Raw genomic sequence first — 57,671 nt, 5'->3', positions numbered from 1 at the left:
TGCAACCCGTGCCCATGGGTACAGTGGGTGAGCTTTATATTGGCGGGTACGGATTGGCACGTGGATATTTGGGGCGAGCCGGTTTGACAGCCGAGCGCTTCATTGCCGATCCTTTCGACGGCAGTGGCGGCCGCCTTTATCGCACTGGGGATCTTGTGCGATGGCTGAATGACGGCAATATCGAGTATATCGGCCGCGTCGATCATCAGGTAAAGATTCGCGGCTTCCGCATTGAGTTGGGTGAAATCGAGGCCCGTTTACGTGAAGCCATCGGAATAGCCGATGCGGCAGTAGTAGTACACCAGAGTGCAACGGGTTCCCAGCTGGTTGCCTATGTGGTGCCGATGGATGACATGCCCCCGCTCGACCTGGTTCGGCGACTCAAGCAGGAGCTCGGCAATCACTTGCCAGAATACATGCTTCCAGCGCACATCATGACGCTCGCGACCTTGCCACGGTTGCCAAGTGGCAAGCTCGACCGTAATGCATTGCCGGAACCGGGTGTTGCTATCGGCCTGACCTACCGCGCGCCGTCGACTGACCAGGCCAGGATGCTGGCAGAAATCTGGCAGGAAGTGCTTGGCGTAGAGCGCGTGGGAGAAACCGACAACTTTTTTGCGCTCGGGGGGGATTCGCTATCGAGCCTGAAAGTGATGGCCAAGATGCGCAATCTGCCCGGTATCAAATTCAACTTCAAACTGCGCGACCTGATGCAGAGACCCACCATTGCGGGTTTACTCGGGTTGGATATACCGGCTCCGAACGACATTCAGCCGCTGTTGGCACTCAATCAGCCGTGCGAAGAGGCGGCGCCACTATTCTGCATTCATGCGGGGCTAGGCACGGTATTCGACTATCAGCCTGTGGCACGCTTGCTTCAGGGCAAGCGGACAGTATACGGCCTTCCCTGCCGCATGTTGACGGATCCTCAACACCGGGATAGTTCGCTTGAAAAAATGGCGGCAGACTATTGTCAGATGATCCGCCGCATCCAGCCGCATGGGCCATATCACTTAGCTGGCTGGTCCCTGGGCGGTACGCTGGCAGCCATGATCGCTGCATTCCTCGAGGCAGACGCGCAAACGGTGGCATTTCTCGGACTGATTGATCCCTTTATTCCCGGCATTGAACAACCCCAGCACGATAACTGGCGTCAGGATTTTTCTGATTTCATCTCTGTAGTTATCCCAGGTATGACGCTGGATGAAATGATGGACGCCGATTCATCCTCGGATGGTGAAATGACGGAAACACAGGCAGTCTCCAGCTTGCTGGGAAAGCTTTTTCTAACCGAACGGATGAGAGAGCGTACAGAAGGCGATCGAGGAGCAGGAGGTTATACCGACATGGGAAGAGAAGAATTGGCGCATACCTTTGCCGTCGCGCGTCAACTGAAAGCGCTGTCGCTACAAGCCACTGGTTTGACTGCTTTGCAGGGCCGGCCAATATGCTGGTGGGCGGCCGATCGTCCGTTGCCGGACAGGGAGGCGCTTGCTTCGCAGATAGATCAGGATGACTTACTTTCCGTTGAACTCGAGGCGGACCATTTTTCCATCGTGCGGGAGGAAGCCTTGTTGCTGGGGATAGTATCTGCTCTGGCAGCGATTCCGCCCTTGGCCACGGAGAGCAGGCTGGTTGGCTAAATCATGCCAACCAGCCTTCAGGTTTTACAGAAAATTGGAGAAGCGTTCAGTTTCCCTTCTCAAGAAGTTGGGAAGAAAATGCTTTCGCAAGCGCTTGCGACATATCCCTTCGTACCCGTTCGGTTTCGTTTACGATATTGCCGAGACGGGCAAAATCATGGGTCATTCCTTCATAGATCTTGAGGTGAGTAGAAACGCCTGCCGCCTTAAGCCTATTTGCATAGGCAATACCTTCGTCCACCAGCGGATCATATTCGGCCAATACAATAAATGCCGGAGCAAGATTGCTTAAGTCAACCGCTTCAAGGGGCGCGAAACGCCAATCCGTACGATCCGCAGCGTCGCGAAGGTAATTGCCGAACATCCATTGCAGCGTCGGGGCTTCAAGCAGGTAGCCTTGGGCCAGGCGGCTATGTGATCCGGTATCCTGCCAAGCTGCGGTGCACGGATAAAGAAGTACCTGTAATAGTGGTTGTGGCCATTTCCCGTCACGTGCGGCGATTGTCAACCCCGTTGCCAGGGTTCCTCCCGCGCTGTCGCCCCCCACCGCAATACGCTGCGTATCTATTCCATAGGCAGATCCATTCGAAAGCAGCCATTGATAGGCATCCTGGGCATCGTCAACAGCCGTGGGGAATTTATGCTCAGGGGCAAGCCGATATGCAACGCTCAGTACGCAGCAGGGAGTGAGTGCCGACAATGCGCGACATAGGGAGTCGTGTGAATTGAGGCTGCCAACGCAGTACCCGCCACCGTGAAAGTACAGCAGCGCGGGCAACAGCGATCCATCAAGGACCGGGATAGCGGGCACATATAGCCGCGCATCGATCCGGCTGCCATCCCGGCATGGTATCTCGATAGTTTTGGCGCTGGCGATATCCATGCCTTCGGCATCAATCGCCAGTGTCGAGTTATCGTACTGCGCGCGCGCTTTCGCAAGCGGCAATTCGTGCAATGGTTGTGCACCATTGTCGACGCCAGCTTCGACCAGTTCAAGAAACGCGGCAAGGTCCGGGTCAAGCGGCATCGTATCATTCTCGGCTATGCGGGACGTCGCTGGTTAGAAACGAAGTTTCAGCGTGCCGATAACCATTCGTTCCGTCCCCCGGAAGAAGTTACCGCCCCCAGCTCCGGAATAGTATTTTTCATTGAATATATTGTTGGCATTGATGATAAAACGCCAGGGCCCGTGATCGTACCGGAGCATTGCGTCGAATAAGGTGAATGACCGCGTGGTACTGGTATTTTCCTCATTGTTAAACACCCTGCCCACATAGCGAACCCCTCCACCGATGCCAAAACCCTTCAGCCAGCTGATATTCAATGCATCGAAGTTATAATCGAGCCAGCCCGAAGTGGTTGTGTTGGGTACCAGGATCGGCATTTTGCCTAAAAAATCGGTACTCTCAGTCACCTTGACATCGTTATAGGTGAAAGCGCCAATAGCATTCATCCCACGGAAAATTTCCGTCCTCGCTTCCAGTTCCGCGCCGCGGGAGCGGATCTCCCCAGTTTGTACAAAGCTAAAGGAACCAAGAGGAGCATTTGGATCACGCGTCAAAACATTGGTTTTGGTCAACTCGAACAGCGCCACCGTGAACAGGCTTCTGCTGCCCACGGGTTGGTACTTGATGCCTACCTCATATTGGGAGGCTCGGGAAGCATCGAATGGCTTGCCGTTGCCGCCATCACTTCGGTCCAGTCCAGGTTGCGGCAGGAACGATTGTGAATAGCTCACATAAGGCGCGATGCCATTGGAGAAAAGATAGGTCAGGCCAGCCCTGCCGGTGTATGCGGAATCCTTGTTCGCGAAAGTCTCTCCGCTTATGCTATCGGCAGTATTATTCGATACCCGATCGTGACGGCCGCTGAGGGTAAGAATCCAGTTTTGATATTTGACCTGGTCCTGTATATAAAAGCCGACATTGTTGATCTTTTGTGTCGCATCTGAACCCGGAATATCGGGTGTCGGCACCGGTTGGAAATACACCGGGTTGAATATGTCGATACTCGGGGTTCCAAGAGCCGCATTGTATTGGAGGGTGGCATTCGTGCGGTTCCAGTCGATGCCGCTCAGCACAGTATGACTTACCGGGCCAGTGCTTAGCTTGGCTTGCAGATGCGTATCCAGAGTAGTTTGATCCAGCCGCTCCCTCGTAGAAAATGCATTACGGAACAGGGTCCTATTATCCGTATCAAATAATTCCCCTGTAATAAGATCGCCCGGGTTTATATCCCTGAAACGCCCATCCTGCCGCTGGAAACGAAAATTCTGCCGCACAGTCCAGGTTTCGTTGAAGTGATGTTCGAGCCTATAGCTGAACGAGGCCTGATTGGTTTTGTATCTTGTAAAGCCAGGGTCGCCCACCAGCGTATTGGTTGGGTTCCCATCCGGGGTCCCTACATAAAATGGAGCTGCTCCGCTGTCGTTGTTCAGGATATCGCCGAAAAGGGTGATCGATGTCTTGTCGCTAGGACGCCACGTCAGCGATGGGGCGATATAAAAACGCCTGATGCTCGCGCGGTCTCCATTGGTATTGGGAAACCTGACCTGCGTGTCCGTGTCGAGGGCCGAGGTGACGAGGCGGAACATGAGCGTGCCGTCGGCATTGGCCAAACCGAAGTCTGCGGCAATCCGCTTGCGATCGAAGTTGCCATACTGGAGTTCGACTTCACGGATCGGGGCGGCGGTGGGGAGCTTGGTGACGCGATTCACGATCCCCCCGGCATCGCCGCGGCCAAACATGACCGAGGTGGGTCCACGTAATACGTCAATACGTTCAAGCGCATAGGGATCCGTAATAAAAGCGCCATAATAAAGCCCTGTCGCGGCCTGGTTCAAATTATCGCGGAAATTGGCGGTGGTCTGGACGTTGAAGCCGCGCATGCTCACGTATTCAAAACCTTGCCCACTGAAACCAAATTGATCAGGTACAACGCCCGGCACATAGCGCAGCGCTTCAGTGATATTGAGGTTCACGGCGCGTATATCCATCTCATTGCGATTGATGACGGAAACGGACTGGGGTATCTCGATAATCGGTGTGTCGGTTTTTGTCGCGCTCTGCATGCGAGTGGTCACATAGCCGGGAGTTTGTCCTGTATCCTTGACTGTCACTGTCGGCAGGACCGGTGCCCCTGCAGCGTTCGCGGGTTTGGAAGTATTTTCCGGTGCATCGAGTACACTCGGTGCGGCGGGCTTTCCCTTCGTGTCCGGTTTTGCCGATTCGGTGCCGGCCTGTTGTGCCTGGGCATAACCGGTGGTGACGGATAAAGCCAGGAATGAGTACTGCAGGGCGCGTGAAATTACAGTGCGTTTCAGGTGTCTCAGCCCTATGTTGGTTTTTGTGTAGGCTTTCATAGTTATAGTTGCTCGTGGTTAAAAAACTGTTGTGTAACAATTGACTGCATTAAATTAAAGAAATAATAAATTCAACGGCCGGCAACCGCCCGTATGGGATTATCCGTTGGCTTTGCTCCGGGCTGGTTGACTACGCCCAGCAATGCTTGTCCTATCTCATCGGTGCGAACCGCAGTGACCGAAAGCAAGGTATCGCTCAAACCGTGGCTTGATTCGCAGGCCCCTTGCAGGAAAATGGCGGGCCGGAAGTTTGGCGTACTCTGCAAGCAATATTGACGATCGACCGTAAAGTCTCCCATATAGGACGAAAGCGGCTTCAATAGTGATTTGTGATAGTCCCGGTTATAGCCGGTGGCAAGCACCACGGCGTCATAGGTGGCAACATGCTCGCGACCGGCATTGAGATCCCGCAGAACCAATTGAATGCCTTCCGGCAAGGCATTGGCACTGACGACTTCATGCCGGCGCAGGAAGCGGTGGCGCGCATTTCTGGTCACTCTCTGCTGATAGAACACGTTGAAAATCTGTTCTATCAGAACGAGGTCGGGTGCCGCATAATTGGTGTGCCAGAATTCGTCGAGCAGTGCGGCGCGATCCTGATCGGGGCGGCTGAAAACGAAGTCAGTGAAATCGGCATTAAAAATTTCGTTGACGAAGGGGCTGTCATCGGAAGGCTTGATTGCCCGCGCGCGCATGATGAGGTCGACATGCGGGGCGCCCGCGCGATTGTGTAAATCCATGAAAATTTCCGCGGCGCTCTGGCCCGCGCCTACGACAGCCACCTTTTTGGCGCTATCATGCCGTGCAATCTCTCGAAGGTATCCGCTCGAATGAAACACGCGCGGATCATCTTTTAAAGGCAGGAAACACTCGGGAATGCTGGGCATGCCGCCGACACCAACGATAAGGTTGCGGGTGAGCCGTTCATGAATCATCCCGTCAGAATCACGCGAGCGCACGCGCAGGAGTGCGACTTCGTCATTTCGTTTTTCGGGGAGCACTTCCAGAACTTCTTCGCCATACGCACAGCGGTCATTGAAATGCGACGCGGCCCAGGCGAGGTAATCATTGAATTCGTGACGGCTGGGAAAAAAAGTTTTCAGGTTGATGAAGTCCTGGAGTCTCTGTTTCTGATGCAGATAGTTGATAAAAGTGAAGTAACTCGAAGGATTCCGCATGGTTGCCAGATCCTTCAGGAAGGAAATCTGCATATGCGTGTTATCCAGCATCATGTTGGCATGCCAGGCGAAACTTGGCTGCTTTTCGATAAAGAACGCATCTACATTGAACCCATGCGGCTTTTTCTCCTCCAGGGTAATGGCAAGCGCAATATTGGAGGGGCCGAAGCCGATACCGATCAGGTCATGGATTTGCATGGCGATATCCTTAGAACAGTGTGGCGGAAAGTGAGGTTGCTACGCCATCGCGTGGAATCCACAACCGTTCCGCAAAGAAGCGTTCCCGCAACAACATGCCGAGCATGGCGCGTTTGTGAGGGAAATCGAACTCCTTGAGATTCGCGTAACCGCCCAAGGAGAGATTACGAATCATCTTGTAGTTATCCGAGCGAGGTTCGATGACAGCGCGCTGTGTTCTGCAATCGTCGAGAAACAGGTAATGAGAGAGAGATGGCAACCACGCGGTAACGAAGGGTTTACCGCGAAAGCGAGGCTCCCCGATCAGCACATGCCAGCCGCGGTCAAAATCGTCCACGTCATAGAAGGGCGCAATCCGATCCTCCTTTGCCCAGTAAACTTCGAAATAGCCGAACGCTTCGCCGTCAAGGCAGCCAATGAGTCCGATGACATGCGGATCGGCTGCGATACCCTCCAAGTAGGTACGGTGCTTGCCAGGATCGCCTTCTTCCCGCCAGGATGCCGCCACTACCGGATCGTTCATCCATCGGTTGAAGCGTTCCAGGTCGTATTCGATATTCACCGCCCGAAACGAAAGCGTTCGGGCAAGCCATGGAATGTGCCGTTGATAAACGATGCCAACCGGTTTAGGCGGTCGTAATGGGTGTCGCCGGCCCTGGCTGAGGACATAGGAAAGTGGAAACGCGTGCGGTTGAGGTGAAGCGAGCCAGATTCTGGGCTGTTGCCAGAAAAGCTCAGTGTAGGCAATGAGCTGATTGTTCTCGCCCCTGACCAGAACGCCGGATCGAAGTAACTCGTCGGCTTGCCCGACGGGTGCCAGGAGGTGGATCTGATGGTGATTGGGATAATTGGTAAAGGAGGCTTCGAGCGCCGCCAGCAATTCGGCCGTATCCGGCATACCAGAGTGAGCATCTGTCCACTCCAGCTTTAATTGGCCTGGTTGCCGGGTCAGCTCCCACCTGGATGGATTCTCCTCTCCATTAACGGTCTGCAGCAGCAGCGTATTGCCATAATACGTTGCAAGATAGACGGTTCCATCGGGGCGGGACATCAATGGCGTCACATGAGCAGCTGGCTCCTGAATTTGCTCATGTTGAATACCCATCAATGGACTCCTGGAAGAACTCAGTTCGAGGCGAATGTTCCCTATAGTGAAGAAAGACGAATGAGAAACATTATTATTTAATAACTTTTTGAACTTAATGAAGAGCGATTGGATCCGACCGAGAATCCCATTCAAAACCTGCCGAATCGGCGCTGCCGATACTTGCCGGACTCATCCCTTTGGCGGCTTTGTATCTACCGATTCATAGGAGTGACGGTCGAAGGCGGGGAGAAAGTTAAGCTATGGTCCGGCAGGCTGCTGGGTGGGTAGGGGGGAGGGGAATTGCTGGATATGGCGCCAGGAAATCAGTACGCTTTTGCGAAATGAACTGTCCCGCCATCATGCTCCTGGCAGTAAACATTTATGGTGATCATTCGTCACCTTCATATTCATCTTTATTACGAGACAGCTGTGCTCAAGTATCTCATCAGTCAATCAAAAGGGTTACTCATAGGCGCCTCGTTCGCAAGCGTAGTGCATGGCGCTTGCAGTGTATTTCTGCTGGCGCAAATCAGTTCCGCGCTGACGGCGGAGACGCCGGACCGCATGGAAATGGCGCTGATCTTTGCAGGAACCGCGGTCGCGGTGATGTTGAGCTATATGGTCGCGAATATTTTATTTGAACGTCTGGGGCAGCGAGCCCATGCTGAATTGCGCAGTTTTATCGCAAAACGCGTGATAGCCGCCGACTTCCGGCACCTTGAAGTGATTGGCGCGGCGCGCGTACAATCCGCGCTATCCGAGCATTGCACGCATGTTGCCGAATTTTTTGTGAGCTTTCCGGTAATCCTGACGAATGCGGTCATCGTTGCCGGATGTCTGATTTATATGGCGCTGCTTTCCTGGCAGGTATTCCTGCTCGCAGTTATTGTCATTGGCTTAGGTTCGTTGGGCTACCATCTTGCGCATTTGCGCGCCATACGGCATTTGGATGTTGCCGCTCAGGAGCAGGACAGGTTGTTTGCCTATTTTCGTTCCCTGACCGATGGAGCCAAAGAGTTGCGCTTGAATCGTGATAAGCGTGCCGCATTTTATGATAACGTGTTGGGAAAATCGATTGAGATCGTCCGCCATGAACGGACCTTTGGCATGTCGCTGTTTATCGGTTCGGCAAGTTGGGGTAATTTCCTCATCTACGCGTTTATAGGCATGGTACTGTTCGTACTGGTGGGCGACGTGCCCGACCGGGCGTTAATCATGACGGGCTTCGCACTTGTGTTCGTTTATATGGTGGGACCGCTCGAAGCACTCCTGCTGAACATTCCGCGGGCTAACCTGGCACAGGTGTCCGCCGATCGGATTGACGAGATTACACGCGCCATGGCAGCTTCGGAAAAACAGACGGATGGGCTTTCTCCGCCCTCCTTGCAATCTATTACGCTTCAGGGCGTATTGCATCGTTATTATCATGAACAAAGCGACGAATTGTTTACCATGGGTCCGATAGATCTGGAGTTTCGTCCGGGCCAGATCACTTTTCTGGTCGGCGGTAACGGCAGCGGCAAGACGACATTGGCTAAATTACTGGTTGGGCTCTACCCGCCGGAGGAGGGGCAAATCATCTTTAACGGCAGTGCGGTGGACGAGACGAATCGTGACCACTACAGACAGCTGTTTTCGACGATCTTTTCCGATTTTCATCTTTTCGACCGTCTGCTCGGAACGGGTGGCGTCGATCTGGACAATGAAGGTAATCGGCTTCTGGCCAAACTGCATTTGCAAAACAAGGTAAAGGTCAAGGATGGCGCTTTCACTACGCTTGAGCTGTCACAGGGGCAGCGCAAGCGCCTGGCACTGGTGGTGGCCTATCTGGAGAACCGGCCCTTCTTCATGTTCGACGAATGGGCGGCGGATCAGGACCCGGTATTCAAGGAAGTATTTTACCGTGAGGTGCTTCCCGAGCTACGTGCCATGGGTAAGGCTGTACTGGTAATCTCGCACGACGATCGGTACTTCCACCTTGCCGATCGCTTGATACGCATGGAGAGCGGATGCCTGACCCTTAATAGCCAGACACCCATGAAGGAGAGTCTGGCGCCGGCAACGCCATCGGTAGCCTGTAGCAATGCGGTTTGATGCCATGAAGCGGAGTATTGCGTTGCAATGTCCAATGTAATCGAGCAATTCGAAAAACAACGCGCTGCCAAACTGTCAATCGGGCGTAATTTTCTTGTCCTGATGCACCGTTGGGCCGGTCTTTTTCTGGCAGTATTCCTTTTTATTTCCGGTCTTACCGGTGCAATCATCTCGTGGGATCATGAACTGGATGAGTGGCTCAATCCGCAGCTATTCGAAGCGCGTGGGCCGGGAAAGCCGCTCCCCCCCCTGCTGATTGCCGAGAAACTGGAAGCAGCCGATCACCGGCTGATGATAACCTGGGTTCCACTCGCGGTGGAGTCCGGACAAAACCTGGGTGTGGGGATCGGCCCGCGCCTTGATCCCGCATCCGGCAAAGCGTTCGAGTTGGATTTCAACCAGGTTGCGCTCGATCCCGTGAACGGGGAACTACGAGGAAAACGGATGTGGGGAGAGGTTTCGCTCAGCCGAGAAAATTTACTCCCATTCTTGTACAAATTGCACTACAGCATGCATATCCCCGATGGGTTTGGGATCGAGTTTGGTGTCCTGTTCATGGGGATCCTTGCCATTGTCTGGGCTCTCGACTGCTGCATTGCGTTATGGATTTCGTTTCCCAAGGCGAGCGCATGGCGTAAGTCATTCATTTTTCGGTGGCGGCAGGGCCGCTCCAAGCTCAACTTTGACATGCACCGTTCCGGCGGGGTATGGGTGTGGGGCTTCTTGCTGCTTCTGGCCGTAACCGCAACGTCCATGAACCTCAATCAGGAGGTCATGAGGCCCGTGGTATCGCTATTCTCGACATTGACCCCAAGCCCTTTCACGGGTACGCCCAATCCACCTGATCAGCCCATTGAGCCGGTGGTTGATCGGCACACCATCCTCCAGCGCGCTACGGCGGAAGCTAAAAGGCTTGGTTGGAGCGCCCCACCGGGCGGAATATTTTATGTGCCCGAGTTCGGTATCTATGGTGTGACTTTTTTCGAGCCGGGCCACGAGCATGGCGATATTGGCCTGGGCAATCCCTCCCTGTATTTCGACGGCAAGGATGGATCGCCCGCCGGGGCCAATATACCCGGCACCGGCAGTGCGGGAGATATCTTTATGCAAGCTCAGTTCCCCTTGCATTCCGGCCGTATCCTCGGTCTGCCGGGGCGTATTTTTATATCCGCGATGGGATTGCTGGTAGCGACGCTCTCTGTTACCGGCGTGATTATCTGGCAGAAGAAGCGCTGGGTACGAAAGAAAATGCTTGGAAAGATCGATTGAGGGAGCGTATGACACCATGCATCAGTTCTTCACGGCTTTAAATCACATAGCAAATCAGGCCCTTACTCGTCACGTATTTGTTCCTGGTTTGCGGTCGGTGATTGCTGCTCCAGATGCTCCATGACAGCGTAGGTGAGGGTTTTGCAGCCTTCGCCGGACAGCGCTGAAATGACGAAACTTTTTCCCTTCCAGCTCAGGTTGCGGATGAATTTCTTGCAAATCTTTTCACGGTCGCTCTCGGGCAGCAGATCGGTTTTATTCAGTACCAGCCAGCGTGGCTTCTGGTAGAGCGTTTCATCGTATTTCCTGAGTTCCTCAACGATGGCTTTGGCTTCGTGCAGGGTATCAATGTTTTCATCCAGCGGCGCCATATCCACGATGTGAAGCAACAGCCGGGTGCGCGCAAGATGCTTGAGAAAGCGGTGGCCCAGTCCGGCACCTTCCGCCGCACCCTCTATCAGACCGGGAATATCCGCCATCACGAAACTGCGGTTTTGATCGATGCGTACCATGCCCAGGTTGGGATGCATCGTCGTAAAGGGGTAATCCGCTACCTTGGGGCGGGCGGCGGAGACTGCACGGATCAAGGTTGATTTGCCGGCGTTGGGCATGCCCAGGAGTCCTACGTCAGCGAGTACCTTAAGCTCCAGTTTAAGCTCGAGCTCCTCTCCAGGTTCACCGAAGGTAAACTGGCGGGGCGCACGGTTGGTGCTGGACTTGAAATGCAGATTACCCAGCCCTCCTGCGCCGCCCTTCGCCAGCAGCGCTTTTTGCTCATGTCGCTTCAGGTCGGCGATGGTTTCTCCCGTCGAGGCATTGCCGATAACCGTGCCCACCGGCATGCGCAGAATAATGTCGTCAGCGCCCTTGCCGTAGCAATCGGAGCCACGTCCATTCTCTCCCTTTTTGGCGCGATGCAGACGGGCAAAGCGATAATCCACCAGCGTGTTGATGTTGCGGTCGGCGATGGCGTAGATACTGCCTCCACGGCCGCCGTCTCCTCCAGAGGGGCCGCCTTTTGGAATGAATTTCTCCCGACGGAAGCTGGCGGCGCCGTCCCCTCCTTTCCCTGCAATTACCTGGATTACTGCTTCATCTATGAATTTCATAACTTCCGGTTAATCCCGCAAAAAATACATATGCCCAAAATGAAAAAGCCCTGCCGGGGCTGACAGGGCTTTTTCCGCGCAAAAGTTTATCTTAGGCCGGTATGATGCTTACTGTTTTGCGATGCGTCGCGCCTTTCGTGCGGAAGTTGACAGTGCCGGTAATCTTGGCGAACAAGGTATGATCCTTGCCCATGCCGACATTGTCGCCGGCATGGACTTGCGTGCCCCGCTGGCGGATAATGATACTGCCGGCCGGGATCAACTCGCCCCCGTAGCTTTTTACACCCAGACGCTTGGAATTCGAATCACGACCGTTTCTGGAACTCCCACCTGCTTTTTTATGTGCCATGGTAAACTCTCCCTATGCCGAAATGCCGGTAATCTGGATTTCAGTATAATTCTGCCGATGTCCCTGATGTTTCTGATAATGCTTCCGCCGCCGCATCTTGAAAATACGCACCTTGTCGTGTCTGCCCTGATTCAGCACGGTCGCCGTAACCGAGGCACCGCTTAACAGCGGTTTGCCCATCGAGACATTGTCGCCATCGGAAATCATTAATACCTGGTCTATGGACAGCTCGCTGCCAATATCTGCCGGTATCTGTTCTATTTTGAGTTTTAGTCCGGCTTCAACACGGTATTGTTTTCCGCCGGTTTTTATGATCGCGTACATGTTCGACTCCGGTTATTGCTCTCTCGGGACGCCCCGAAAGAATTAAGCGCGCATTATACATACCCGCTTCTCCAAGGTCAAAGGCCTGTTGCAAATGAGTTTTGTGTCAAAATCGCAGTTGTCTGCGTAGCTGTCCCAATTGTCGAGCTTGACACGTTGGCAGCGACGTTTCTACCATGGCACCTTTTTTTTCAGGAACCCCTGTGTCAATTGAACGTATCAGAAGTCTTATCGCCCAGGACATGGATGCGGTGGATGCGGTTATCCGCGACAAGCTCTATTCCGATGTCGGGCTCATCCGGCAGGTAAGCGAATATATTATCAACAGTGGCGGGAAACGCCTGCGGCCCGCACTGGTGATTCTTGCCGCTGGCGCATTCGGCTATCCCGGCAAGTACCATTTCAATCTTGCGGCGGTCGTGGAGTTCATTCATACCGCAACCTTATTGCATGACGATGTCGTGGATGCCTCCGAATTACGGCGTAGCAAGGCTACGGCCAATGCCTTGTTCGGTAATGCCGCAAGCGTACTGGTCGGAGATTTTCTTTACTCGCGTGCATTCCAGATGATGGTAGAAGTGGATAATATGCGGGTCATGCGGGTATTGGCCGATGCCACCAATACCATCGCGGAAGGCGAGGTATTGCAGTTGCTCAATTGCCGCGATCCCGGCGTTGATGAGGAAAACTACCTGAGGGTGATCCGTTATAAAACCGCCAAGCTATTCGAGGCGGCAACGCGATTAGGCGCAATTCTAGGCAATGCCACACCGGCGGAGGAGCAAGCGATGGCCGCTTACGGCATGCATCTTGGGACGGCGTTTCAGTTGACCGATGACATGCTGGATTATTCCGGGGATTATCAGGAAACGGGCAAGAATCTGGGCGATGACCTGGCCGAAGGCAAGCCCACACTGCCGCTGATTTATGCAATGAAAACAGGATCTGAGGAACAGGCCGCCATCATACGCAACGCCATCGAGAAGGGTGGGGAAGGTGGTTTCGGGCCGGTTCTGGAGGTTATCCAGCAGACCGGCGCGCTGGCTTATACGCGGCAGCGGGCACAAGCCGAATCCGAGACGGCGTCCGCAACGATTTCATCAATCCAGGATTCTGATTACAAGGAGTGTCTGTTACAACTGACCACTTTTGCGGTGGCGCGCAATTATTAGGTTTTCCGTTAAATATTCGGATAAGTGCGATTGCAGGCGCCCGGCGATTCTGGTCTCCAGTCTTGGCGTGTGGAGATTTGTCGCTGCCCCCGCCACCAGCTCATCCTTGACGCTGATTTTAAAGATTATCCAGGACGCAGGGAGCCGGAGTTGGCGTTAATCACTGTTTGCATACTTACTTGACATAATTTTTGGCTGCGTAAGGATGTGGAAGGGCTTTCCGGAACAATTTTGGATTGCCCGGATGCCCCTTCCTGCGTACAATTGCTGCCCATGCGCTGGGTGTGTACAGGTATTGAAGACAGTGCGTATCATTAGTATTACAAGTTGATGATATTTCGGGGTGTAGCTCAGCCTGGTAGAGTACTGCGTTCGGGACGCAGGAGTCGGAGGTTCGAATCCTCTCACCCCGACCAATTTTTGATGCGGTAACGGAGTCGACGCGTTGGGTAGACTGCTATTTTTTGCCCTTATCGCCGTGCTTGTTTTCTGGGCAATACGGAGCTATCGGCGCGGCTTAAAAAAGCGGCAGGAGGAGGCTCAGAAAGAGTCTCCGTCCATCGAAGGCGAAGATATGGTGCGCTGCACCCACTGCGGCGTGCATTTGCCGAAAAGCGAAAGCATTCTCTCCGAAGACAAGTTTTTCTGTAGCGACGAGCATCGTCGTTTGCACTTGCAGCGCTAGGATTCAACTCTTTCGAATTTACGGCGACTCAGGCAATTTGGACCCGGCAGCGTGTGAAGGTTACCCCTCTACAAATTGACGAAACGGGCTGCCTGGACGGTGTACGCTTCATCCCTTCACCCAATTGCGACGAGCGTCCGGCCGGGGGTGCGATCGATTTGCTGGTGATCCACAACATCAGCCTGCCCCCGGACGAATTCGGCGGTGACGGTGTCGTCGAGCTATTCACCAACAGGCTTGATCTCGACGCCCACCCCTACTACCCGAGATTACGTGATCTCAGGGTGTCGACTCATTTCTTCATCCGCCGGGACGGCGAGATCATCCAGTTCGTTCCCTGCGAAAAACGCGCATGGCATGCGGGAGCATCCTGCTGGCAGGGCAGGGCCCGCTGTAACGATTTCTCAATCGGCATAGAGCTTGAAGGCGGTGACACCCAACCGTTTACCGGCGGCCAGTATGCGGCATTGATAGCGCTCACGCTGGCGTTGCAAAAGGCCTATCCCATTACCGGTATCGCCGGACATTCCGATATTTCGCCGGGCCGCAAGACCGATCCTGGTCCTTGCTTTGACTGGGAGCGCTATCGCGCGGCTCTGCTTGCCGCGGGCTGTTGATCCGGCGAGCATCGGTACAGAGCAACGGGCGATGCTCGCTTTCGCGGGAATGGCGGAAGGGGATGTCATGCCAGCGGAAGCCAGTATCTGGTGGCGCGCAAAGCATGCCTTTGTCGGTTTAGGCTGGATTCCGGGTCAAGCGGGGAACGACGAAATTTAAGGTATTTTCTCAGTGGTTAAATAGGAGAAATTACTCATACCACTCCTTCACCCAGCAGATAGTCCTCATAGCTGCCCTTGAAATCGCTGATTCTATCCGGCTTCATTTCGACGATGCGAGTGGCTAGCGAGGATACGAACTCCCGGTCGTGCGAAACGAAAATCAGTGTTCCCGTATATTTTTCCAGTGCGCTATTCAGGGATTCGATGGATTCCATGTCGAGATGGTTGGTGGGTTCGTCCATGAGCAATACATTGTTTTTTTGCAGCATGAGCTTGCCGAACAGCATGCGTCCTTCCTCGCCGCCGGAGATGACTTTAACCGGTTTCTTTACTTCATCGCCGGAGAACAGCAGCCTGCCAAGAATGCTGCGCACGGTCTGGTCGTCGTCATGTTCCCGCCGCCACTGTGTCATCCAGTCTGTGAGCGGCATGTCTGCTTCAAAATCACTGGCATGATCCTGGGCAAAGTAACCAGGGCGTGCTTTTTCCGCCCATTTCACTTCTCCCGCATCGGGTACCAGATCGCCGGCCACGCATCGCAGCAGCGTGGTCTTGCCGATACCATTGGGACCGATGATGGCAATTTTCTCGCCTGCTTCGACGTTGAGGCTGAATTTTTTTAGCAGCGGTTTTTCCATGCCGGGGAAATGCTTGCTGATACTTTGCACTGATACCGCCAGGCGATGCAGTTTCTCCCGCTCATCCGTTTCAAAGCGGATGTAGGGATACTGGCGGCTGGAAGGTTTTACATCCTCCAGCTTTATTTTCTCGATCTGGCGTGCGCGGCTGGTAGCTTGCCGCGCCTTGGAGGCATTGGCGGAAAAACGGCTGACAAACGACTGCAATTCCGCAATCTGGGTTTTCTTCTTGGCGTTGTCAGCCAGCATGCGCTCGCGTACCTGAGTCGATGCGGTCATGTAGTCATCGTAATTACCGGGATAAATACGGATTTCGCCATAATCCAGATCCGCCATGTGTGTACAGACACTGTTCAGGAAATGCCGATCGTGTGAAATGATGACGATGGTGCTCCTGCTTGCGTTGATGACGTCTTCAAGCCAGCGGATGGTGTTGATGTCCAGATTATTGGTGGGTTCATCCAGCAGTAGAATTTCAGGATCCGCAAACAGTGCTTGCGCCAGCAGTACACGCAGCTTGAATCCGGGCGCTATGGCGCTCATCAGTCCCGCATGCTGTGACAGCGGAATATCCACGCCCAGCAGCAATTCCCCAGCCCGCGCTTCGGCGGAATAGCCATCCAGCTCGGCAAAGCGCGTCTCAAGTTCGGCGGCGTGCATATAGTCGTCCTCGCTGGCATCGGGATTGGCATAGATCGCATCGCGTTCCTCCTTCACGCGCCACAACTCCTCGTGCCCCATCATTACGGTATCAATCACCAGACAATTCTCGAAAGCAAACTGATCCTGCCGCAATTTACCCACCCGCTCACCGGCATCGACGCTGACATTGCCGGAAGTGGGCTCCAGATCACCGCCGAGGATTTTCATGAAGGTGGATTTGCCGGAGCCGTTGGCTCCGATCAGGCCATAGCGATTGCCATCGCCGAATTTGACGGAAACATTTTCAAACAAGGGCTTGGCCCCGAACTGCATGGTGATATTGGCAGTGGTGATCAAAGCATATTTCCTGAAAAGATGGCAAAAAACCCGCTATTTTATACGTTTTTTCAGTAAATTCCGACCATCGTTTATGATTGCCGTCAATCGGACTCGCGAAGGACAGATGCGCCAGGCGTTCCGGAGGCCTTGTTTGAAAAATTGACTCTGTTCACGCAAGCGGATTCGGTGCCCTGAATCTATTGGGTAAGAATTTTTGATGTCTATTCAATATAACGACGGGTTACTGTTTTGCGAGCAAAGGATTGCATCAAAAACTGACAGCCAATGACGTTGTAATGAACGTGTTGTTGTCGGTGGCGCTACCATCCCGCCTGGTAAAAATATTGTCTTTACTGCTCAATGTTTTCGCCTCAATCCGCCATAATAAATTGCTGGTGATGTGGTAATCAAAATTGGCTGAGAATCCCCATGTTCTAAAACCATTAGGTGTGCCGGAGGCGATGATTACGCCGTGTTTGTCATCGTAGTATTCCGCTCTGACGGCAATGGCGGTTTTTGCTGTGGGCATATATCTCAGAATAATCGTTGGGTTGAACCATGTATTCATGGTTGAAGAATCCTTGTTCCGTTGTTCAAACCCGATATCAAAATTCATCGCGGCGGCCAGTGCGTCAGTCAATCTAAAAATACCATAGAAATTATGAAAGTAACGCATCTGCCTGCTGCTGTCAGGTTTGTCGCTGCCGATAAATGTGCTGCTATTCAATGTTATTTTCGGGGAAGGTTTATAAGTGATCTGGGTACCAAACGCGGGAATGGTATTCCCGTCCACGGGTTTAATGTGTTGCCAACCGTTTAAAGCTAACGCACTAAAAAACCATTTTTCATTTTTTGATGTGTAACTGATTTTAGCGCCCGATTCAAAATACGGAGTGTTATCCGCGCCGATACTTCGGGTTAATGTCCAATTATCCTTACCCACCGCGCTTTCAAGACCGATATGTGAAGCGAAGATACCGGCATCCAGCCACAGATTGTTTTCGCGAGATAATTTTATCCCGATATTACCTTCGTAGAAATTTCCCAATATGCCAGGCTCGGCCGCATAGTTGGCATTCATATAGGTGCCCGCCGCCAACGCAAGGTTGGCTCTGACTGTGCTTGTGATATACGATCCTTTGATGAAAGCCAAATTTACCGAAGCTTCATTATTTTTATTGAAGCTGTAGACAAACGAAGGCCTGGTGTTTCCAAGCGGGTTATTGAAATCACCACCATAGTAAGTCTCAGCGTAGCCGCTAATGGTTAATGGCGAGAGGAAACGGTTGAAAATTCCGGTACTGACTTGAGCATTGGCTTGTAGGGTTGTCAGTAGGCAAGCGGCCAACACTATCCTTTTCATCTTTATCTTCTACGCCTCCGGCAAGCCGGGCTTGGGAAGCATGTTTATCAGTTATAAGTTACTGAATATTAGAAGAAAAAGTATAAAAATATTATAAATAATCAGTGAATTGCTATAAAAAATCCGTAAAAATCGTTTGCGGCCTTTTGTGTGCATCCGATAGGAGCTTGCTTCTTCATACGGGTTAGGGTATGGGTTCTCCCAGGGCAAATATTATTCAATCGTGGAATTCGGCTTGAGTCATGCATGCCGCGAAGCGCGCCGTTCTTTTTTCCAGATAGTGAACAGAGTATTCAGCTTATCTCGCTTGGTCAGCCGCTCATCGGAAAGCGCTTCGAGAAACTCGGCCAGCCGTTTTGATTTCACCACCGTGTAGACTGTCAGCGCGACAGCTGGAACGAATATCAGCATAAAATAGATCAGCTTGGTGCCGAGCGTATTATCGGCGGCAGCGATCAGATTCATTCCCAGGAAACCGGTCGTCACGGTACCGATCAGGCCGAACGTGGTCACCACGGTCAACCGTACCACGGCATCGGATTGACGCCTTAGCTGGTCTCTTTCCAGGTAATCATTCATATCCAGAATACGCAGCCGCGTACGCTTGTACAATTCGTCTGTACCGAGGTGGTTTCTCATCATGGTAAAAACATCGTGGGCCTGAGCCTGGTCGGATACTTCATGAAACCAGTAGCGATTAGTAAAGCGCAAGAAAATCTCGGTGACATGTTTTACGTCGCGCCTGAAGACACGTACCGAATCGGGCCGGCGGATATCGAGCCGGCTGAGTTCGGCAACGAGCCGGTTGGAGAGCATCAACAATGCGGCTTTGTGGAAATGCGTGATCAGAAAGAGCAGAAAGTACTGATGACGGAACTGACCCAGCATGCCGCTTTCCGTATCCGTAAAGAAAGGTTCACGTGCTTCGCCTATCATCGTGAAATCATGGCCGTTGGAGAGCAGGCGCGTATTGCTGAAGTCATGTTCTTGCGCCTCTTCCCAGTAGCGATCGTAGCAGTAGCGCCGCTCGAAATCCTCCAGAAATTGTTCCGAAAATGGCAGCGTCCGCGCGTCGCCTGGGCGCGTAACCAATCCGAGCCGCACGAGATCGCCACGAGTCAGCCGGTCTTTTTCGTCCAACGCCAGAAAACTCATCAGCGGCATACGTTGATATTCGATTTCCCGATAGCGGACGCTCCCTTCCCGCTGCGAGTGGTCGAGCACCAGCGGTTCCATCAGAAACTCCCAATGGGACGCCACGCATGGTGCCCGATGTTCACCGACAAACCGCAGGTAGCGCGCTTTCTTTTCATAGTCCGACACAGCAAGCACGGCACCGCTATGCGAGAGCCACTCAACGTGCTCTGCGCAGTGCCCGCCGCGGCCACTCGGCTCCCAATGTGTCGGATAAGCCCGTCCGAAGCGGTACAAGGTATCAAGCGCGCGTCGTAGCGAAAGTTTTTCGCCTATTATTTCCATGACCAGGATGGCAATATCTATGTCATAGAAGAAGTACAGATCGACATGTGCCACATCGAAAGTTGCGGGCAGGGGGTCGCCGGGGAGAGTAATTCGCGCTTGCGCAACATCGTTGCGACGAAATACGTGAATTGGCGAGCGCCCGAACCTTCCATCGCCATCACTGCCACCGCCCTCACCATACAAAAAGCGCTGTACGAAGGGCAGGAAAGTTACAAATTCCTTGTAATGCCTTTCTTTGAACTCGGCTGGATCGACGCTGAACTCGTCCGCCACTTCATTCCATACAGAATCGGCGCTTGTCGCGCTCAGACATTCCCAATGGTTCTGAATCTCTGTGCTTTCATGGCGCGGCAACAGCTGCACTGGCCAAAGCACGATTTCCCTGAATTTTTCGACGTTTGGTAATTGAAGCGGTTCCGTGGCATTCATTCTCATTCCTGACTTGTTGAGAATACTGGATTGTTCTTGGCTGGGCTACACTATGCACAATCTAGTCTATGGAACCACGGAACCATGCAACTACCGAACTTTGTTTCCATGCCATTTCCACTTTTTCCTTCTTTGTAATTCACACGTAAAGCTACAGGTTATTTGCTTTCCGTAGGCCATATTGTGGCGTACAAGATTGACTTGATGCGCTTTTCCGCATATCGGGCAATGATGTAGATAAGAACTGTTATCCCTTGCCTCATTCAAGGCAGGGGAGGGATATAGGGTCAAGTCCCACGTTTGCTGTAAATTCGGTTTAGTCGCGCCCGAACTCCATCAGCACGGCAACATGAAATCGAGTGATAGGTCAACCTAGTCTTTATATCCACCGAAGGCAAAGGGGAGGATCCGTCCACAGGCAGTACAAAGGTAAAAAGACAAATCCAACCCCTAAAATATAGATGAGTCATGGTAAAACACTTCCGGTAAATATATTCTCGATCTTCGCGGCATGCGCGGTCGAAAGAATGGCGGAAATTATGGCGTCAGACCGGCTATCATCGGAAGTCACCTCCAATTGCATATGACTTTCACGCTTGGCTATGGACGTCCCACAATACCAGTCGCCAAATTCTATGATACATGTTCGCTGTGGCACCGGGCTAATCACTAGTCTATTCGCGCCTGCGATAAAAACCGCTTTACGTACCGCCTTCATTTCCGATGCGCTCACCACAATGATGATGCGTTTCATGCGATTCTCCTTATCAAACAAGCTCAGCAGAGCCTGAATCAAATGCTAGAAGAAACAGCATAAAAACGTAGTAAATAAACAACTGCCGATTGTAAAAAAATCATAAAAATGGTTGATCGGACATTGACCAGGTTATGCTTTATTAATTTGGTCTAGGGTACCCGATTTTATGGGAGCGCTCATTCCAGAGGCAGAAGTAATCGGTAGCCCACGGCGGTTTCGGTTTGAAGATATTTGGGTTGCGTGGGATCGTCTTCGAGTTTTTGCCGCAAATGCCCCATATAGATGCGCAGATAGTGACCGCTTTCCGAGTGCGAAGGTCCCCAGACTGCCCGCAGAAGTTGCGGGCTGGTCACCACCCGGCCTGCGTTTTTCACCAACACCGTCAGCAGCCGATATTCCAACGGCGTCAAGTGAATCACTTGATTGGCCTTGGTGATCAGGCGTGCCTTGAGATCGATCCTGACATCTCCAAACTCACAGATCCCCTGGTCGCCAGCGCCAGGCTGGAGGTTCCGCCGCTGCATGACGCGTACCCGCGCAAGGAGTTCGCCGACGCCGAACGGTTTGGTAAGGTAGTCGTCAGCCCCGGCATCAAGCGCTCTGATCTTATCCTGCTCATTGACGCGCGCCGACAAAACGATGATAGGAATCGATGACCATTTTCTGATGTCCAGGATGAAATCGACCCCATCCCCGTCAGGCAGGCCGAGATCCAATATTACGAGATCCGGTTTGCGGGTCCCCGCATCAATGAGTCCCCGCCGGACGGATTCTGATTCGAAGACTTGCCATCCTTCCGTCTCCAGCGCCATGCGCACGAAACGCCGGATTTGCGGCTCATCTTCGACTATTAGAGCAATGGGCACGGATTCACTCATGAGCGCCTCTATGGTTTCAACGTTCCGTAGGCGGGGTTAGCACAGCGTAACCTGATGCGACCCCCTCATTCGCCAGACCGACGGTGCCCACATCCATTTTGGGCATATCTGGAGGCGTACCGAGCAGGAGAGTAAATACGAAAGAGGCTCCGCCAATCGATGCACGTTCGGCATGAATAGTGCCGCCATGCGCCTCGACGATGGCACGGCAAATCGCGAGTCCCAGGCCGACACCAGGCTTGGCCGATTCTCGTTCTCCGCGCGTAAATTTCTCAAAAACTGCTTCTTCCTTGCCATGCGGCAGCCCAGGCCCGTTATCGGAAACAGTCACTTCGAGAAATTGCGCTTTCACTTCGGCGGCAATAATGATGCACGAACCCGCCGGCGTGTATTTACTCGCATTTTCAATGAGATTACACAGCACCCGTTCGATCAGTACAGCATCGAAGTGAACAAGCGGCAAATCGCGGGCGAGCCGGGTTTGTACCTGATGCCCGGTGAGCTGCGAGCGGCTGACATGCAATGCGCTACCGACGACTTCTTCAAAGGGCTGCCATTGCAAATTGAGTCGGACCTCTCCACTCTGAATGCGCGCCATATCCAGCAGGTTTGATACCAGATTACTCATTCGAACGGCCTCATCACGCATGGCCTCCGCAAGTTCCCGTTGCGGCGGAGCCAGCGGCGGTCTGGACATCGCGAGCGAGTCTGACAGTCCTACCAGCGAGGTCAGCGGCGTGCGCAAGTCATGCGAGAGCGCGGCGAGTAAAGAGTTGCGCAGCCGTTCGGATTCCATGCGTATCAGGGCATTCTTGGCGATTTCGATATAATGCACCCGCTCCAGCGCAATCGCCGCCAATGCGGCAAAGGTATCAAGCTGCCGCCGCTGCTCGGGGATGAGCATCCAGCGGCGGCTCTGCGGGAGGATTGCAAGCAGGCCGCGGGTGCGCATCGGTGCGACCAGCGGTAGATAGAAGAAACTGCCGCCAGGAAGCGTATCGGTGCCGATACCTGCCGGTATCGCATGATCAAATGCCCATTGCGCAATTCCCATATCCAGTGCATGGGTGTGCGGGTCTTCAGGTGTCACACCCGGCACAGATGGCGGCGGTTGTAAATGGTCCGCATCATCCGGCAGTAATAATGTCGCCTGTGCGTGGAAAGTGCGCTGAATAAACGTACGCGTGGTTTCGAATATTTGATCAGTCTGCAATGCGCCGGACAATTCGCGCGCGAATTCATACAAGGCGCGGGAACGAGACTCTCGATGCGATGCGACGCGAGCCTGATACCGCAAATTAGCGGTAAGGTGGCCGGTAATCAAGCCCACTGCAAGCATTATCGCAAATGTCACCAGGTATTGCAGATCGCTGACAGCAAACGAAAGTCGCGGCGGTACAAAAAAGAAGTCGAATGCTACGACCCCCACGAACGTGGCAACCACCGACGGTCCACGCCCTAACCACACGGCAACCAATACCACTGTCAGCAAAAAAAACATGATGATATTGGCGAGATCCAGGTGGGGCAACAGCGGCATGGCGACGAGCGCTGTTAACAGGCTGGCTGCCGCTGCCCAGACATAACTCCACTGGGGCGCAGGGCGACGCTGTGAAGCGGAGGGCTCCTTCACTTTGGCAGGCCGGGATACGCCCGCATCGTTCGATCTTTCTGGAACCGGGGGTTCTTCCTGATTCGTATGGCCGATTTCTATCAAATCCATATCCGGCGCATAGTCGGCGATGCGTTTTAGATGGGAGGTGCGCCAGAACCAGGCGCGGTGGCTGCGTCCTACTATGATATTCGAGAAATTATGACTCCGCGCATAGTCGGCTATCGCAAACGCAATGTCGTTCCCGGCCAGCACCGCCGTGGTGGCGTCAAGATCCTGTGCAAGCTTCAGTGTCTTCAGGATTCGTTCGCGTTGTGCTGGCGGCAGATGTTGCAGCTGCGGCGTTTCAACATAAATCGCGTGCCAGTCGGCATTCAATTGAGTAGCCAGCCGTGCCGTACTTCGAATCACATGCTCGGCACCCGGATGCGGCCCAACGCAGGCAAGCAGGGTTGAATCCGTCTTCCATACTGCGTTGATGGATTTCTCAATTCGATATGCCTGTACATCATCTTCGACTCGATCGGCGGTGCGGCGTAGCGCCAGCTCGCGCAATGCGATCAGGTTGCCTTTACGGAAAAAATTTTGCGCCGCGCGTCCCGCCTGTTGCGCCTGATAAACTTTTCCGGCCTTGAGCCGCATCAGCAGCTCATCCGCTGTAATATCCACCAGCACGACTTCATTGGCTTCATCAAACACAGTATCAGGCAGAGTCTCCCCCACGCGAATGCCGGTGATTCCGCCAACCACGTCATTCAAGCTCTCCAGGTGCTGAACATTGACGGTTGTAAATACGTCGATGCCCGCATCCAGTAACTCTTCGACATCCTGCCAACGTTTCGGGTGACGCGAATCAGGCGCATTGGTATGCGCCAATTCGTCTACGAGTACCAAGGCGGGACGACGCGTCAGCGCAGCATCGATATCAAATTCGGTGATTGTTCTGCCGCGGTGGGTGATTTGTTTCTGCGGCAGAATCTCAAGCCCATTGACAAGCGATGCGGTTTCATCACGACCATGTGATTCGACCACTCCGACTACTACGTCGTGGCCTTCAGTTTGCAATTGCCGCGCGGCGGTCAGCATCGCATAGGTTTTGCCGACTCCCGCCGAAGCACCGAAATAAACGCGAAGTTTTCCACGCGACGCACGGCGCTCCTGTGCCTGCACTTGTGCCAAGAGGGCATCCGCGTTGGGGCGTTGGGGGTCGCGCCGGTGGTTAAATGGGCACATGGTCGGAGGTAGGGGCTTTACCTATCGAATCGACCAACAACGAGATAATGAAGAGCGTGGTCGCATCGCGTTCATCCCACAATTTATTCAATTCGAATATATATGACATAAGCATGATCAAGGGCGTTGATCAAGCGCCAGATTCAGCATCAGCACATTTACGCGCGGCTCGCCAAGGAAACCAAAATACGGTGGTTCGCTATATCTATCAATCATGCCGTGTATTTCTTCGACAGTCAGTTTACGCACCCGCGCAATCCGGCCTGCTTGATAGTAAGCAGCCGCCAGACTGATTTCCGGGTCCAGTCCGCTTGCGGAGGCCATTACCAGGTCAACGGGAAGCGGTGCGGTATTGCCAGGATCGGCCACTTTCAGTGCGTCGATACGGTTTCTTATGGTATCGATTTGCACGGGATTGGATGGACCGAGATTCGACCCACCGGAGGATGCGGCGTTATTCGGCATCGGGCTGGTGGCCGAAGGCCTTCCCCGGAAATAGCCAGGGGATGAAAACGCCTGACCGATCAGCGTGGAGCCGGCAAGCTGGCCATCGTGCAATATCAGACTGCCCGCCGCCTTATCAGCGAAAAGGATTTTCCCGATACCGGTAATTGCGAACGGGTACAGTACACCACAAACGAGTGTCAGCGCGGTGAGCAGTACTAATGCGGGACGGAGGCTGGATTTCATTCAAAGTTCCTACACGAGATGGAGAACAGTCAGCACCATGTCGATTGCCTTGATTCCGGCAAAAGGCACCAGAATGCCGCCCAGCCCATATATGAGCAGATTGCGGCGCAGCAGCAGCGCGGCACCAATAGCACGGTATTTCACGCCTTTCAATGCCAGCGGAATCAATATCACGATGATCAGCGCGTTGAAAATCACGGCAGAAATGATTGCCGATGAGGGACTGGCAAGACGCATCACGTCGAGTGCCGCCAGTTGCGGATAAGTGGTGACGAAGGCGGCGGGAATGATGGCGAAATACTTGGCGGCATCGTTGGCTATCGAGAATGTGGATAACGCACCGCGTGTCATCAGCATCTGCTTGCCGATCTCGACGATTTCAAGCAATTTGGTCGGATTGGAATCGAGATCGACCATGTTGCCTGCCTCTTTCGCCGCTTGTGTGCCGGAATTCATCGCGACCGCGACATCGGCCTGCGCCAGCGCGGGCGCATCATTGGTGCCATCACCCGTCATTGCAACCAGGCGTCCCTCGGTTTGATAAGCTCGAATCAGCTTGAGTTTGTCTTCCGGCGTCGCTTCCGCCAGGAAATCATCGACTCCCGCCTCGGCCGCGATCGCCGCGGCGGTCAGTTTGTTGTCGCCGGTAATCATTATGGTTTTGATGCCCATACGGCGCAGCTCGGCAAAGCGCTCCCTGATGCCGCCTTTGACGATATCCTTGAGTTCCACCACACCCATTACGCAAGCATCGTCGACCACAACCAGAGGCGTGCTGCCGCGGCGCGCAATGTCTCCCACAGCCCTGGTAATTTCAGAAGGGAAAGGATGTCCCAGTGATTCCACGTATTTTTTCACCGAATCGGCGGCGCCCTTACGGATGGCGCGACCGCCGATATCCACGCCGCTCATGCGAGTCTGCGCGCTGAATGGAACAAAAGTGGCATTCAAGGAAGCCATATCACGTCCACGAATGTTGAAGCGCTGCTTCGCCAGCACCACGATGCTGCGCCCCTCCGGTGTTTCATCTGCCAGCGATGCCAGTTGGGCGACATCGGCCAATTGCTCCTCCGTGACATTCGGAGCCGGGACGAATGCCGCCGCTTGCCGGTTACCGAGAGTAATGGTGCCGGTTTTGTCCAGTAACAGCACATCTACGTCGCCAGCGGCTTCCACCGCGCGGCCGGACGTAGCGATGACGTTGGCTTGCATCATGCGGCTCATGCCCGCGACGCCGATGGCGGACAACAAACCGCCGATCGTGGTCGGAATCAGGCACACCAAAAGCGCGATAAGTATCGTCATTGTAACCGGTGTGCCAGCCTGGGCGGCTTCTACGCTAAACAATGAGAATGGCAACAGAGTCACCGTCACCAGCAGGAAAATGATAGTTAATGCAGTCAGCAGGATATTCAGTGCGACCTCGTTGGGTGTTTTCTGCCGCTTGGCAGCTTCGACCATGGAGATCATGCGGTCAATGAATGCCTCGCCCGGATTGACGGATATGCGCACCACCAGCCAGTCGGACAGCACACGGGTGCCGCCCGTCACGGCGGAAAAGTCGCCGCCCGATTCGCGGATAACCGGCGCGGATTCGCCGGTAATGGCGCTTTCATCAACCGATGCAACGCCCTCGATCACTTCACCATCGGCAGGAATTATTTCGCCCGCTTCCACCAGCACGGTATCGTCCTTGCGCAGGCGGGTGGCGGGCGTCGATGTCCAACTGCCACCATAGCGTGGCGCGTCCAGTTTTTTGGCGACGACCGTTTGCTTCAGTGCACGGAGTGAAGCCGCCTGGGCCTTGCTGCGGCCTTCCGCCAATGCTTCGGCGAAATTTGCAAACAGCACCGTGAACCACAGCCATACCGTAATGGTGAGAATAAAAGCAGGGCTTTCCTCACCACTGCCGGCAGCCGACTGCATGAACAGCAAAGTGGTAATGATGCTGCCGATATAAACGACAAACATCACCGGACTGCGCCATTGAATGCGTGGGTCCAGTTTCTTGAATGCATCAATGATGGCCGGGCCAATCAACGCGGAATCAAAAAGTGTCAGGCTTTTGCGTGACATGCCGGATCTCTCTTAGGGTGTGACATAAAGCTGTAAATGCTCGGCTATCGGTCCCAGTGCAATGGCCGGAATGTAGGTCAGCACACCGACCATGATGACGGTGCCGATCAGGAGTGCGATAAACAGGAGACCATGCGTTGGCATCGTTCCCGCGGTCACCTCCAAACGCTTCTTCCCGGCGAGCGAGCCCGCAATCGCCAGTACCGTCACGATGGGAGTAAAGCGGCCAAACCACATCGCGGTTGCCAGCAGGACATTGTAGAACGGTGTGTTGGCCGATAAGCCGGCAAAAGCGCTGCCGTTATTATTGGCGGCCGACGACAGCGCATACAAAATCTCGGAAAAGCCATGTGCGCCGACATTCAAGATACCTGTCTTGCCGGCTGCAACCATGACCGCTAACGCAGTCCCACCCAACACCAACAGCGGCGTGACAAGGATCGCAATCGAGGCCATTTTCATTTCAAACGACTGAATTTTCTTGCCCAGATACTCGGGTGTGCGGCCAGTCATCAAACCGGCAATGAATACGGCAATGATGGCAAAAATCAGCATGCCGTACAGACCCGACCCAACTCCACCGAATACCACTTCGCCCAATTGCATCAGCAACATAGGCACCATGCCGCCGAGCGGCATCAAGGAATCGTGCATCGCATTCACCGCCCCGCAGGATGCCGCTGTGGTGACCGCTGCGAACAGGGCTGACGTGCTGATGCCAAAGCGTGTTTCCTTGCCTTCCATGTTGCCGCCGGATTGCAGCGGGCCAGCCGTCTGATCAATGCCCAGCGCCTGCACTTCTGGGTGCGCCTGCTGCTCCGCGATCAGCACGGTAATCGTCATCACGGCAAAAATGGTTGCCATCGCACCTAATACCGCCCAGCCCTGACGTATATCGCCGACCATGCGTCCAAACGCAAAACACAGTGCGGCGGGAATCAGCAGAATCGCCAGCATCTCGGCAAAATTCGACAATGGCGTTGGATTTTCGTAAGGATGCGCCGAGTTCGCATTAAAAAAACCACCGCCATTCGTGCCGAGCAGCTTGATGGCTTCCTGTGAAGCGACCGGCCCCATCGCCAGTATTTGGGTTTTGGCAATCTTGGATTCCATTATTGGATTGCCCTTTTCGTCATTGACTGGTTGACCGTCCGAGTTGGTTTTAGCCTGCTGATAGGTGACGGGCTCAATCAGGCTTGCTTCCTTGTATGCGGAAAAATTCTGGATCACACCCTGGCTGATCAGGAACACGGCAAATAATGTTGACAACGGTAGCAGTACATAGAGCGTCGAACGGGTAAGGTCATGCCAGAAATTACCGATTGATTTTACCGAGTGGCGTTTGAAGCCTCGGATCAGTGCATAGGCGACGGCCATGCCGGTTGCGGCCGACAAAAAATTCTGTCCGGTCAGCACCAGCATTTGCGTCAGGTAGCTCATCGTCGATTCGCCGCCGTAACCTTGCCAGTTGGTATTAGTGGTAAAGCTGATGGCGGTATTGAAGGACGAATCGGGACTGACGTTGGCAAATGCCTGTGGATTCAGCGGCAACCAGGCTTGCAGGCGTTGCACTGCGTAAACGGTTAACGCGCCCAGCGCATTGAATACCAGCAGCGCCAATGCATAGACTTTCCACTCCATTTCCGATTCCGGCGAGATACCGGCAAGGCGGTATAAGAAGTTTTCAATCTTTCTTATCCACATCAGCCCATGTATGGGCTTCCCCTCGCCGATCTTTGCCAGATAAGTACCCAAAGGATAAGCAAGCGCCAGCAGCGTGGCGAGAAACACCCCAAGCAAAAGGAGAGATTGCGCAGTCATTACAAATCCTCGGCGTTTATCAGGGCAATGACCAGATATATTAATAGACCAGCCGCGACGACCGCGCCAATAATATAAAACGTGTTCATTGCCGCTCGCCTAGTTTGCCGCAGCCGCTGGCAAACGCACAGGTCACAAGCAGGAGCGCCAGGATTGCACCAATATATAGAAGATCCATTGTCGCCCCCGAGCAGGCTATTTTGAATACGGGGAGATTAATAGGAACCGCCTAAAGATCCTGTAAAGAAATGATCGTTGGACGTAAAGAAAGTATAAAAATCGCGGTGTTATCAAATACACGCAATTGAATCCAGGGATTAGGGGATTTCCAGGTATGATGCTGAGGACTTCCAAGGCAGTTTTCGATACAGTCGTGCGGTATTTTGGCATTCCTGTATCATTGCGGTTTCAAAATTATGACTGTGCTCCATAACCCTAAATGCGGCGGTCAAGCGTTTCTAACTCATTTTTCAAGCTCGGCGCCATGATCCACAAAGACTCTTTACCTCACTCGATTTTCATCTTTATAGTGAGTTCGCCACGGGGTGGATTGCGCTGTTTTAGCCGTACCGGCGGCATTGCTCGCAATGTATTACCTTCCACCCCGGAAGCTGCCCACGTCACCTCGTCCAACCGCGGAATTTAGGATGAAAATCACCTTCCTGGATTTCGAACAAACCATCGCCGAGCTTGAGGCAAAAATCGAGGAGCTGCGTTTTGCGCAGGACGATTCAGCGGTGGATATTTCGGCGGAAATTTTGCGTTTGCAGAAGAAAAGCCAGTCGCTCACCAGCGGCATCTACGCCAAGCTCACACCGTGGCAAATTTCGCAGGTTGCGCGGCACCCGCAGCGTCCTTATACGCTCGACTATATCCAGCATCTGTTCACTGATTTCGAAGAGCTTCACGGTGACCGGAGTTTCGCCGATGATCATGCCATCCTTGGCGGATTGGCACGGTTCATGGGTCAGACAGTCATGGTCATCGGTCACCAGAAGGGCCGTGATACCAAGGAAAAAATTTATCGTAACTTCGGTATGCCCAGGCCTGAAGGCTATCGCAAGGCATTGAGATTGATGCGCTTAGCGGAAAAGTTTTCTGTGCCGCTATTTACTTTCATCGATACTCCGGGTGCGTACCCTGGCATCGGCGCCGAAGAACGCGGCCAGTCGGAGGCCATCGGCAGAAATCTCTATGTGCTGGCGGAGCTTAAAGTACCGGTGATCTGCACCATCATCGGCGAAGGCGGTTCCGGCGGAGCGTTGGCGGTGGCAGTGGGCGATGTCGTGCAGATGTTGCAATACGCAACTTATTCCGTCATTTCCCCCGAAGGCTGCGCCTCTATCCTGTGGAAAAGCGCGGACAAGGCGCCGGAAGCTGCCGAGATTATGGGCATTACCGCCCATCGGCTTAAAACCATGGGGCTGATCGACAAGATTATCAGCGAACCGCCTGGCGGAGCCCATCGTGATTACCTTGCCACCATGCAATCCGTTAGGAAAGCATTGCAGGAATCGCTCCGGCATTTTCAAGGTTACGCGACAGAGCAGTTGTTGGAGAAACGCTTTGAGCGCCTGATGGGATATGGCAAGTTCAAGGAAGTCAAAATCAAGTAGCATCTCCAGCAAGGCCGAGCATGTGCTGCGCGAACAGATTCGGCGTGGCGATCATCTGGTTGCCGCGTTGAGCGGCGGAGTTGACTCGGTCGTGCTGCTGGATTTGCTCATTCCGCTGTCGGTTCACTTGCAATTTTCACTCTCCGCCGTTCACGTCAATCACGGCATCAGCGCCCATGCGGCCCAATGGGCCGAGTTCTGCCGTGACTTATGCCGAGCCAGAGATGTTCCTCTCAAAATCGCCAAGTTAAAGGTCAATCGGGAATCCGGTGTCAGTCTGGAGGCGGCTGCCCGCGATGCGCGCTATCGGGTATTCGTAAAACAAAAAGCCGATTATGTGGTATTGGCCCAGCATCTGGACGATCAGGCGGAAACGTTGTTGCTGCAATTGTTGCGAGGCGCCGGTGTAAAGGGGTTGGGGGCGATGCCGGTAGTCAGGAATTCCGCGTCCGCAATAAACCATCACGCAGCGGAAACCGGGAAACAAGTGCCGGGAATCGGGGCTGGCGCGTTGGATTATGGGCCACGGATATTGCGGCCGATACTGGATGTGTCCCGGCGCGAAATCGAGGATTACGCCAGGGAAAATGCATTGCAGTGGATCATCGATGAAAGCAACAGCGACGTTTCTTTCGACCGCAATTTTCTGCGCCATGAATTCTTTCCATTATTGGAAAAGCGTTTTCCTTCCTACCGCACGACATTTCTGCGTGCAAGCCGTCATATGGCGGAGGCATCCAGCCTGCTGGATGAATTGGCCGAGAGCGACAGTAAAGTATGCGGCATTTCTGGAGAACTTCGAATCGAGGATTTGCGGAAATTGAACTTTGCACGGGCCAAGAATCTGTTGCGTTATTTTTTGACCGAGCAGGGTACGATACTGCCCAGCACAGCAAAACTGGAGGAAATTATCCGGCAACTGCAGTCCTCAAGCGCGGATTCAAAATTGCATATCGTTTTTGGGAATACCGAGGTACGTTGCTTCAGGGGAGTAGTTTACCTGCGCAAAACCGGCATAACCCCCGGCGTGGGGTGGCGGGAATGGCACGGAGAGAAACAACTCATCATCTCAGATTTGGGTGGCACAATCAGATTTACGCGCCGCAAGGGCATGGGGATCAATCTTCATAAACTGACGGAGAGCCTTGTTACCATCCGCATGCGCCAGGGAGGGGAGCGCCTAAGGCCGGTTGGAAATCGTCCGCGCCGCAGTCTTAAGAATCTTTTGCGGGAAGCGTCGCTACCGCCTTGGGAGCGCGATGCGCTACCATTGATCTTCAGTGGGGAGCATCTGGTGTGTGTGCCGGGAATCGGTGTCGATTGCGGTTTTCAGGCGGCGGCGGGAGAACCCGGCATCGTGGTGGAGTGGAAATCAGGGAGAAAGCCAGGATCAGCGTGACATACTGCACGCTGCATGTGTCATGCCTCCCGGTTTTTATGGATTGAACCCAGTTCCCATGGTTGGCCGCTTATCTTTTAGAAAGCTGCAGGGGACGGAATCGCATAGCTTCTCTTCTCCTATTCAATTATGAAGCAGTCTCATATCGCTATTTTACATTAGCGGGTTTTGTTTCATATTCACTTTGACTAGGCGGCGGATTAAGCGGCTTGCGATAGAGGGAGCCTAGTTCCGGCGGCGATGTGAGATCGGTCGAGTTAAATGAAAGTATAAACAGAACCGTATAATCATTGTAATAGGCATCAGCTAGAAAGGGAGAGGTTGATCCGGCAAATTTGCCCGACGGAAGTTCAAAAATATTCATATAGAATTTTGCGTACCCGGTCTGGTATTGAGATTTATAGAATGCCAGTTCCGGTAACGAAAAGGGAATGAGCGTGCTCTGGATCGGAGGCATGCCTATGAATGTTCCCGATAACTCGGTGCCCAGCGATCCTACAATCACATCAATGCGGTGTGTTGCGTTTTTATCGTCTTTCTGAACAACCAGGTAACCCTGCTGTCCCAACCAGCCGGTCAAGACTTGCTGCAGGAGAACTTGATCCGTGTTCAATCCCGAGGTGGTAAGTATGACGTTTGCGCCCTTAGGAATAGGTAAGGAGCGCTCAGCCGTGGGGGAAGCACTCCTTATCGCAGCTTCGCTGATAAGTAATTGTTCAATGGGCGTTCTTGCAGACTGAGTGGCTTTGTGGGTGGTCGAGCACCCTGTTAGCAATGCAATGGAAACTGCGCCCACGATCAGAATTCTAAAAATATTAATCATAATTCTATCCTTTATGCATTCGCCTTAAAGTAGCTAGAAAAGAGATTGCGAGCATAAAATATCAGCATACTCGCCAAACGACATGCTTATGATTAGGTATAGGATAAACGAAATTAATACTCTTAATCCAGAGAAACTCATTTATATTAAAACCTGGCTCTATCAAGGTGAGGTCATACGGGGCTCGCATTTCGAGAAATTTGATACTTTTATCGAAGAAGGATTGGCTGCACACCGGAATGGACAATCAGCTATGCTTTATATATCTTGAAGCATTTTACGTCCTCCTATTTTTGGCATTGCTATCAATAATTTCCCGCTTTTATAACAAAACCCGGTCAAACTCGGCCATCCTTGCAGCTCAAGAGAATTGGAAAAATCTGGTCCGCCAGATTTGACATGAGCTGGCGGGTTTGGCATACGAAATATGACAAATTATTTAATTGAAAATGGCTAAACCGAAATCCATTTATTCCTGCACCGAGTGCGGCGGCCAAACCTTGAAATGGCAGGGCCAGTGCCCGCATTGTCAGGCATGGAATACGCTGGTCGAGGCGATTGCCGAGAAAGCCGTATCGCGCTTTACGCCCGTATCCGAAACGAGCGAGGTGCAGAATTTGAGTGAAGTGGAAGCGGGCGAAGAGCCACGCTATTCAACAGGTATGGCTGAGTTTGACCGGGTTCTCGGCGGCGGTTTGGTACATGGCGGTGTGGTATTGCTGGGCGGCGATCCCGGCATCGGCAAGTCCACGCTGTTGTTGCAAGCATTGTGTCACGTGTCTACCGTGCGCAATGTGCTGTATGTGAGCGGTGAGGAATCGGCGCGGCAGGTGGCTCTGCGGGCAAAACGCCTGGCGCTGGATGCAAAGGCGGTTCATTTGCTGGCGGAAATCCGGCTGGAGCGAATCCAGGCGGTGCTGGCTGAACGCAAACCTGACATAGCGGTCATCGACTCGATCCAGACGGTATATTCCGATGCGCTGCAGTCCGCGCCTGGTTCGGTCGCACAGGTGCGCGAGTGCGCCGCCCAATTGACTCGGCTGGCCAAGGCCAGCGGCACGTGCATTATTCTGGTGGGTCATGTGACCAAGGAAGGCGCGCTGGCAGGGCCGCGCGTATTGGAGCATATGGTGGATACGGTGCTCTATTTCGAAGGCGATACCCACTCCAGTTTTCGTTTGATCCGCGCTTTCAAGAACCGCTTTGGCGCGGTGAACGAATTGGGCGTATTTGCCATGAGCGAAAATGGCTTGCGTGAAGTCAGCAATCCTTCGGCGCTGTTTCTTTCTCACCATGGCGGGCATGTGCCGGGTTCCTGCGTCATGGTGACACAGGAAGGTACACGCCCGCTGCTGGTGGAAATACAAGCGCTAGTGGATGAGGCGCATGCACCCAATCCAAGGCGGCTGAGTGTTGGGCTGGAGCAAAACCGCCTGGCAATGCTGCTGGCGGTGCTGCATCGCCATGCGGGAATTCCCTGTTTCGACCAAGATGTATTTGTCAATGCCGTCGGCGGCGTGAAAATCACTGAACCGGGCGCGGATCTGGCGGTTCTGCTCGCTATTGTTTCCTCGCTCAAAAACAAGCCGCTGCCGGAGAAAATGGTGGTATTCGGTGAAGTTGGGCTGGCGGGAGAAGTACGCCCGGTCCAGCGTGGACAGGAACGGCTGAGGGAGGCCGCCAAGCTGGGCTTTACACAAGCCATCATTCCCAAGGCCAACAAGCCGAAACAGACGATTTCCGGCATTGAGATTATTGCGGTGGAACGAGTGGAAGAATCGGTTGCAAAAATGCGTTGACGATCCATAGTTTGCGCATTTTCACTTTGTGGCTTACCCGCTTTATTATCATGCTCACGCAACTTCTAGATTATGGTGCCGTTACATGCAACACAACGTTGGCATTTATGGTTTCATATGAGTGATGGGCGCAAGTTGTGGATACTGGGCATTCTTTCGGCAGGCATGTTGCTCGTCGCCACGATTGCTCCACCGATTCCTCAACCCATTGCATATCACCAGTTTGCAGACCAGCGTATTTATTTCGGTATTCCAAATTTTTTCAATGTTGCGTCCAACGTTATTTTTCTGTTTGTTGGAGTAGCAGGTCTGATATTTCTATTGCGCTTGCGCGGACCGATGGCGTCGAAGGTATTTACCGATCTGTCTGAGCGCGGGCCTTATTCGGTTTTGTTCTTGAGCGTGGCAATAGCGTGCATCGGATCAATCTATTATCATCTTGCCCCGGACAATGACCGGCTGGTCTGGGATCGGTTACCGATAGCGATAGGCATCATGGCATTGCTCGCCGCAACGCTCAATGAGCGCGTAAGTCCAAGAATAGGGATGCCGCTGCTGCCTGTTTTGATTTTGATCGGAGCCGGAAGTGTGGTGCACTGGAATTGGAGCGAGCAGCGTGGTGCCGGCAATTTGAACTTTTATATCGTTGTGCAGTTCTATTCGTTGCTGGTCATTATTCTGCTCGGTATTTTCTTTCCGTCGCGATATACCCGGGGAGCCGATATATACAGGGTGCTTGCCTTCTATGGCCTCGCCAAACTAGCGGAAGTGGGGGATCGCGAGATCTATGATCTTGGGCAAATAGTAAGTGGTCATACGGTAAAACATTTGCTTGCCGCGTTGGCTATTTACTGGATACTGCGTATGCTGACAAGACGCAGACCGTTGCCGGAAAGAATGGAAAGATTCGGACCCCACGCCGGTTATCGCACGTAAACAATCAAGGAGAGTCGAGTGCATATTGCTATGTCATATGAACGGATAGGCGGTGAAACCGTGATACGTCGCCTGGTGGACCGTTTTTACGATCTGATGGATGAAGATCCAGACTATTTCGGTATCCGCAAGCTTCATCCGCAGGATTTGACTCATTCCCGACAGAAGCTATTCATGTTTCTATCCGGCTTTACGGGCGGACCCTCCCTGTACACCGAGAAATATGGCGAGCCCCGCATGCGTACGCGCCATATGCCTTTCGCCATCGGTATTCCTGAGCGCGATCAATGGTTGGCGTGCATGGGCCGTGCGATGGTGGATGTCGGACTGGATGAAGAATTGTGCAAGAAGCTCGCCATGGCATTTTACCAGACGGCGGATTTCATGCGTAACCAGCCGGAGTAGCATCAATGCCAATTCACCAAGTGATGTAGATCGAGACGGGATGCCATAAAGTTGGTATTCCAATGCATCAGCTTCAAGTGGTTCGATGATGATGCGATCCCATTTGAAAGTGCGGGCGGTCTTATAAGAGGAACAGCCATAGATAGGCGAGTCCACTGATCACTAGCAGAAGTGGCAGAGAGTGCACATGAAACGTCAGCCAGGCCTCACGATCATGAGCCATGCGAAGTGCTATGATGTTTGCAAGCGATCCCAGCATGAACCCGAAGCCGCCGACATTCACTGCATAGGCGATCAGTCGCCAGTCATTCGAATACTCAGCCAGCAGGATCGCCGCCGGTACGTTGCTAATGAGTTGCGAAATGACGATACCCGTGAAGTAAAGCTGCCGGGGATCGCTCAATCCTAGTTGTCCAATAAGCTCGTATACAGCAGGGTCTCGCGCAATCAGCCGCATGTCGACGAACATGAGCATGAAGACCAGGATCAACGCCCAGTCAACACGCGCAAGCACCCGCCGGTAGGTAAAGAGGAAGATCGCCAGCACCACAATCACCGCCGTTTCCGCCAGATGCAAATCAATGAATACCAGAAATGGAAAGTATAATGCCAAAGACATATACAGTAATCTTTTGTTGAGGGAATGGGGATTCGTGCCGTCTACGATCGTGATGCTGCGGCCGGTTAATGCGCGGGTGGTGAGCAGCAGGAGTGGAATGACGCAAATCAGGGCGAGTGGCAGCATTGCGCCAACGTATTGATAAAACGAAGCTTGGGAAAGTTGCCAGAGAAACAGATTTTGCGGATTTCCAATCGGTGTGAGCGTGGAGCCTGCATTTGCCGCAAAAGCCTCAAAGACGACAATGCGTGTTACCGGCACCGTACTTACCGCACGTAGTCCCACGGTCAGCGGGACAACAATGAACAGGGCGACATCATTGGTTAACAGCATGGACAACAATGCCGTAGTAAGTACAAGAAATACGGCTATGGCCCGATCGGTAGGCAGCCGCAAAATCAAGCGTTTGCCAAGATGATGCAGGTAGCCGGAGAGTTCCACACCCTTGGTGATCACCAGCAGACCGGTCAGGGCGGCAATGGTCGGCCAATCAACAAGCGTGGAGTAAATGGGAAGCCGCTCAGGTTTCGCTATGGTTAGCAAGACTAGAAGACCAAGAAGCACCCAGAAGAAATAATCCTTGCGGAGCGCTCGCAGCAGGGAAATCGCGGCTTCAGCTTGGGTATCCATTTTTATCGTGCTTTCTTGAGAATAGACTCGGGACGGGTTTTGCGCTGGCTCACTCCAGTGCGTAATTCCTCGGGTGGGTTTCTGACATATCGGTTTGTTGCAGGACCGGACGACGGGGAGTTTTATTTCGATACTTGCAATGAATTCTGCTTTGATATGCCGGGATTCAGGTAGGCCATGAAATAATGAAACTTGGGATGGCGGAAATTTACTATCAAATAGTGCGATATGGATGATTCGAAGCGGGATCTTTAATTCAACGAGCGATCATAGACAACAGGACAGGATGACATCTGTAACCTCAATTTATCGCGGATAACCGGTCTTATGATCTCTTGTAACCAGTAAGAGAGTTAGTTGGCAGAGGCTTGCGTGGTGATTTTGATATAACTATCAGAGGATTCAGGCAAATGACCCGGAGTGCCACCACCAGACGGGCCATTTGCAACAAACGGAATCGCTTACTTGCTTCTGAAATAAGGACTTGGAGCGCCGCTATTCCCGAATGGTTGGCTGCGGGTATTTCTGCCGGCATTGCCTCGCGTATTTTCTCGATTATCACTAAGCGAACGGGCACGGGTATTGTCCCAATTTCCATTGGTGTTATTAGTGCTACCGGCATGGCGGCCACTATCATTTGCCCAGGTACGGTTACGTTTATGAGCGACGTTGGGGGTACCTCTGGATGGGCCGCCCGTAGCGGGGCGCGGCTTGAATCTTGGTTCCAGCCCGGGTATTACATGAGAATCGATCCGCTGGCCTGTAAATCGTTCAATTTTTTTCAGATTGACGCCATCCTTGCCTGAAGCGAACGATACCGCGATTCCCGATGCGCCCGCGCGGCCAGTGCGTCCAATGCGGTGTACATAGTCTTCGGCAAATTTGGGGAGATCGAAGTTGATCACGTGGGTAATGCCGACCACGTCGATTCCTCGTGCGGCGACATCCGTGGCCACCAGCACCCGCAGCCCGCCATGACGAAGCTTGGTCAGCGTACGGGTACGGTCGCGCTGGCTCATATCGCCGTGCAACGCGGCGGCTTCATGTCCCTGGGCGGAAAGATTGTCCGCCAGCATATCGGCGTCGCGTTTGGTGGCTGTGAAAACAATGGCCTGTTTCAACGTGATGTCGCGCAGCAGGTGATCCAGCAGCCGGTTCTTGTGCGTAATGTCGTCAACATAATGCAGCCGTTGTTCGATGTTATCGAGCCGCGCCTGTTGCGTTGCGATCTGGATACGCTTAGGCGATTTCAGCAGACGCGCCGCAACCCTGTCTATCGCACTGTCCAGCGTAGCGGAAAACAACAAGGTTTGGCGGGTCGCGGGTGTGGCTGAAGCAATTCTCTCCACGTCATCGATGAAGCCCATATCGAGCATGCGGTCGGCTTCATCGAGTACCAGCATTTCCAGACGCGAAAAATCGATGCGTCCGCGCTGAATGTGATCGATCAAACGGCCAGGCGTTGCGACAAGAATATCCACCGGCTGCGAAAGCAATTTATTCTGCAGCGGATATGGCATTCCGCCGAGGATGCTCACGACTTTGACGCGAGGCAGATGCTTGCCATATTTGGCGGCAGCTTCAGATACCTGAAGCGCGAGTTCTCGCGTCGGGGTCAATACCAGCACCCGCGGGCCGCGGCTATGTATTTTGGAAGGCGTTGCGAGGCAATGCAGTGCCGGCAGCATGAATGCGGCGGTCTTGCCAGTGCCGGTCTGAGCCGAGGCCATGATATCGTGCCTTGCGATTAATTCAGGAATGGCCTGTGCCTGAACAGGGGTAGGCGTAGTGTAGCCGGAGTCGATAATAGCTTTAAGAATAAGTGGATGCAGATTAAGGTTTTCAAAAGACACGTTGTTTTCCTATTAAATGAAAAAATATGGTGCGCCCCATAAAGCGCCAAATGCAGTAATACAGATCAAGGTATAACCCAGAAGCTTTGCCGCTCGCATCGATATGCGGCACCAAAATTTCTTGGCGAATATCCGCGCCGCGACTCTCCGCCGCCTTGCGCCTTGTCTTGTTTTACCTGGAGCTCTGAATTATCGAAGCGCCCTAACGCGCGCGAACAGAATATAGCTGCCGGAGATTAATGGGCAAAGTACCGTTGGCGCGCACATAAAACATCGCCGCTAACCACGGTGCTGCACAATTTCCGTCGGAGACATGAAAATCGAAGAGAGGTCAGGAACGATGAACCGACAAAAAGGCAAAAAGATGTAAGTTCCTTTTCATCGACGCGCGGAGTATACAGGAAGTGAGGCCTGGATAGAAATTTCTTTGTCTAAATAGAAACGGTGGTATGGCGAGCCATCATCTACCCATTCGATGCTGCCTGTACAGGCGCGGCAGGGCCGCTGATAATCTCTCGTTTCAAGGCATCGATCTGAGGTTGATTGAGCGTCTCGGTCTTCAACAACTCGTCAGCGGCACGATCAAGCAGAGCGCGATTAAGCTGGAGTATGGAAACGGCGCGCTCCAGCGCATGATCGACCAGCCTGCGCACGGCATTATCGACAGCATTCGCGGTGTCCTCGCTGTAGTCCCGGTTTTGCGGTACCGGCATGCCGGTTTGAAGATAGGCCGAACGGTCACGATCGTAGGCGACATTGCCCAAGGCATCGCTCATCCCATAGCGCAGCACCATGGCGCGTGCGAGGTCGGTAGCGCGTGCAAGATCATCCGATGCGCCCGTTGATACTTCATTGAATACCACATGCTCCGCCGCGCGTCCGCCCAGCAGCACTGCCATTTTGTTTTCCAGTTCTGCTCGTCTCATCAGAAACCGGTCTTCGGTGGGGCGCTGGATAGTGTAGCCGAGGGCGCCGACGCCGCGCGGAATGATGGAGACTTTGTGTACCTCGTCGGTACCCGGCAGCGCCAGCGCCACCATGGCGTGCCCTAATTCATGGAACGCGACGACGCGGCGCTCCAGCGGATTCAGCAAGCGGTTGCGTTTCTCAAGTCCGGCGACGATGCGTTCAATAGCATTGTTGAAATCATTCATCGTCACCGACGTACCCATGCGCCGGGTGGCGAGCAGCGCCGCCTCGTTGACCAGATTCGCAAGATCGGCGCCGGTAAATCCCGGCGTCAAAGCTGCGATTTGCTCTGGCTTCACATCGATATCAAATTTCACCTTTTTAAGATGCACAGCCAGAATTTGTTCACGGCCCACCTTGTCCGGCCGATCCACCAGAACCTGACGGTCGAACCTTCCAGCGCGCAGCAACGCAGGATCGAGGATCTCCGGCCGATTGGTGGCAGCGAGCAATACGACACCACTTTTTGCATCGAAACCGTCGAGTTCGGCCAGTAACTGATTCAGCGTTTGTTCTTTTTCGTCATGTCCGCCGAGTCCGTAGGCACCCCGGGCTCGCCCGAGCGAATCCAGTTCATCGATAAAAATGATAGCCGGGGCCATTTGGCGCGCCTGTTCGAACAGGTCGCGCACCCTGGCGGCGCCGACGCCGACAAACATTTCGACAAACTCCGAGCCGGAAATTGAAAAGAACGGTACACTCGCTTCGCCCGCAACGGCACGTGCCAATAGCGTTTTGCCGGTACCGGGCGGCCCAACCAGCAGAATTCCCTTGGGCGCGCGTCCACCGAGGCGGCTATATCCTTCGGTATCCTTTAGAAAATTGATGATTTCAATCAGCTCTTCTTTCGCCTCATCGACGCCGGCCACATCCGCGAACGTGACTTTGGTTTCTTTTTCCACAAATACCTTGGCGCGGCTCTTGCCGATCGACATCAGTCCGCCGCCGCTGATGCCGCCTTGGTTCATGCGGCGAATGATAAATAACCATATCCCGATGAAGACCGCCATCGGCAGGAGCCAGGACAACAGATCACGGCCCCAGGTACTTTGAATTATCCCGGTATAAATCACGTTGTGCTTATCCAGCTTGTCGGCCAGCTCGGGTTCCACCCGTGTGGTGACAAAATCCTTTAACCCATCGGCACCTTTCTCTTTGAGGGACCCGTAAATGTGGTTCTCGGTAACTGCAATCTCGGCGATCCTGTCCTGTTCCAGCAATGTATGAAAGCGACTATAGGGGATGGGCTCAACCTTGGTATATTGCTGATAAAGATTTTGCACCATCAAAACGCCGAGTACAGCGATGATCAAGTACCAGGCATTGATTCGGGTCTTCTTGTCCATCGGCTTTTCCTTGTTGTGTTTCGGTTAATGACAGTTCGGAAAGTGATTTGTTTCAGCATGGCACACGCAAGAATAGGTATAGAATCATGAAAACCCGGGGAAACGTTACATAATTGACTTACGTGAGCTAAAAACCATGCAGGAAATATCCGGTCTGATTGCCTGTGAAGAATGTGATGCGATTCACCGCAGGCAAGCACTGGATCACAATGAAGCCGCGCTTTGCAGCTGTTGTGGCGCCGAACTGGAGCGCGACATGAGTTCTTACAGCAAGCGTGCCCTGCCGCTAACGCTCGCCGGTTTGATCATGTACATCATAGCCAATATCTTCCCGGTTGTTGAAATGAAACTTCAAGGCATTGTCAGCCGGACAACGCTCATGGGCTCGGTTTCCACCTTGAGCGCTGAAGGAATGCCCCTGGTGGCGTTTCTGGTGCTGGTTACAACCATTCTGTTTCCATTGATGCAGCTTCTAATTCTGGCGTACTTGCTTGGCTCGATAAATAGAACTGAACATCTCCCTGCATTCAATTTATTGGCGCGTCTGGCTCAAACCTTGAGGCCGTGGTCAATGGTGGAAGTATTCCTGCTGGGCACCATTGTCACGTTTGTCAAATTGACAAGTATGGCAACGGTATTGCCGGGCGCCGCGCTGTGGGCATTTGGTATCCTTACTATTCTTCTTGCGGCGGTGTTTTCATTCAATCCTCGCTATATCTGGCAGGTGGCTTCGCTCAAAAAAGGAGAGAAACAGAATGCCGACGGATAGCGCCGTTCGGTCAGCCAGCGATACCTTGGGGGCCAAGTCATCCGTGAACCAAGCGCCTGTAAAGACAGCGGCGAGCCTGGGCATGGTATCGTGTCATTACTGCGCCACGTTGTGGAAAGACGTTAAAGCGCATGATCATTGTGGGCGTTGTGGCGCAAGGTTGCACCAGCGCAAGCCTGACAGCCTGAACCGGACCTGGGCCTTCCTGATTGCCGCCTGCATCATGTATGTTCCCGCAAATATATTACCTGTGATGACTACTGCTTCCTTCTTCGGGGAGAAGCATGACACTATCATGAGCGGCATCATCTATTTCTGGGTTTCGGGCTCATGGGAGTTGGCGGTCATCGTTTTTATCGCCAGCTTTCTGGTGCCGCTGTTCAAACTGGCGGTATTGATTCTATTATTGATCATGGTGCGGCGGCGCAGCAACTGGCGTCTCCTGCAACGGGCTAAACTTTATCGCCTTGTTGAATTGACCGGCCGTTGGTCGATGTTGGATGTTTTTGTCGTGACGCTGCTGGCCGGTCTCGTCCAGATCAAAGGTTTCGCCACGATACATGCAGGACCGGGGATCGCTTCGTTTGCCGCCGTGGTGGTGCTGACCATGCTTGCGTCGATCAGTTTTGATCCTCGCTTGACTTGGGATATTGCCAGACAGGAGTCTGGGAACCAGGTATGAGTGAAATAAAAACAGGAGAACCGAGTGGCTCGGCAGAGGCCATACCGGCGCCAGTAAAGGCGCCGCAGCGGGACTGGGTTCCATCACTGATCTGGCTGATTCCCATCTTGGCCGCAGTTATCGGTATTGCACTTGCGGTTCAGACATGGATTCAGCGCGGCCCCGAGATCACCATTGCATTTCGTTCTGCTGAAGGACTGGAAGCGGGCAAGACGAAGGTCAAGTATAAGGAAGTTGATATTGGTACCGTGCAGTCCATCAAACTGAGCAAGGATCGTTCTCGGGTTCTGGTGACTGTGTTATTGGAGCGGGAAGCTAAAAGTTTTACCGCGACCGACAGTCGCTTCTGGGTCGTGCGTCCGCGTGTCGCCGGCTCCGGAGTGTCCGGGCTCGGCACGTTGCTGTTCGGCGCATATATTGGTGCCGACGCCGGTATTGAAAACGAGAAAACGGATAAATTTACCGGACTGGAGGTGCCGCCCATCATTACGCGGGACGCGTCCGGCAAGCAGTATGTTTTGCGGGCGTCCGATATCGGTTCACTGGATATCGGTTCGCCGGTCTATTACCGCCGCATCAAGGTGGGACAGGTCACCGCGTTCGATCTGGATGATGACGGCAAAGGCATTACCATTCGTATATTCATTGACGCCCCCTATGACAAGTTTGTTGGGATCAATACGCGCTTCTGGCACGCCAGTGGTTTTGACATGCAGATAAATGCCAGTGGCTTCACACTCAATACGCAATCGCTAGCGACCGTTATGCTCGGCGGCCTTTCATTTCAGGCACCGGATGAGAATCCCGGCCCTCCTGCCAAAGAGAATACCGCCTACGTTCTAGCGGAAAGCGAAGCTGAGGCGTTAAGGGAACAAGATGGCGAGGCAACCATGATAGTGCTTTATTTCAAACAATCTGTGCGTGGCTTGGTGCCTGGTGCCGAAGTCAGTTTTCGCGGGCTGACACTGGGCCATGTTAAATCAGTAGGTATCGAATACGATCCCAAGCAACAGGAATTCAGTATGCCGGTGCTGGTGGAAGTTTATCCGGAGCGTCTGGGGCGGAAATTTATCGAATCTCAAAGGCAATCGAAGTACACACCGCAGCAGCGTTTGCAATTCATGATCAACCGCGGTTTGGGTGCGCAATTGAGAACCGGTAATTTGCTCACTGGGCAGATTTATATCGCGTTCGATTTCTTTCCCAAAATCGTCTTGGCAAAAAAGGATGCCGGAAAAACGGCCAGCGCAGACACTCCAGGCGCGTTATTGCAATTGCCCACCATTCCCAGCAGCGCGGAAGCGCTTGAAACCCAGGTTTCGGAGATAGCGTTCAAGTTAAGCAAGGTACCCTTTGATCAGATTGGTGACGATTTGCAGCAGTCGTTGAAAGAACTTAAGGGAACGCTGAACAGTACCGCACAACTGGCGGAGAAGTTGAACAATGATGTTGCGCCTGAGATCACCACGGCGATGAAGGATGTGAGTAAAACGTTAAGCGCCGCGGAACGCACGTTATCTGAAGATGCTCCACTACAGCAGGATTTGCGTCAGACCCTGCAAGAATTGGCGCGAGCGGCCGCTTCGTTGCGAATCTTGACAGACTATTTCGAGCTGCATCCTCAAGCGGTAATTCGGGGCAAGCAAAAGGATAAACAATGAAACCATTGACACGCGGCATACTGGGTATGATAGGAGCGTTATTGGCCGCTGGCTGCGCATCGGTTCCGGATACGCGGTTTTATACGCTTTCGGTTCCGTCCAGGGCCCCGGAAATGAAGGATTCGTCAGACCGTTCATCCGTGCCAATTCATATTGAAGTAATGCCTGTCAATGTGCCGGAACGGTTCGCTCGTCCGCAACTGGTTGTGCGTTCCCAGGGTTCCGGGCAGGAATTCCAGCTTTTCATCCTTGAGCAGGATCGCTGGTCGTCGCATTTCAACAAGGAGCTGCGCGACGCGTTCGCTACGGCCATTGCTGATCAAACCGGAGCGGTCAATGAACCACGCGGGGCCCGTAAACCCGATCAGCCTGTCTATCGCATTGCGATCGAGCTTAGTGAATTCGACGCGGTTGTCGGCGATAGAGTACAGGCGAGGTTCAACTGGGGGATTACGCGTTCCACCGATGGCCGTGGCGCTGTATGTTATGCGGTAATTTCAGAGTTGGTCAGTGGGGGCATCGAGGGTGTGGTTAAAGGCGTACAACGCGCGGTTTCGAGTGCGGGAGCGGAAGTGTCGAAGAATCTGGTAGAGCTGGACTCAGGCCGTGCTGCGACCTGCGTACCGCAGAGAAAAGTTCTTGATATCTATTAGCTTATAGATTCGATTGAGGGGCCGGATGAATCCGGCTGCGGTGGGATCATCCCATGGTCCTGCGCTCCGACTTATCTCTTTGTCTACTCCCATTCGTAACAATCATTGCGCGAAGTGATGGAGGAACATCGTCGGAGCCTATCCGATTTCCGCTATACTTCAGGGGCCCGGCTCTTCCTGATGATTGCCGCAAACATCAATATCATAATCTTACTCATTCACTGATCATGAGACATAGCCATCCGATCACTGTCCTGATGCTGGTATGCACAGTGTTGTTTGGTGGTTGCGCCACCATGCGGCCGCACGACCAAAGCATGAATACCGACCCAATCGACCCTTATGAGAATATCAATCGCAAATCCTATATATTTACGGATGTGATCGATCGGAAGGTTTTGGCACCGGTTGCAGATGCCTATATTGAATATGTGCCTAATCGCATGCAGCGTATCGTTGGAAATTTCTATGATAATCTGGCATATCCGAATGTGATCCTGAATAGTTTTTTGCAGGGTAAGGTGCGCCAAGGATTTCAGGATACGCTGCGTTTTGCCGTCAATTCAACCATCGGCATGGCTGGATTCTTCGACATGGCGTCGCCTATGGGTCTGCTGCAACATGATGAAGACTTCGGACAGACGCTGGGTGTGTGGGGTATTGACGCAAAAACTTATTTGTTTATTCCTTTGCTTGGGCCTAGCAGCAACCGTGATGTATCAGGCATTCCGGTCAGTGTATTTACGAATGGTCTCTTTTATTTCGGTATTTATGTGGTTGGCGCTCCTGTTACGGTGCCGCTTTCCATTCTTGGCATTGTTGACAAACGGGCCCGACTATCCGGTCCCATGCGAATCCGCGACGATGCCGCGGTGGAGCCGTACCTGTTTGTGCGAGACGCCTACCTACAGCAACGCAAGCATTTGATATATGATGGAAACCCGCCACGCGAGGCTTATGATGATCCCGCGATTCCCGACGAGCTTCCTGACAAGCCGGTGCGCTGAGGTACGGTACTCATTCCTCGCTGTTTTGGCGGGTTGCGTTGACGGACGTAGCTCAGTATTATCCCAGTAGGCGCGCTCATAGAGTCCCGCCGGCCATAGCGGCGACCGCCACGTTCAATTTTGATCCCAGTGTCCCTTGTGCAGGCACATTGCTTGCGCATACTTCGAATCCAGGCATTTCGTTAGCATAGCTTGCTGGCGGTTATGCGGAAATCCCATTTTGACCGTGGCCGGGGACATTCCGCAACGTTTTGGACCCGTGTTATCAGCATGAATCCTCCCTTGCCATGTCTTTCGGAAAATTCACCTGCCCTTTCACCACGAACAGGGATATCAGCCCTCCTTCTGGGTCTTATCTTTTTTACGCTGGGAAGTGGTACAGCCGAGGCGCATGAGCCGCAACAATCCGAGGCCAGAAATAATTCGCCACCGGTCATCATTTCCGCCCCGGAATCATTGCGGGATTTGCTGAAGACCTATTTCCAGTTGCCGGCCGAACCGATAGCGGATGACATCGCTCGAGCTGCTTTCTTGCGCCGGGCACGGCAGGAGATAAGTGAACTCCTCGCTACCGAGGGTTATTTCACACCCACGATAACATTGCAGCCTACCCCCGATGCGAACCTGGTGCTGGAGGTTGCGCCGGGGCCGCGCGCATTGGTTACTGAAGTCCGCATTGAATTCAAGGGAGATTTGGCAAGCGATGCGCCTGAGCGGCATGCCCGCATCCAAAGTTTGCGAGCCGCATGGCCTCTGAACAAGGGTGATCCGTTCCGCTCGCCGGTATGGGAAGAGGCCAAAGCGGCATTAATATCCAGTGTATCGCGGGATGATTATGCCGCAGCGGTGATTGATGAGAGCAAGGCCGAGGTGGACCCAGCCTCCGGCGGCGTCCGGTTGCGGGTAGTCGTGGATTCCGGACCTGTTTTTTATTATGGAAATATCATAATCAAGGGGCTTGATCGCTATGATCAGAAGCTGGTCAATAATCTTGCCCCATTCAAACCCGGCGACCCTTACCGGCGGGATCAGCTGCAAGTTTTTCAGACAAAACTTCAGAACCTGGCTCAATTCGGCTCGGCACTGGTCAGCGTTGAACCCGATGTGGGGGCGCATCAAGCGGCACCGGTGGAGGTGACAGTGTCGGAAACGCAGTCGCAGCGCATATCGCTTGGGGGAGGCTACAGCTCCAATACTGGCGCGCGCGGCGAAATCAATTACGGCAATCATAATTTTCTGGGTAGGGCATTACGGTTGAGCAGTGTCTTGCGTCTGGAGCAAAAACGTCAGTCACTGACCATGGCGGTGGATAGCCTGCCAAATCGGGCTGGGCGCTGGTTTTCTCTGGGAGCGGGCATCGATCGAACTTCCATTCAGGACCTGGAAACCCTGCGTGAGAAAGTGGCTGTGACCCGTAACCAGCTCGTGGGGAAGACCGAGACCCGGATCGGGCTCAATTGGCAGCGGGAAGACCGGGACCCAAAAGGCGGGGTGCGCCAGACTAACGAAACGCTGGTATTGGATGGACAATTGCGCTACCGCTCTGTGGATGATGCATTGTTTCCACGCGATGGCAGCGTGATAGAAATGCGTATAGGTGGCGGCAGCAAGCAATTGTTGTCTGACCAGAGTTTTGTGCGTACTTACTATCGCCATCAGTACTGGTATCCTGTTGGCAAACGCGATGTGTTATTTTTGCGCGGTGAGGCGGGATATACTTTTACCGATTCGCGCTTCGGTATTCCGCAGGAATATTTGTTCCGCGCCGGGGGCATACAGTCTGTGCGCGGCTATGACTTTCAAAGTCTGGGTGTGCGGGAAGGCCAGGCCATCGTGGGCGGCACGGCGATGGTTAGCGGCACCATCGAGTATAATCACTGGCTCACACGCGAATGGGGTGCCGCCGTGTTTGCCGATGCCGGGGACGCCGCCGATGGTCTGCATCGCCTGGATCTGGCCGTGGGTTATGGCGGCGGAATTCGCTGGCGTAGTCCGGTCGGGCCGCTGGCATTGGATCTCGCTCGAGGCCAGAGAGATGGCAAACTGCGGCTGCACTTTTCAATCGCCGTGGCATTCTGAGGATGGGATGTTCCCCGGGAGCGCAATGATAATTATCAAATCCGAAGCCAGATTTCAACGTAACGGGGGCTTCAATGATATAACGGCGCGAAATGTGCCCACCAACGTAAGAGACCAAATCAGCAGCGCAAACCAGCCCCAATATTGAGGAATGATTTCCAGCGATCCGGAACCTGTCACTTTCGCCAAAGATAGCGTGCAGGCCGTGTACATCCCGATGGGAAAGACTCTACTCCATGAAGGAGGATCATAGAAATAATGTCGTCTGCCAAATGCCAGTCTCGACCATGGAAAGGTTTTTATCCATAACGGTGTAGGACCCGCGATGTTGATGGTGATAAATTGCCGGATATCCATGAAAAGCTGATAGGGAATCCATGATGTTCCAATGATCCATGCGAAAATAGCAATTCGGAGAGTAATTTCCCGGATATCTTCCCCCGCTACAGCAGGCATACACATGACGAACTCTGAACCCGTCAAGGTGATGATGGCTGGCGCTCCCATGCAGATCCAGTAAGGCGCTTCCCAATCTTTAGGCTCAAGGATTCTAAAAAAAAGGCGATAAATTATCAATGGAATGACAAATAGATATAGGATGAAGCCCGAAATCCAAAGCATCCATGCCGCTAAATAAGCGTAAGTAACTTGTATGGCAGCCGCATCCAACAGACGGACCCACAGCAGGGCGACGGATACCGTGCTGACAATAATCAACAGCGTTGCGCCGCTCACCGTTTCCCACATGCGTTTTCTTGGCATGCGGATGAAATCGGAAAGAATGAAATAGATGCATATGATCCAGCTGATCAGTGCGACAAGCCATAATAAGCTTGCCAGACCGGTGTCCTGCCGGAATACGATTAGCTGTGCTCCGATGGTATTGGTACCTACCACAAACGTTAAAAAAAGCCATACCCGCGGAAAGGTTCTGAGGTCAGCCATTACATTCGAACGGAAAAGTAATATCCGCGCGGCCAGGATGCCGCATAAAATCGAATAGAAAACCAGATTCAGCAGAAAAAGAATTTTTGCTATGTGCGGGCAAGCCATCCCTTCAAAGGCGATAGATACAATGCCGGTGGCCATTACCATCGCAAAATAGGCTGGGTGGAAGTCTTTTATACCGTTGGTAATGACGCTGACGAATTGTTGCAAGATGAATGCTAGTCCAGGGTTAACAGGTGCATGCTGAAAAAATCATCATGAAAAAATGGCGATGGTGGCGGCCCGCATTAATACTTGCGGTTCTCATCATTCCAATCACGGGTTTCGTAGGCTGGTTATCCACCAGCACATCCGGTCTCAGATTGTTGGGGTCGGCATTATCGTATCTTAGCGCAGGCCAAACGTCGTTTGAAGGGCTGGATGGCACATTATCCGGTTCGTTTGGCGCACGTACCCTGCGTTTTGCAAATGACGATCTGCTTGTCATTGCCCGGGACATACAGCTGAACTGGCGACCAGGCGCGTTGAAGGAAGGCCGTCTGGATATAACAGCGCTGACGGCGAAAGAGGTGGAGATCGTGGCGACCCCTTCCTCCGAGCCAAAATCGCTGCCCATAAGCTTGGAACTGCCTTTTGCGCTGTCTTTGCGCAAGCTTGATATTGGTATGCTTCGCGTCATGCCAGAGGAAGGCGGTACGCCGGATTTCAAGGCAACAGACTTGATGGCGCAATTGGAAAGCGATGGTCGCAGGCACCGCTTGTCCGATCTGCGCGCCAGCCTTGAATATGGTGGATTGACGGGATCGGGTCAGATAGATGGAACCAGACCCTTCGATGTGAACGCTCAAGCCGAGCTTGCCGGGCGCACCGGGCTCGACATTGCGGGCGTTGAATTGCCGGAAATGCCGGCCGCACGTATTTCTGCCGCCATCACCGGTAATCTCGAACAACTCGATATCAGGATAAGTGCCACGGAAGGAACTGATGCCGGGTTGAGAGGAGGAGGCGAGGCACAGCTGCGGCCTTATGCGCCGATTCTGGTCGCCGCGCTACGGTTATCGCTGCACGGTCTCGATCCCCATGTGTTTTCAGCCGATGCGCCTAAAGCCAGTCTCTCATTGCAAGCTGACTTGCATGAAACCAATGGCGGGCGCTTGGAAGGTGACATAGCGATCGAGAACGCCGCACCCGCGCCGCTTGACCATGGAGGTCTGCCGCTGCTTCAGGCGCGCGCTCAGACGATACTCTCTGCGGAATTGCTCCAATTCAGCGAATTGACGCTGGCCGTGGCCGGTGGCGGCATGGTTTCGGGAAATCTGCTCTGGCGGCCTGCGGAAGCGGCGGGAACGGCAGATCTTGCCGTCAGCCGGATCGATCCTGTCAGACTGGATACCCGTTTGCGTGCCGCCAATCTGAGCGGGGGGATAAAACTCAGCGGGGACGCGCAGGCGCAGCAAGGTATTTTGACGCTTAGGGACAAGGCACTGGGCATGGATGTGGCTATCGTCAAGGCAGGCAGTACGTTGACGCTGGACAAGATGCATCTCCAACATGGCCGGTCGGTGCTTACCGGGCATGGCAAGCTGGGATTGGGCGAACGGCAACCGTTCGCGTTCGAGGGCAGACTTCAGCACTTTGATTTATCGGTCTTTGCACAGACGCCACGCACCAGTCTCAACTCCACACTCGAGCTGGCGGGTGAACTGATGCCGCAGACATCTGGTACAGTGGGCTTCAAGATGAGTAACAGCCAGGTGGCAGGGCAGCCCATTACCGGTGACGGCCGAGTCGTATTCGCAGGGCTTGATCACGCTAATCCGGCTGCTGCGTCGGTTTCGGGAAAAATTGAACTGCGGCTTGGCGCCAACCGCCTGTTTGCGCAAGGTGGTTTCGGCCGCAAGAATGACCGGTTGCAAGTCGAACTGGACGCACCCACCCTTGCACAAATCGGGCATGGATTCAGTGGTTCCACGGTAACCAAGATTACACTGGAAAGCCGCTTCACAAATAGTGAGCTTGAGTGGCCAGATGTGATCGTTAGCGCCGAAGGACGCGATCTTACCCTTCCGGGCAACCATCATCTGGCGAGCTTTACGGCTGATGGCACTTCGCGTGGTGACGCCATTGCACTAAGAATTAAATCGGCGGACTATAAGACAGAAGGGGCAACCCGCTGGCGAAGTCTGCAACTGGAGGTGGAGGGCAGTAGGGCGCGGCATAAACTATGGACAGTCGCCGACCTGGATGACGATCTGAATCTGAGCCTGCGAGCTACTGGGGGATTGAAAATACCGCCGCAGACAGGCGGTAAGGAATCAAAGGGGAAAAAGGGACAAAGCGGGAAGGGATGGAAAAATACCGCATGGTTGGGGGAAATATCGGAGCTGGCCATGGTTGGCGGGTTACCTTTCCATTTAACGCGCGCCGCTCCACTGGAAGTTGGCAAGGAACGCATTTCGCTCGGTACGGCGGAATTCTCCGCTGCTGGAGGCAGCGTACAAATCAGCGGCACCGAATGGACGCCCCAACAATGGTTCAGCCGTGGCAAATTCAGTGGTATCGGGTTGCGTCCCGGTGTCCCGGTTGGAACGGACGAGAAGGAAAAAAATGATAACGTACTGCGCTTGGGCGGCGAATGGGATATTGCGTCCGCCACGCAGCTAACAGGCAATCTCAGGATCATGCGCGAAAGCGGTGACTGGTTTTTGCCGGGAAATATGTCGTTTTCTCCCCTGGGTTTACAAGCCCTTCAGCTTTCCGCTCACGCGGCCGGCGGGAGCCTCACGGCGCAACTGAATGCACAAGGCGAACGGCTGGGTGTGGTGAATGCCGGTGTTTCCGTGCCGCTGGCCAAGTCTGCAAATTCCGGCCTGAATTGGACTATTCTACCCAGTGCGCTCCTTACCGGGCGCATATCCGCTGATATGGGCGATATGTCATGGTTGGGACCCATCATCAACAGCGATCTGAGAAGCGGTGGCCAGATTATCTTGCAGGCGGATGTGGGCGGCACTTTCGGCAAACCGCATTTGATAGGGCAAATAAGAGGGGACAATCTTGAAGTGGCCCTTCTGGATCAGGGTGTGCGGCTTGAGCAGGGAAAACTGGCGGCACGTTTCGATGAAGAGTCACTGCATATGGATGTTCTAAGTTTTGTCGCTCCGCATGCGCCACCTCCCGGCGACCGCTTGCTTAAAACCGTGAAAGCGCCCATTGATCCGAGCAGAACATCCGGCATCATGAACCTCCTGGGGGAATATGGCATCCTGGATGACACGGCGCGACATAGACCGCAACCCGACAGTCATATGCCCGGAGGCCTCGAGCTTCCAACAGGTCCGGGCAGCCTCCGGGCATCGGGTACCCTGAATTTCATGGGAGAGCAGGGTGATCTGGAATTTACGGCCAGCCGCCTGCCCTTGGCTCAGCGGCAGGACCGCTGGATTATCGTATCAGGAAACGGGCGCGCCAGTCTAGAAAAAAACGTGCTGGCTCTGAATGGGAATCTGGTGGCGGATGCCGGCTTGATCGCTCAGCCGGAAGCAGGCCGTCCGCGACTGCCGGATGACGTCACCGTCATGGGAGGAAAGCCCCCCGGCCGGCAAGCACCACGGATCAGGCTTGAGGCAACCCTTGATCTGGGCGAGCAATTCTATATACGTGCCTCAGGATTGGAAGGCCGGTTGGCTGGCCAGTTGCGCGTGCATGGTGAGCCAAATCAACAATTGCGCACTACCGGTACTATTACCGCTCGCAACGCGAATTTTAAAGCATATGGCCAGCGCCTGGTGGTGGAGCGCGGCATTGTAAATTTCCAGGGGCCGATCGACGATCCCGGATTGAACGTGCTTGCGGTGCGCACGGGGTTACCCGTGGAAGCGGGCGTCGAAGTGACCGGCAGCGTGCGCCGGCCCCGGGTGCGGCTGGTCTCCACGCCCGCGGTTTCTGATTTGGAGAAACTCTCGTGGATTACGTTGGGCCGCGCCCCTGAAGGAAAGGCCGATGCATCGCTGTTGATGACCGCGGCCAACGCTATTCTGGGCGGTCAATCCGGCGGGGTCACGGATAAAGTCGCTCAGGCGCTGGGTGTGGATGAACTATCCGTACGGCAGACGCGGCCCATGGGGGGAGATGTATTGATGGGTCAGATCGGCACGGTCGGCAAGCGCCTTTCGAATCGTGCCTATATCAGCTATGAGCAGGCATTAACGGCTGTCGCCGGAGTGACCAAACTCACCTACAGCCTGACCCCCAGATTTACGGTTGTAACCAGGGCGGGTATCGATAATGCAATAGATGTGCTTTATACAATGCGGTTTGATTGAGTGGCAAGTTCTATTCGTTTTACGGCGGCAATCCAGGGTAGATCATGAATTTGAACAATACGCCAAAGAAAGGCCGATGCGCTGGACAATCGAGTCGCAAAAGCATCGGCCAATTGAGTCGTTAGTTCTGACTTCTGTATGCTGTAGTCAGAAGATATTCCTTGCCACGGGTCCTACGCAAGGATGTAGGGGCAATTTTATTCGTGCCGTCCATCCTTCGAGAGAAAAAACCAAAGAGCGACCGCCGCTACGCCTACTACGAGAATTGTCAATTCCATGATTACCTCCTTAAAGATTGAGATGCTCAAGAATATGACCAACTTGATGACCATGCACCCACGTTGCACTTCTCTCAGTCCCAGTTCGGTCAGCAAACGCCTTCAAAAACATCTCCTGTTACTGTTTCAAAGAACGTCACTTGCGAACAAAACTTACGCGTCCGCGAACATTGGACGCGGATTAATACAAAAAGTTCTTTTACTACTTCAAAATTATTTAAATCTATTCTTGCTCAGCCTCCTTTCTCGCTTCCACTTCAAGTTCCGCATCCGCTAGCCCAGGGATTTCACCAGACCTGTTGGAAACAATACTTTTCGTTGAGGGATTCAACCCAACACGAAAATCACTATAATTGATGCGGCATTAAAAAAATAACAGCCATACAATTCGATTAAGCTGATGGATCATGCTGGAATCCGATGACGACGAAAAGTACCGCATTTATTCAGAGACGGGGATTCTCTCTATCCTGCGAGCCATGATGCGGAATAATTCCCTGGTGACTTGTGAATTTGGCCACAGCGGCAGTCATATTCTGACGACCGTTATCGATGTTGATGCGGAGGGGGGTGAAATGGTGCTGGATTACGGTGTTGATGAACTCGTCAACCAGGAGGCGCTGAAAGCCAATCAATTGAGTGCCGTTGCATTTCCGGACCATGTGAAGATTCAGTTCGTTTGCGAGGGGATCGAGAAAATCCAATTCGAAGGACACGCCGCCTTCCTTACCCGGATTCCGGGAACACTGTTGCGTGTACAGAGAAGGGAGTTTTACCGCGTCGAAACTCCGAAAGCCGTCCCCATCAAGTGCGTAATACCATTGCTACAGGGGCATACTCCGGCCTCCGTCGAAGTTATCCTGCATGATATCAGCTGCGGCGGCATGGCCGTGATCGACGCTCAATCCCGTCTCAAATTTGAGACGGGCGCCATCCATCGCGACTGCCTGGTCACGTTGCCCGAGATTGGTACGGCCAAGATCAATCTCCAGGTGCAGCATGTTTCTGAAATCCCCCATGGAAAAGGCCAGCGCGCCCGGTGTGCATATATCGATCCACGGGAGAGCGTGTTGTCCATGATCCAGCGCTATATCAACAAGCTGGAACTGGAACGGAAGCGAAAGCAGTAATTTTTCGTGGACGTTTTCCTACGCTGCTGCGCGTTCAACGATGCCGGCGCTTCAGGCTATCGGTATTGATAACGTCCTCGATGTCCTTTACACTTTGCCTTACGACTGAGCTAAAGTATTTTCCTTCTTCTGAATCAATCACTCATCGGAGGAAGCATGGCAACAATTGATCAGATTGTTGACGCCGCGGTTGAGCTGGGCGAGCAGAAATCGTGGGAAGCTGTGCGTCTGCACGACGTGGCGGTCACGCTGGGAATTACCCTGGATGATATACGCGCCCATTTCCGCGAGAAGGAGGATATCGTTGATGCCTGGTTTGAGCGTGCCGATAGCGCCATGCTCAAAGTTGCGCAAGCCTCCGATTTTTTCTATCTGACGCCGCGTCAGCGTTTGCATCGCTTGATCATGGCATGGCTTGGCGCATTTTATCCTTACCGCAAAACTACCAGGCAGATGATCTACGGCAAACTGGAACCGGGGCATATTCATATCCAGGTGCCAGGGCTGATGCGCGTCAGCCGTACCGTACAATGGATGCGCGAAGCGGCTAACCGGGATGCGACCTACGTTCGGCGTGCGCTTGAAGAAACCGGCCTGACGACGATTTACCTGGCGGCTTTTTTCCACTGGATGAATGATAGTTCTTCCGGTTCGACCAAAACCAGCCGGTTTCTTGAAAGGTGCCTCTCCGCGGCCGAAAATCTCGATCGTATGATCTTCACCCGGCGCGGCGCTGCGGAAAGCGCGGACAGCGAAAAAACGCCGCAAGGCATTTGAGCCTGCACCTGGGCTCGGTGTTGTTTCCATTCCCTTTCTCTTTATAACTTCTCAAGCGGGATGGATACCCTGACCCATGCGTTAAGCGGTGCTTTGCTGGCGCGCGCAACCGCCCCGGCAACGCCGGGTCCAGGTGAGTTGACCTCGCGCGCACGTATGACGGTAGGGTTCGTGGCCGCCGCATTTCCTGATAGCGATATTGTATTGCGTCTGTTTGGTATGCTTCCGTATCTCGATCTGCACAGGGGCGTTACTCACTCGATTATCCTGCTTCCTGCCTGGGCTCTGTTGTTAGCCTGGCTATTTTCCCGGTGCTCGCGTCAGCGCTATTCCTGGCGGGCAATATACGGCACCGCCGCTCTGGGTATCGGCATTCATATCGCGGGCGATGTTTTCACCGCATACGGCACGATGGTGCTGGCCCCTTTTTCCTATCATCGCTTCGCTGTTCCTTTCACATTTATCATCGACCCCTATTTCACCGCCATTATCGTGATTGGCCTGGCTGCGGTCATGTTCAGGCGTCAAAGACGGTATCCCGCCATCATTGCCCTTCTTATGCTGGGATGCTACGTAGGATTTCAGGGGATTCTCCATTCCCAGGCTATCAAGATCGGAGAGACTTACTTGGAGACCCATGGGCTGAAGGAAACGGGAGCCGAAGTTCATGCCATACCCCAACCATTGTCACCTTTCAACTGGAAGATCATCGTCAGCCATGGGGACGACTACTACGAAGCATTGGTTAATCTGTGGCGTGTTCAAAAGCTGCAGCCACCCGATACCGCAAACGGAATATTGGCCGCATGGAAAAGGGTCGCTTCCGGTTATCAACCGGTTTCAGCGGCAAAATGGATGCACCATGGCAGATTTGGCGAAATGGAATCTCAACATATACTTGCGCGTGAAGCTTGGAGTCAAGAGGTTTTCACCCGTTACCGCCAGTTTGCGATATTCCCCTTTCTCGATCGAATCGAATCCGACGGAGGCCGCCTATGCGTATGGTTTCTCGATCTGCGCTTTACCCTTCCTTCGCTACCGCCGTCTCTAGGATTCGGCGTATGCCGCGATAATGCCTCAGGCCCCTGGCGGCTGGGACAGAGGGCCGGCACTTTCGGGACCGACACGCTTTTGAAGCTTTTGGGAATGAAGAGGGAAGAGGATCAGCCGCCGCACCCTGAACTTGAATAAATACGCCTTTGTAGTTGGATAAAACGTGTGTGGCCCGCCAAAAGCCCGCATCAATCCTTTTTCTATTAATCCGGTAAGTCATAACCCCGAAGCGGATCTTTTAAGGTGCGGTATGGCTTCCCGATTAAGTCCGAATGGACGAAATTCATGATATTTCGCCGCCGGATAAGGCGCAAGCCATAGCATTCACTTACCCGTATCAGCCACCAGCCGTCAGCCACCAGCCACCAGCGGTAAGGGGTGCTGCCGCCATCGCGGCAGTATCGCGGGCACGCCAGTCATGGCGTGCCCGGCCTGCCTTCTCCCAAATAAATCCTTCTCCGAAAGAAAATAAACAAAAGTTGATTTTTATCAAGGTTTCCTCGCGCGGCGCGTCATACGATTCGATACCGGATAAGAGAATCTGATTATCTTCAATGTTCATCCAACTGAATGAGCAATGCGGATCAAATGAGGAAAATATGAGTAGTAAAGTAACAGCAGCGCTGGCGGGAGCCCTGACGTTTGCCATGTATTCCGGATTGGGGATGGCGGCGGCGGATCCTTATCAGTTGAACTTGCCCGAGCC

The 57,671-nt window shown here is 53.4% G+C and carries 45 protein-coding genes and 1 tRNA gene (1 of these 46 running past the window's edge); 23 read left to right on the top strand and 23 right to left on the bottom strand.

Annotation, left to right across the window (positions count from 1 at the left end; translation table 11 throughout):
- Positions 1-1,643 carry part of the coding region annotated (locus tag SQ11_RS04395; protein WP_156972408.1) for a non-ribosomal peptide synthetase on the top strand (this coding region is incomplete at its 5' end). 2,524 nt of the annotated region lie to the left of the window's left edge, so 1,643 of the 4,167 annotated nt are shown.
- Positions 1,644-1,689: 46 nt separating this feature from the next.
- On the opposite strand, the gene SQ11_RS04390 is transcribed toward SQ11_RS04395, so the two are convergent.
- The 4 genes from SQ11_RS04390 to SQ11_RS04375 form a co-directional block, all read right to left on the bottom strand.
- Entirely contained in the window at positions 1,690-2,670 is a 981-nt protein-coding gene (locus SQ11_RS04390) for an alpha/beta hydrolase (RefSeq protein WP_041512945.1), read from the bottom strand.
- 33 nt (positions 2,671-2,703) lie between these two features.
- Positions 2,704-5,004, bottom strand: coding sequence for a TonB-dependent siderophore receptor (locus SQ11_RS04385; RefSeq protein WP_041512944.1), 2,301 nt, complete (start codon positions 5,002-5,004; stop codon positions 2,704-2,706).
- Between the two features lie 71 nt (positions 5,005-5,075).
- On the bottom strand, positions 5,076-6,380 hold the full coding sequence (locus SQ11_RS04380; RefSeq protein ID WP_041512943.1) for a lysine N(6)-hydroxylase/L-ornithine N(5)-oxygenase family protein: 1,305 nt from the start codon (positions 6,378-6,380) through the stop codon (positions 5,076-5,078).
- 10 nt (positions 6,381-6,390) lie between these two features.
- Positions 6,391-7,485 (bottom strand): GNAT family N-acetyltransferase, encoded by a 1,095-nt coding sequence (locus SQ11_RS04375; protein WP_041512942.1) that lies wholly within the window; start codon positions 7,483-7,485, stop codon positions 6,391-6,393.
- Positions 7,486-7,848: 363 nt separating this feature from the next.
- On the opposite strand from SQ11_RS04375, the gene SQ11_RS04370 reads away from it, so the two are divergent.
- Positions 7,849-9,561, top strand: a complete 1,713-nt coding sequence (locus tag SQ11_RS04370; RefSeq protein ID WP_232297891.1) for a cyclic peptide export ABC transporter — start codon at positions 7,849-7,851, stop codon at positions 9,559-9,561.
- A gap of 27 nt (positions 9,562-9,588) precedes the next feature.
- Positions 9,589-10,830, top strand: a complete 1,242-nt coding sequence (locus SQ11_RS04365; RefSeq protein WP_084226726.1) for a PepSY domain-containing protein — start codon at positions 9,589-9,591, stop codon at positions 10,828-10,830.
- 62 nt (positions 10,831-10,892) lie between these two features.
- On the opposite strand, the gene cgtA is transcribed toward SQ11_RS04365, so the two are convergent.
- The 3 genes from cgtA to rplU form a co-directional block, all read right to left on the bottom strand.
- Positions 10,893-11,939: an Obg family GTPase CgtA gene (gene cgtA, locus SQ11_RS04360; RefSeq protein ID WP_041512941.1), complete on the bottom strand. Its 1,047-nt coding sequence runs from the start codon at positions 11,937-11,939 to the stop codon at positions 10,893-10,895.
- 91 nt (positions 11,940-12,030) lie between these two features.
- Positions 12,031-12,288 carry a 50S ribosomal protein L27 gene (rpmA, locus tag SQ11_RS04355; RefSeq protein ID WP_041512940.1) on the bottom strand — a complete coding sequence of 86 codons (258 nt, stop codon included), beginning with the start codon at positions 12,286-12,288 and terminating at the stop codon, positions 12,031-12,033.
- A gap of 12 nt (positions 12,289-12,300) precedes the next feature.
- Positions 12,301-12,612 (bottom strand): 50S ribosomal protein L21, encoded by a 312-nt coding sequence (gene rplU / locus SQ11_RS04350; RefSeq protein WP_041512939.1) that lies wholly within the window; start codon positions 12,610-12,612, stop codon positions 12,301-12,303.
- Between the two features lie 203 nt (positions 12,613-12,815).
- Here rplU and ispB point away from each other — a divergent pair, with 203 nt between their 5' ends.
- From ispB to SQ11_RS17165, 5 genes are all read left to right on the top strand, one after another.
- The gene (gene ispB, locus SQ11_RS04345) at positions 12,816-13,784 is read left to right on the top strand and encodes an octaprenyl diphosphate synthase (protein ID WP_041512938.1); all 969 of its coding nucleotides are present in this window, start codon (positions 12,816-12,818) and stop codon (positions 13,782-13,784) included.
- 339 nt (positions 13,785-14,123) lie between these two features.
- Positions 14,124-14,200 (top strand) — tRNA-Pro (locus SQ11_RS04340).
- Positions 14,201-14,229: 29 nt separating this feature from the next.
- Entirely contained in the window at positions 14,230-14,469 is a 240-nt protein-coding gene (locus SQ11_RS04335) for a PP0621 family protein (RefSeq protein WP_041512937.1), read from the top strand.
- 53 nt (positions 14,470-14,522) lie between these two features.
- Entirely contained in the window at positions 14,523-15,086 is a 564-nt protein-coding gene (ampD, locus tag SQ11_RS04330) for a 1,6-anhydro-N-acetylmuramyl-L-alanine amidase AmpD (RefSeq protein WP_041512936.1), read from the top strand.
- Complete coding sequence (locus tag SQ11_RS17165; RefSeq protein ID WP_156972407.1) at positions 15,070-15,246, top strand: hypothetical protein; 177 nt, start codon at positions 15,070-15,072, stop codon at positions 15,244-15,246. Before ampD ends, SQ11_RS17165 begins: the two co-directional genes overlap by 17 nt.
- 34 nt (positions 15,247-15,280) lie before the next feature.
- Here the strand turns inward: SQ11_RS17165 and SQ11_RS04325 are convergent, their stop codons facing one another.
- From SQ11_RS04325 to kdpF, 10 genes are all read right to left on the bottom strand, one after another.
- Positions 15,281-16,885, bottom strand: coding sequence for an ABC-F family ATPase (locus SQ11_RS04325; protein WP_041512935.1), 1,605 nt, complete (start codon positions 16,883-16,885; stop codon positions 15,281-15,283).
- A gap of 250 nt (positions 16,886-17,135) precedes the next feature.
- Positions 17,136-18,230: a porin gene (locus SQ11_RS04320; protein WP_041512934.1), complete on the bottom strand. Its 1,095-nt coding sequence runs from the start codon at positions 18,228-18,230 to the stop codon at positions 17,136-17,138.
- A gap of 240 nt (positions 18,231-18,470) precedes the next feature.
- Positions 18,471-20,141: a hypothetical protein gene (locus SQ11_RS04315; RefSeq protein WP_041512933.1), complete on the bottom strand. Its 1,671-nt coding sequence runs from the start codon at positions 20,139-20,141 to the stop codon at positions 18,471-18,473.
- A 466-nt stretch (positions 20,142-20,607) separates the two neighbouring features.
- A complete protein-coding gene (locus SQ11_RS04310; RefSeq protein WP_041512932.1) occupies positions 20,608-20,895 on the bottom strand; it encodes a hypothetical protein in 288 nt (95 codons plus the stop codon).
- A gap of 179 nt (positions 20,896-21,074) precedes the next feature.
- Positions 21,075-21,776, bottom strand: coding sequence for a two-component system response regulator KdpE (gene kdpE / locus SQ11_RS04305; RefSeq protein WP_041512931.1), 702 nt, complete (start codon positions 21,774-21,776; stop codon positions 21,075-21,077).
- Between the two features lie 16 nt (positions 21,777-21,792).
- Positions 21,793-24,621, bottom strand: coding sequence for a two-component system sensor histidine kinase KdpD (kdpD, locus tag SQ11_RS04300; protein WP_052493984.1), 2,829 nt, complete (start codon positions 24,619-24,621; stop codon positions 21,793-21,795).
- Positions 24,622-24,738: 117 nt separating this feature from the next.
- Positions 24,739-25,311 (bottom strand): potassium-transporting ATPase subunit KdpC, encoded by a 573-nt coding sequence (kdpC, locus tag SQ11_RS04295; protein ID WP_041512930.1) that lies wholly within the window; start codon positions 25,309-25,311, stop codon positions 24,739-24,741.
- 9 nt (positions 25,312-25,320) lie between these two features.
- Positions 25,321-27,387, bottom strand: a complete 2,067-nt coding sequence (kdpB, locus tag SQ11_RS04290; protein WP_041512929.1) for a potassium-transporting ATPase subunit KdpB — start codon at positions 27,385-27,387, stop codon at positions 25,321-25,323.
- A 12-nt stretch (positions 27,388-27,399) separates the two neighbouring features.
- Positions 27,400-29,208 carry a potassium-transporting ATPase subunit KdpA gene (gene kdpA / locus SQ11_RS04285; protein WP_041512928.1) on the bottom strand — a complete coding sequence of 603 codons (1,809 nt, stop codon included), beginning with the start codon at positions 29,206-29,208 and terminating at the stop codon, positions 27,400-27,402.
- Positions 29,208-29,297, bottom strand: a complete 90-nt coding sequence (gene kdpF, locus SQ11_RS18205) for a K(+)-transporting ATPase subunit F (protein ID WP_041512927.1) — start codon at positions 29,295-29,297, stop codon at positions 29,208-29,210. The genes kdpA and kdpF overlap by 1 nt, the downstream gene beginning before the upstream one ends.
- Before the next feature lie 558 nt (positions 29,298-29,855).
- On the opposite strand from kdpF, the gene SQ11_RS04275 reads away from it, so the two are divergent.
- Both SQ11_RS04275 and tilS read left to right on the top strand, forming a co-directional pair.
- Positions 29,856-30,824: an acetyl-CoA carboxylase carboxyltransferase subunit alpha gene (locus SQ11_RS04275; protein WP_041512926.1), complete on the top strand. Its 969-nt coding sequence runs from the start codon at positions 29,856-29,858 to the stop codon at positions 30,822-30,824.
- Positions 30,793-32,223 (top strand): tRNA lysidine(34) synthetase TilS, encoded by a 1,431-nt coding sequence (gene tilS / locus SQ11_RS04270; RefSeq protein ID WP_041512925.1) that lies wholly within the window; start codon positions 30,793-30,795, stop codon positions 32,221-32,223. The genes SQ11_RS04275 and tilS overlap by 32 nt, the downstream gene beginning before the upstream one ends.
- 148 nt (positions 32,224-32,371) lie before the next feature.
- On the opposite strand, the gene SQ11_RS04265 is transcribed toward tilS, so the two are convergent.
- Positions 32,372-33,046 carry a hypothetical protein gene (locus tag SQ11_RS04265; protein WP_041512924.1) on the bottom strand — a complete coding sequence of 225 codons (675 nt, stop codon included), beginning with the start codon at positions 33,044-33,046 and terminating at the stop codon, positions 32,372-32,374.
- A 449-nt stretch (positions 33,047-33,495) separates the two neighbouring features.
- Here SQ11_RS04265 and radA point away from each other — a divergent pair, with 449 nt between their 5' ends.
- The 3 genes from radA to SQ11_RS04245 all read left to right on the top strand — a co-directional run bounded on the left by radA (position 33,496) and on the right by SQ11_RS04245 (position 36,186).
- Complete coding sequence (gene radA / locus SQ11_RS04255) at positions 33,496-34,845, top strand: DNA repair protein RadA (RefSeq protein WP_041512922.1); 1,350 nt, start codon at positions 33,496-33,498, stop codon at positions 34,843-34,845.
- A gap of 117 nt (positions 34,846-34,962) precedes the next feature.
- A complete protein-coding gene (locus SQ11_RS04250) occupies positions 34,963-35,781 on the top strand; it encodes an alkaline phytoceramidase (protein ID WP_232297890.1) in 819 nt (272 codons plus the stop codon).
- Positions 35,782-35,799: 18 nt separating this feature from the next.
- On the top strand, positions 35,800-36,186 hold the full coding sequence (locus tag SQ11_RS04245; protein ID WP_232297889.1) for a group II truncated hemoglobin: 387 nt from the start codon (positions 35,800-35,802) through the stop codon (positions 36,184-36,186).
- Between the two features lie 121 nt (positions 36,187-36,307).
- Here the strand turns inward: SQ11_RS04245 and SQ11_RS04240 are convergent, their stop codons facing one another.
- From SQ11_RS04240 to ftsH, 3 genes are all read right to left on the bottom strand, one after another.
- Positions 36,308-37,435 carry an SLC13 family permease gene (locus tag SQ11_RS04240; protein ID WP_041512920.1) on the bottom strand — a complete coding sequence of 376 codons (1,128 nt, stop codon included), beginning with the start codon at positions 37,433-37,435 and terminating at the stop codon, positions 36,308-36,310.
- A 461-nt stretch (positions 37,436-37,896) separates the two neighbouring features.
- On the bottom strand, positions 37,897-39,288 hold the full coding sequence (locus SQ11_RS04235) for a DEAD/DEAH box helicase (RefSeq protein WP_041512919.1): 1,392 nt from the start codon (positions 39,286-39,288) through the stop codon (positions 37,897-37,899).
- A 464-nt stretch (positions 39,289-39,752) separates the two neighbouring features.
- Positions 39,753-41,603, bottom strand: a complete 1,851-nt coding sequence (ftsH, locus tag SQ11_RS04230) for an ATP-dependent zinc metalloprotease FtsH (protein WP_041512918.1) — start codon at positions 41,601-41,603, stop codon at positions 39,753-39,755.
- 136 nt (positions 41,604-41,739) lie between these two features.
- Here ftsH and SQ11_RS04225 point away from each other — a divergent pair, with 136 nt between their 5' ends.
- From SQ11_RS04225 to SQ11_RS04200, 6 genes are all read left to right on the top strand, one after another.
- Positions 41,740-42,372 (top strand): paraquat-inducible protein A, encoded by a 633-nt coding sequence (locus SQ11_RS04225; protein WP_041512917.1) that lies wholly within the window; start codon positions 41,740-41,742, stop codon positions 42,370-42,372.
- Positions 42,359-43,054 carry a paraquat-inducible protein A gene (locus tag SQ11_RS04220; protein WP_052493983.1) on the top strand — a complete coding sequence of 232 codons (696 nt, stop codon included), beginning with the start codon at positions 42,359-42,361 and terminating at the stop codon, positions 43,052-43,054. Before SQ11_RS04225 ends, SQ11_RS04220 begins: the two co-directional genes overlap by 14 nt.
- The gene (locus tag SQ11_RS04215; RefSeq protein WP_041512916.1) at positions 43,051-44,715 is read left to right on the top strand and encodes an intermembrane transport protein PqiB; all 1,665 of its coding nucleotides are present in this window, start codon (positions 43,051-43,053) and stop codon (positions 44,713-44,715) included. Before SQ11_RS04220 ends, SQ11_RS04215 begins: the two co-directional genes overlap by 4 nt.
- On the top strand, positions 44,712-45,368 hold the full coding sequence (locus tag SQ11_RS04210; protein ID WP_041512915.1) for a membrane integrity-associated transporter subunit PqiC: 657 nt from the start codon (positions 44,712-44,714) through the stop codon (positions 45,366-45,368). The genes SQ11_RS04215 and SQ11_RS04210 overlap by 4 nt, the downstream gene beginning before the upstream one ends.
- A 227-nt stretch (positions 45,369-45,595) precedes the next feature.
- A complete protein-coding gene (locus SQ11_RS04205) occupies positions 45,596-46,375 on the top strand; it encodes a VacJ family lipoprotein (RefSeq protein ID WP_041512914.1) in 780 nt (259 codons plus the stop codon).
- A gap of 204 nt (positions 46,376-46,579) precedes the next feature.
- Positions 46,580-48,454, top strand: a complete 1,875-nt coding sequence (locus tag SQ11_RS04200) for an autotransporter assembly complex family protein (protein WP_232297888.1) — start codon at positions 46,580-46,582, stop codon at positions 48,452-48,454.
- 54 nt (positions 48,455-48,508) lie between these two features.
- On the opposite strand, the gene SQ11_RS04195 is transcribed toward SQ11_RS04200, so the two are convergent.
- Positions 48,509-49,612, bottom strand: coding sequence for a tellurite resistance/C4-dicarboxylate transporter family protein (locus SQ11_RS04195; RefSeq protein WP_041512913.1), 1,104 nt, complete (start codon positions 49,610-49,612; stop codon positions 48,509-48,511).
- Positions 49,613-49,659: 47 nt separating this feature from the next.
- Here SQ11_RS04195 and SQ11_RS04190 point away from each other — a divergent pair, with 47 nt between their 5' ends.
- The 4 genes from SQ11_RS04190 to SQ11_RS04175 all read left to right on the top strand — a co-directional run bounded on the left by SQ11_RS04190 (position 49,660) and on the right by SQ11_RS04175 (position 57,103).
- Entirely contained in the window at positions 49,660-53,727 is a 4,068-nt protein-coding gene (locus SQ11_RS04190; RefSeq protein WP_156972406.1) for a translocation/assembly module TamB domain-containing protein, read from the top strand.
- A gap of 685 nt (positions 53,728-54,412) precedes the next feature.
- Positions 54,413-55,135, top strand: a complete 723-nt coding sequence (locus SQ11_RS04185) for a flagellar brake protein (RefSeq protein WP_052493982.1) — start codon at positions 54,413-54,415, stop codon at positions 55,133-55,135.
- A 156-nt stretch (positions 55,136-55,291) separates the two neighbouring features.
- Positions 55,292-55,912, top strand: a complete 621-nt coding sequence (locus SQ11_RS04180; protein ID WP_041512911.1) for a TetR/AcrR family transcriptional regulator — start codon at positions 55,292-55,294, stop codon at positions 55,910-55,912.
- A gap of 60 nt (positions 55,913-55,972) precedes the next feature.
- A complete protein-coding gene (locus tag SQ11_RS04175) occupies positions 55,973-57,103 on the top strand; it encodes a metal-dependent hydrolase (protein WP_084226725.1) in 1,131 nt (376 codons plus the stop codon).
- A 199-nt stretch (positions 57,104-57,302) separates the two neighbouring features.
- Here the strand turns inward: SQ11_RS04175 and SQ11_RS04170 are convergent, their stop codons facing one another.
- A complete protein-coding gene (locus tag SQ11_RS04170; protein ID WP_041512910.1) occupies positions 57,303-57,527 on the bottom strand; it encodes a hypothetical protein in 225 nt (74 codons plus the stop codon).
- Positions 57,528-57,671: the final 144 nt, after the last annotated feature.

Source organism: Nitrosospira sp. NpAV, assembly GCF_000832065.1.
Lineage (GTDB): Bacteria > Pseudomonadota > Gammaproteobacteria > Burkholderiales > Nitrosomonadaceae > Nitrosospira.
The sequence above is the reverse complement of the archived record's forward strand: the minus strand, read 5'-3'. Positions and strand labels throughout refer to the sequence as shown.

Bases quoted from the DNA above. Each gene is read 5' to 3' on its own strand.
- SQ11_RS04390 (WP_041512945.1), bottom strand. From the start codon at position 2,670: ATGCCGCTTGACCCGGACCTTGCCGCGTTTCTTGAACTGGTCGAAGCT.
- SQ11_RS04385 (WP_041512944.1), bottom strand. From the start codon at position 5,004: ATGAAAGCCTACACAAAAACCAACATAGGGCTGAGACACCTGAAACGC.
- SQ11_RS04380 (WP_041512943.1), bottom strand. From the start codon at position 6,380: ATGCAAATCCATGACCTGATCGGTATCGGCTTCGGCCCCTCCAATATT.
- SQ11_RS04375 (WP_041512942.1), bottom strand. From the start codon at position 7,485: ATGGGTATTCAACATGAGCAAATTCAGGAGCCAGCTGCTCATGTGACG.
- SQ11_RS04370 (WP_232297891.1), top strand. From the start codon at position 7,849: ATGGTGATCATTCGTCACCTTCATATTCATCTTTATTACGAGACAGCT.
- SQ11_RS04365 (WP_084226726.1), top strand. From the start codon at position 9,589: ATGTCCAATGTAATCGAGCAATTCGAAAAACAACGCGCTGCCAAACTG.
- cgtA (WP_041512941.1), bottom strand. From the start codon at position 11,939: ATGAAATTCATAGATGAAGCAGTAATCCAGGTAATTGCAGGGAAAGGA.
- rpmA (WP_041512940.1), bottom strand. From the start codon at position 12,288: ATGGCACATAAAAAAGCAGGTGGGAGTTCCAGAAACGGTCGTGATTCG.
- rplU (WP_041512939.1), bottom strand. From the start codon at position 12,612: ATGTACGCGATCATAAAAACCGGCGGAAAACAATACCGTGTTGAAGCC.
- SQ11_RS04320 (WP_041512934.1), bottom strand. From the start codon at position 18,230: ATGAAAAGGATAGTGTTGGCCGCTTGCCTACTGACAACCCTACAAGCC.
- SQ11_RS04315 (WP_041512933.1), bottom strand. From the start codon at position 20,141: ATGAATGCCACGGAACCGCTTCAATTACCAAACGTCGAAAAATTCAGG.
- SQ11_RS04310 (WP_041512932.1), bottom strand. From the start codon at position 20,895: ATGAAACGCATCATCATTGTGGTGAGCGCATCGGAAATGAAGGCGGTA.
- kdpE (WP_041512931.1), bottom strand. From the start codon at position 21,776: ATGAGTGAATCCGTGCCCATTGCTCTAATAGTCGAAGATGAGCCGCAA.
- kdpD (WP_052493984.1), bottom strand. From the start codon at position 24,621: ATGTGCCCATTTAACCACCGGCGCGACCCCCAACGCCCCAACGCGGAT.
- kdpC (WP_041512930.1), bottom strand. From the start codon at position 25,311: ATGAAATCCAGCCTCCGTCCCGCATTAGTACTGCTCACCGCGCTGACA.
- kdpB (WP_041512929.1), bottom strand. From the start codon at position 27,387: ATGTCACGCAAAAGCCTGACACTTTTTGATTCCGCGTTGATTGGCCCG.
- kdpA (WP_041512928.1), bottom strand. From the start codon at position 29,208: ATGACTGCGCAATCTCTCCTTTTGCTTGGGGTGTTTCTCGCCACGCTG.
- kdpF (WP_041512927.1), bottom strand. From the start codon at position 29,297: ATGAACACGTTTTATATTATTGGCGCGGTCGTCGCGGCTGGTCTATTA.
- SQ11_RS04275 (WP_041512926.1), top strand. From the start codon at position 29,856: ATGAAAATCACCTTCCTGGATTTCGAACAAACCATCGCCGAGCTTGAG.
- tilS (WP_041512925.1), top strand. From the start codon at position 30,793: ATGGCAAGTTCAAGGAAGTCAAAATCAAGTAGCATCTCCAGCAAGGCC.
- SQ11_RS04265 (WP_041512924.1), bottom strand. From the start codon at position 33,046: ATGATTAATATTTTTAGAATTCTGATCGTGGGCGCAGTTTCCATTGCA.
- radA (WP_041512922.1), top strand. From the start codon at position 33,496: ATGGCTAAACCGAAATCCATTTATTCCTGCACCGAGTGCGGCGGCCAA.
- SQ11_RS04250 (WP_232297890.1), top strand. From the start codon at position 34,963: ATGAGTGATGGGCGCAAGTTGTGGATACTGGGCATTCTTTCGGCAGGC.
- SQ11_RS04240 (WP_041512920.1), bottom strand. From the start codon at position 37,435: ATGGATACCCAAGCTGAAGCCGCGATTTCCCTGCTGCGAGCGCTCCGC.
- ftsH (WP_041512918.1), bottom strand. From the start codon at position 41,603: ATGGACAAGAAGACCCGAATCAATGCCTGGTACTTGATCATCGCTGTA.
- SQ11_RS04225 (WP_041512917.1), top strand. From the start codon at position 41,740: ATGCAGGAAATATCCGGTCTGATTGCCTGTGAAGAATGTGATGCGATT.
- SQ11_RS04220 (WP_052493983.1), top strand. From the start codon at position 42,359: ATGCCGACGGATAGCGCCGTTCGGTCAGCCAGCGATACCTTGGGGGCC.
- SQ11_RS04215 (WP_041512916.1), top strand. From the start codon at position 43,051: ATGAGTGAAATAAAAACAGGAGAACCGAGTGGCTCGGCAGAGGCCATA.
- SQ11_RS04210 (WP_041512915.1), top strand. From the start codon at position 44,712: ATGAAACCATTGACACGCGGCATACTGGGTATGATAGGAGCGTTATTG.
- SQ11_RS04205 (WP_041512914.1), top strand. From the start codon at position 45,596: ATGAGACATAGCCATCCGATCACTGTCCTGATGCTGGTATGCACAGTG.
- SQ11_RS04200 (WP_232297888.1), top strand. From the start codon at position 46,580: ATGCGGAAATCCCATTTTGACCGTGGCCGGGGACATTCCGCAACGTTT.
- SQ11_RS04190 (WP_156972406.1), top strand. From the start codon at position 49,660: ATGAAAAAATGGCGATGGTGGCGGCCCGCATTAATACTTGCGGTTCTC.
- SQ11_RS04185 (WP_052493982.1), top strand. From the start codon at position 54,413: ATGCTGGAATCCGATGACGACGAAAAGTACCGCATTTATTCAGAGACG.
- SQ11_RS04180 (WP_041512911.1), top strand. From the start codon at position 55,292: ATGGCAACAATTGATCAGATTGTTGACGCCGCGGTTGAGCTGGGCGAG.
- SQ11_RS04175 (WP_084226725.1), top strand. From the start codon at position 55,973: ATGGATACCCTGACCCATGCGTTAAGCGGTGCTTTGCTGGCGCGCGCA.
- SQ11_RS04170 (WP_041512910.1), bottom strand. From the start codon at position 57,527: ATGAACATTGAAGATAATCAGATTCTCTTATCCGGTATCGAATCGTAT.